Origin of the sequence: Pseudomonas sp. B2M1-30 (assembly GCF_025447575.1) — a bacterium.
GTDB classification, from domain to species: domain Bacteria; phylum Pseudomonadota; class Gammaproteobacteria; order Pseudomonadales; family Pseudomonadaceae; genus Aquipseudomonas; species Aquipseudomonas botevensis.
On the sequence record NZ_JAOEJT010000007.1, the window covers coordinates 227,713 to 275,460 of the forward strand.

Sequence of the window (47,748 nt, forward strand, 5' to 3'; positions counted from 1 at the left end):
GTCGCCATGGGCGGTGCGCCTGGCGTCGGCAGCGGCCGGGCTGCTCAGCGTGATGTTGCTGTATGGCATGCTGCGTCGTTTCGAGCGACCGAAGGCCGTCGCCTGGACGGCGGGGATTCTGCTGGCGACCATGGCCAGCTACTGGAGCAACGTGCGCGGCGTCGGTGAAGATGCGTTGCTGGCGCTCGGGGTCAGCATGGCGTTGCTGGCCTTTTTCCAGTCGCAGCGCGCCTCGACGCCCGGCAGCAGTTTGCTGTTCATCGCAGGGATTGCCATCGCCACCCTGAGCAAAGGCGTCCTGGGTCTGGCGATGCCTGGCGTGGTGATTTTCGCTTACCTGCTGGCGGACAACCTGCTCGACCGGCGTCTGAAGATCAGCGCCTGGTTGCGTCCTGGATGGTTGACCGTGGTTGGCCTGATCCCGCTGCTGATCTGGCTCGCGGTGTTGTATCAGCGCGGTGGCATGCCGGCCGTCAGTGAGGTGTTGCTGACCAACAGCGTCGGACGTTTCAGTGGATCGTTCGTCGAGGCCGGGCATTACGAGCCCTTCTACTATTACCTCGCCAAACTGCCGCAAGCCTTTTTGCCGTGGAACATCCTCGTGTACCTGGGGCTGTGGCATTTTCGCAAGGAGCTGCGGGCCAATCGCTACCTGCTGTTTTTCAGCCTGTGGATCGTTGCGCAATTCGTCATGCTGACCCTGGCCTCAAGCAAACGCACGGTGTACCTGATGTCGATGACCCCGGCGGCGGCCGTGATCGCGGCTGAGTATGCCAGGGTGCTGTTCGACAGATTGAAGGGGCGTGAAAACGGCTGGATCGGCTGGATCGCCCGTCATCGCCAGGCCCTGAGCGTGAGCGTGCTGACGCTGGTGATCGGCAGCTACCTGGTTGCTGCTCTGTGGGCCTTGCCCCGTGCGGATCGCGAACTGTCGTTCCTGCCGCTGACCACCGAGATTCAGACCCTGCAAGCCAGCGGCCATCAGGTGGCGCTGTTTCAGGCCAATGAACGGGTGGGCGGCGCCAGCGTGTTCTACACCCAAAGCGTGCTCAAGGGGCTGGATACCGATGCGCAGCTTCGGGACTTTCTCGGTGCCTCTTCGTTGAACGTGGCGGTGATGTCCGGAGATCAACCGCCAGTGGCGCCGCTGAAGGTGCTCAAGACAATGATGGTGGGGCGGCAGGCGTATTACTTTGTAGGCCTGTGAATGCAGGCGCGTGCTTCTGGCGTACCGGCAACGCCAGTCGCGCCTGCCCGTAGAACGCCAGGGCTGTCAGCAAACAGGTCAGCCAGACGAAGATTCCGGCCCAGAACGTGTGGGACATGTAGTGCCAGCCTTGCAGGACACGTGTCGTGCCGTAGACCAGACCGAGCAGCAGTGAGCCGTACATCACTGCCCCGGAGAAGCGCCACTGGTAACGCCGCGCCACAAAGTACAGTGCCAGCATGGTGAATCCACCGGAGGCATGGCCGCCCGGCCAGCAACGGCCTTCACCGGCGTCATGGAACCACTGGAAATTGCTGAACCAGTCGATGTGTTCCATTTTGCCGCCGTACAGGGTGGTTTCGATCGGGCAATACACGCTGGTGTGCGCCTTCAGGAAGTGAATCACCCCGGTACACAGCGCAAACGCGACCACCACGAACAGAAAGTCACGACGGTGAGCGGTGGTGAATCTCAGGATCGGCGCCACCTTGCTGCGCTCCAGAAAAACACCGAGGCGCGGGCGTTTGGCGGTGTTGAGCAACGGCCAGACAAACGACAGCACCGCACCGATGACCGCCACCTCCCCCGTCCAGTTCGGCACGATCCGCGCCCATTTGTGGGTGAATTGCTCGAAGAGATGGCTCTTTTCGATCGGGAACACCTGGGTCAGCGGGTCGAAGAGCATATTGCTGAAGGCGATGTCGAGATGGGTCATGTCGAACATCACAAACACCAGTGCCGCGCAGGCCAGAGGAATACCGAAGTTGAGCAAATAGAAACGACTGGGCGACATGGCGGGTCCTGAGTTGGGGAAAACATTCATTCTGTGGTCACCGAACGCCAGTCCGAGGCTTCGATAAGGCCGAGTATTTTCGGGGCCGTCGGGGTGGCGGCGGAGATGAACAGCGAAGCGCCGTAACCTGGCGTCGAGGTCGATGCCTTGAGATCTTTCTCCAGTTGCGCCATGCATTCGCTGTGGGTCACCAGAATCAGATTGCGTCCCGCGACCTTGTGCGCGAGCGCCTGCTGCAACATCCGGCCCTTGCAACTGATCAGCCAGTCTTCACCGGTGCCGGCCTTGTTGAACATATAGCCGGCGGTCTGCACCGTGCGCAGCATCGGGCTGTTGTAGATATCGGCCTGGTCCAGGCCAAGCTGTTCGAACTGCGCGCCGACGCCGACCGCGACACTGCGCGAACGGTCGGTAATGCCGTCGTTGCCAGCCAGACACGGCGCTTTGGAATGGTCGCAACGCTCGACGTGGCGCACCAGCACGATCATGTCGCCCTTGGCCCACCCCGCCGCCAGGGCCCGGGCACCGGCCACATTGCCATGGGCCAGGTCTGGCACCGAGGCAGGCGCCAGCAGCCACAGGGTCAGGGGGATGACCAGCAGCGATGCTGCCAGCACCACCAGGGTATTTCGATAACGGGCCAGACCGCTCAGATCAATCGAGCGTTTCAGGCCGAACAGACTCAGTCTCAATTCCACATCAGGCCGCCTCACCGGCATGCACCACGCTTCTCAGGATGCGGCGAGGGTAAAGACGCGAGCGTGGGCAGGCAGTGAAACCCGTGTGAAAAAAGTCTTGGCGGCTGCCCGGAAAACCCTGTTACAGAATCAATCCGACAAAATCCTTTCAGCTCTCGGGTTTGCAGCCGATACAGACCTGCTTACACCCTTGCTGGCTCAAAAAAACAACAAATCTTCCAGCCTAACTGACGATCAAGGAACACAACGTTCTGGAGGAATTGTGATGAATAGCTGGTTCGGTAACATCAGCGTGAACCTCAAATTGGGGCTGGGCTTCGGTCTTGTCCTGGCCCTGACCTGTATTCTCGCCCTGACCGGCTGGACCAGCCTCGGCGGTCTGATCGACCGCAGCAACTGGATGAGCGACATCACCCAGCTCAATGCCGGTCTGACCAAGCTGCGCGTGGTGCGTCTGCAATACATGCTGACCAATGGTGATGAAACCGCCGCGCAGAACGTGCAGACCACACTCGAAGGTTTCGCCGCACAGCAGCAGGCGCTGATCGAGAAATTCAAGAGCCCGGAAAACGTCAAACTGCTCAAGCAGCAGGCCGCGACCATCGCCGAGTATCAGACCTCGCTGAACAAAATGCGCAACGCCTACCGCACCGGCAACAGCGCGCGCGACACCATGGGCGCCAATGCCGAGACCGCATACAACCAGATCGAAGCGATCAGCGCCCGCGTGCAGCAGATGCCACTGAGCGATCAGCGCTTCGAACAGTTCCAGGCCATCACCACCGCCAAGGAAGCGTTCATCCTGGCGCGCTACGAAGTGCGCGGCTACACCGCCACCGCCAACGCCGATACCGAGCAGAAAGCCGTCGGCCAACTGGACGTGGCCATCGCCAGCCTCAAGCAGTTGAACGTGCACTTTGCCGACAGCCAGCAGGACGCCCTGCGTTCTCTGGAAACCGCGCTGATCAACTACCGCAGCGCCTTGCAGGCGTTCAAGACCGCCAACAGCGAAGCGGTGCAGGCGCGCAAGGAAATGACCGACCAGGGCAACCTGATCGTCTCCCTCAGCGAACAGCTGTATCAGATCCAGCTCGACCGCCGTGACATCGAAAGTGCCCAGGCTCGCACCCTGCAATTGATCAGTACCCTGCTGGCGCTGCTGGTCGGCGTGATTGCCGCCGTGGTCATCACCCGGCAGATCACCCGTCCGCTGCAAGAAACCCTGACCGTGGTCGAGCGCATCGCCGGCGGCGACCTGACCCACAACGTCACCGTCACCCGCCGTGACGAACTCGGCGTGCTGCAACAAGGCATCGGGCGCATGGGCGTGACCCTGCGTGACTTGATCAGCGGCATCCGCGACGGCGTCACCCAGATCGCCAGCGCCGCCGAAGAGTTGTCGGCCGTGACCGAGCAGACCAGCGCCGGGGTCAACAGCCAGAAAGTCGAGACCGATCAGGTCGCCACCGCCATGCACGAGATGACCGCCACCGTGCAGGAAGTCGCGCGCAACGCCGAGGAAGCCTCGCAAGCCGCTGCCGCCGCTGACGGCGAAGCCCGTGAAGGCGATAAAGTGGTGAACGAAGCCATCGCGCAGATCGAGCGTCTGGCCAGCGAAGTGGTGCGTTCCACCGAAGCCATGAGCGTGCTGCAACAGGAAAGCGACAAGATCGGCAGCGTGATGGACGTGATCAAGGCCGTGGCCGAGCAAACCAACCTGCTGGCCCTCAACGCCGCCATCGAAGCCGCCCGTGCCGGTGAAGCCGGTCGTGGTTTCGCCGTGGTCGCCGACGAGGTCCGTGGCCTGGCTCAGCGTACGCAGAAATCCACCGAGGAAATCGAAGGCCTGGTGGCCGGTCTGCAGAACGGCACTCAGCAAGTCTCGGCGGTGATGAACAACAGCCGCGCCCTGACCGACAGCAGCGTCGCCCTGACCCGCAAGGCCGGCTCGTCCCTGGAAAACATCACCCGCACGGTGTCGAACATCCAGTCGATGAACCAGCAGATCGCCGCTGCCGCCGAACAGCAAAGCGCCGTGGCCGAGGAAATCAGCCGCAGCATCATCAACGTGCGCGACGTCTCGGAGCAGACCGCTGCGGCCAGCGACGAGACGGCCGCGTCGAGCGTTGAACTGGCGCGCCTGGGTGGTCAGTTGCAGACCATGGTCAGCCACTTCCGAGTTTGACACTGCGTCAGCACTGACGAAAAAGCCCGCTGCCAGACCGCAATGGTTTGGCAGCGGGCTTTTTTATTTGGCTTGCGACTTTTCCCCTCACCCCAGCCTCTCCCGGAGGGAGAGGGAGCCGATTGGTGCGCTGTTCAAAATCCAAGTTCGACTCGGTAGCTCATGTCGACTCAGCCCTCCCAGACACTCGATCAGTCCCCTGGTCACGGTGAGGGGCTTGCGGGGTCAGACGCTGATCGCGTTGGTGAACACCAGCCGATTGCCAAACGGATCAGTCACCGTCATGTCCTGGCTGCCCCACGGCATTGCCTGAATCTGCGGGCGGGCGAATGGGTATTCGCTGGCGATCAACTGCTGCTGGAACGCTTCCAGTTCATCGGTCTCGATCCGCAGGGCCGAGCCCGGTGTCGCATCGCCGTGGTGTTCGGACAGATGCAGCACGCACTCGCCCCGCGAGACTTGCAGGTACAGCGGGAAATTCGCCTCGAAACGGTGTTGCCAGTCGATCTTGAAACCGAGGAAATCGACGTAGAACGCTACCGCCTTGGCCTCATCGAAAATCCGCAGGATCGGGGTGGTTTTACCGAAGCTCATGGGGTGCTCCCTGACTGGTTGGCCCCACAGTCTAGATGGGGTGGATGTCAGCAATTCGGCTTGGCGCAGGCTTTCTTTAATTGCAATGTGCCACCACTGTGACGCATTGCTCGAAACTCAGCGAAAGCTGTCGCGCAAATCCCCTTGCCGCGCCAGAAACCGCCCTTCCCGGCGACCATTGGCCTGTCCATCTTGATAACTCAACACGCCATTGACCCACACCCCGTCAATCCCCTGCGCCGCCCGCTGCGGGTCGTTGAAGTCCGCTACGTCGCGCACGGTCGCCGGATCGAACAACACCAGATCCGCCCAGTGTCCTTCACGGATCTCGCCTCTGTCCTTCAAACCAAAGCGCGCGGCCGACAGACCGGTCATCTTGTGTACAGCGGTATGCAGCGGAAACAGGCCGATGTCGCGACTGAAATGTCCGAGCACCCGTGGGAAAGCGCCCCACAAGCGCGGATGCGGGAACGGGTCTTCCGGCAGTCCGTCAGAACCGACCATCGACAGCGGATGGGCGAGGATCCGGCGCACGTCGTTCTCGTCCATGCCGTAATACACCGCGCCGGCCGGTTGCAGGCGTCTGGCAGCGTCGAGCAGAGACACCTTCCATTCGCCGGCGATGTCGATCAGGTCGCGACCGCCCATCTGCGGATGCGGTGTCGACCAGGTGATGGTGATGCGGTGAGCATCGGTGACCTGCTTCAAATCCAGGGTCGAGGAGCTGGCCGCGTAGGGATAACAATCGCAGCCGACCGGATGGGTTTTCGCCGCTGCCTCCAGCGATGCGAGCAACTGCGGACTACGCCCCCAGTTACCGGCGCCGGCACATTTGAGGTGGGAAATGATCACCGGCGACCGGGCGTGACGGCCGATGCGAAAGGCCTCGTCCATCGCCTCCAGCACCGGTTCGAATTCGCTGCGCAAATGGGTGGTGTACACCGCGCCGAACGCCGTCAGTTCTTCGGTCAGTTGCATGACCTCGTCGGTGGACGCCGAGAAGGCACTCGCATAGGCCAGCCCTGTGGACAAGCCGAGCGCACCTGCCTCGAGGCTTTCGCGCAACTGCTCGCGCATCGCGGCGATTTCCTCGGCGCTCGCCGTGCGGAAGAGGTCGTCGAGGTGATTGCTGCGCAGCGCCGTGTGGCCGACCAGCGCCGCCACGTTCAACGTGGTGTTGGCCGCCTCGACCGCCGCGCGGTAATCACTGAACCGTGGATAGACGAACGCGGCGGCCGAACCGAGCAGGTTCATCGGATCCGGCGGATCACCGCGCAGGCTGACCGGCGAGGCGCTGATCCCGCAGTTGCCGACGATCACCGTGGTCACGCCCTGGCTGAGCTTGGGCAACATTTGCGGCTGACGGATCACCACGGTGTCGTCATGGGTGTGCACATCGATGAAACCCGGCGCCAGCACTCGGCCGGCGGCGTCGATCTCATCGGTGGCGCGCGCATCGCCCAGGTCGCCAATGCGCGCGATGCGACCATCGACGATTGCCACGTCGGCGGCGTAGCCGGGGATATTGCTGCCATCGATGACCAGGGCGTTGCGGATCAGGGTGTCGTACAGCATGTCAGTCTCCCAGCGGCAGGTGATCGTCGCCGCCACGGTATTCGTCGAGGGCAAGTTTGATCCGCCGCAGACGCTCTTGGTTATCTTCAGGATTGGCCAGCGCCAGCTCGGTGGCCAGCACATCGATGGCGAGCAACATGCCGTAACGCGCCGCCGTTGGTTTGTAGATGAACGAGGTTTCTGCACCTTGCAGCGGCAGCACGATGTCGGCCAGCTCCGCCAGCGGCGAGTCGGCGCGGGTGATGGCGAGGATTCGCGCGCCATAGTTGCGCGCCAGTTCCACGGTTTCCAGCAATTCCGGGGTGATGCCGGTCAGCGAACAGACAATCAGCACATGTTCCGCACTGAGACTGGCGGCCGTGACGCGCATCATCACCGCGTCGTGGCACACCGCAACCGGATAGCCCAGGCGCACCAGACGCACCTGCAACTCATCGCTGCACAGGGTCGAGCAACCGCCCATGCCGAAGGCGTGAATCATCTGCGCCTTGCCCAGCAACGTTACCGCATCGGCGAAACGCGACTCGTCGAACGCCGCCAGGTGCTGGCGCAGAGTGGTTTCGATGTCGCCGACGATCTGCCCGTAGAACGCCGATTGCTCGGGCGTCCGCGCCGGGTCGAGAAAGCGGCTGCCGACGCCGCTGGCCTGGGCCAGTTGCAGGCGCAGGTCACGCAGGTCGCGGCAACCGACCGTGCGGGCAAACCGTGACAGCGTGGCGGTGCTGACTTCCGCCCGGTGCGCGAGGTCTTCGAGGCTGGCGGACGCGGCAAATCCGACGTCGTCGAGCATCAGACGGGCGATGCGTCCCTCACCGGCGCTGAAGGAATCCTGACGGGCGCGGATCTGATAAAGGATGTCCATGACGCAGGGCTCCGGTTAAAGCAGGTAGGAAAGGCCGACGGTCAGCGCGAACGCGACCAGCGAAATCAGGGTTTCCAGCACCGTCCAGGTCTTGAAGGTCTGGGCAACGGTCATGTTGAAGTATTCCTTGATCAACCAGAAGCCACCGTCGTTGACGTGGGAAAAGATAACCGACCCCGCGCCAGTCGCCAGCACCAGCAGCTCCGGGTGTGGATAACCCAGGCCGATGGCGACCGGCGCCACCACGCCGGAAGCCGTGGTCATCGCCACCGTGGCCGAACCGGTGGCGATGCGCATCAGCGCGGCGAACAACCAGCCCATGATCAGCGGCGACAGGTGAAATTCGTGGGCCAGGCCGACGATCTGATCGGTTACGCCGGCGTCTACCAGAATCCGGTTCAGGCCACCGCCGGCGCCCACCAGCAAGGTGATGCTGGCGGTCGGAGCAAGGCATTCGTTGGTGAACTTGAGGATCGATTCGCGATTGAAGCCCTGGGCCAGCCCCAGGGTCCAGAAACTCAGCAGCGTCGCCAGCAACAACGCGATGACCGAGTTGCCGATGAACAACAGGAACTGATTGAAGCCGCTGCCCGGCGTGGAAATCAGGTTGGCCCAGCCACCGATCAACATCAGCACCACCGGCAACAGAATGGTCGCCATGGTGATGCCGAATCCCGGCAGGCTGTCGCGGGGCTCGCGCTCGAGGAATTGCTTTTCCAGCGGGTTGTCCGCCGGCAACTGAATGCGCGGCACGATGAATTTGGCGTACAGCGGACCGGCGATGATCGCCGTCGGAATACCAATCGCAATCGCGTAGAGCAAGGTCTGCCCGACCGACGCCTGATAGGCCTGTACCGCCAGCATCGCCGCCGGATGCGGCGGCACCAGCGCATGCACCACAGACAGCCCGGCGACCATCGGCAGACCGACCATCAGGATCGACACGCCGACCCGCCGCGCCACGGTAAAGGCAATCGGCACCAGCAAGACAAAACCGACCTCGAAAAACAGCGGCAGCCCCACCAGAAACGCAATGCACACCATCGCCCAGTGCGCGTTCTTCTCGCCGAAACGCTCAATCAGCGTACGCGCCATCTGCTCGGCCCCGCCGGACTCGGCCATCATCTTGCCGAGCATCGTGCCCAGCGCGACCACCAGCGCAATATGCCCCAGCGTCTTGCCCACCCCGGCCTCATACGCCCCCACGACGCCGGACGGCGGCATCCCCGCCACCAGCGCCAGGCCGATGGACACCAGCGTGATGACAATGAACGGATTGAGCCGGTAACGGGCGATCAGAACGATCAGGGCAATGATGGCAACGGCAGCATAGACCAGCAGCCAATAGCCGAAGGAAGGCGTCATGCGGTACTCCTCGAAAGGGTCACGTCGAATGGATTGTGAAACTCATAAATCATTTCGAGATCGAGTTTTCAAACGAAGTGAAAATAATTTTCGTGGAGGGATAAGGGTTGTCGCTAACGGGTATGGGATGTCGTGAATAATGAAAATCGAGGGGTGGGATTTACATGTATCCGGTGCGCGGTTTTCAAACTTTGGCCAAGCGCTATACTCGTCTCACATTCTCTATAGGGTGATCTCAATGACCACCGCACGCCGTACACGGAAACTGACCAACGAAACACTGATTCGCGCGATTGCCAGCTCGACAGCCATCGAAACCGGTCAAAGTGTCGAAGCGATTGAACGCAAGCTCAAAGATAAAACCAGCAAGTTCTCCCATCTTTCGCTGGCCCGATAGGTAAGTGTTGAGATTCAGGCCAGCAGCGCCCTCCTCACCCAATACTCCATGGGCTCATAGTTGCAACTGAGCCCTTGGTTGATCGCAGCAAAGTACGCCTCCCTGTTTCGCTCCCAACTGCTGTAATCCAGCGGGACAAAACCTGCCTGCACCGCCATGACATCGGCCAGCAATCTCGACAAGCGCCCGTTACCTTCGCGAAACGGATGAATCAGGATGAACTCTACGTGGGTGACAGCGATGGCCTTGATCAATTTTTCATCAAGATCCGGCTGGCAGGGTGTGTACCTCGCAAGACAATCTCTTTCAAAACCATCGAGCAGCCGAGGAATCTGCGACGCCGCAGCAAAGAAAAAATCGTCCTTCCCCATGTTCACCGCACGTACCTCACCGGCCCATGAATAAAGATTCCCGAGCCAGTGCCTGTGCCAGTCCTTCAAATCCTGAACAGTCAGAGATCGTGCCGGCAGATGTTCGATAAGTAGGGACTGGTACAGTTTTTCCAGCAACACCAGCTCTGCTTCGTCCATCTCGTCAGGATCAGTAATTCCCAATTTGTTGCTCAACACTTGCTCGTTGGAGCCTGGCTCATAACTGCTCTGGCTACCCTCAGCATTGTAACGGTCAATCATCCTTGCACCTGCAAGAAACGGCGAATATTGAAAGCACCATAGGCTTGAAGCGTGCTGGAGCAAACCCTGGAAACGCAAACGGCTACCCGAGGGCAGCCGCTCAAACGTTGATCGCCAAGCCCCGCCGGGCTTGAACGTCAATCACACCATTTCGTTACGAATCCATTCAACCACCGAGGTGCGTTTCGGTGCCCAGCCCAACAGTTCACGGGCGTGTTTGCCGCGGACACGGCTGTTGGAGCCGAGGCCGTAGTTGGCCATTTCGTAGCCCCATTCGGCTTCAGCGTCTTGCAGCGGCCAGTCCTGGGGTTCGCCGAGGTTCAGGGCTTCTGCCATGGCGGTGGTCATGTCGATGAACGACGCTTCGCCGCTTTCGACGAAGTAGAAGGTGCCCGGTACGTTTTTGCTCAGCGCCAGCAGGTACAGCGAGACCACGTCTTCGATATGCACGTTGGACCAGATGTTCTGCCCCGTGCCGACATGCCGGACCACGCCGCTTTTACGTGCCTGTTTCAGCAGGCGCGGCAACTGCACGCTGTCGCGGTTGACACCCAAGCTGTGGCCGTAGATCAGGGTGTTGCAGATCACTGCCGAGTTCACCCCGTCCTGCGCCGCCGCGAGGATCAGGTTGTCTATGGCGACGCGGGCAGCCTTGTCGACGGTGGGCTGCGGCAGGTTGTCTTCGAAGTAGATGATGTCGCTGGACTTGCCGCCCGACGCATCGCCGACGATGCTCGACCCGCTGGTGTGCAGGAACACTTTGTTCGAACCGCGCAAAGCATCAAGCAAGGCTTCGACCGCGCCGCGATGGTCGCTGCTGGCGGCGTTGATGACGGCATCGGCCGCGCGGGCCTGTTCGCTGAGTAGCGCTTTATCGTCGAGGGTGCCGATCACCGGAGTGATGCCCAGTGCCTTGAGTTCAGCGGCTTGTTCGGCACTGCGCACCAGGCCGGTGACGGTGTGCCCGGCCTGGATCAGACCGGTGGCGATGGAGCCGCCGATAAAGCCGGCAGCGCCGGTAACGAATACGTTCATGGAGAAACTCCCTGCGTGAGTAAGTGATGCAACGAGTATCGACTTGCGGTGCGGCTGGAAAAACCCGCCCTCGGCCAATTCACTCTTGCGCAGGAATCACGAATCAGCCCTGGAAGTCGGCGCTGGCATACGCCGCCAGTTTGCCCTGGATGAAATCGAGGAAGCATTGAATGCGCAACGCCAGTTGCGAGTTACGGTAATACACCGCGTTGATCGGCTGCCGGTAACCGCTGTTGAATTGCGCCAGCAACACCTTGAGCCGGCCGGCGCGGATGTCGTCGATGGTCATGAAGTGCGACAAACAGGCAATGCCCTGCCCTTCCAGCGCCAGATGCCGCACGGTTTCGCCGCTGGATGCGCTGATCGCCGGGATGATCGGCCAGCGGTCGCCGTGCACGTAACGCAGCGGCCACTGGTTGAGGCCTTCGTTCTGGGTGAAACCGAGCAAGGTGTGTTCGCTCAGGTTCGCCACTTCCAGCGGTTCGCCATGTTTTTCCAGATAGGCGGGGCTGGCGACAATCAGCAGCGGGCTGCACCCCAGCGAACGCGCATGCAGCGTCGAGTCGGCAAGCGTGCCGATGCGGATGGCGATGTCAGTGCTTTGTTCCAGCAAGTCAATGATCAGGTCATTGCTGTTGAGTTCGAGCTGGATGTCCGGATACAGCCGGCGGAACTCATCGATGTACGGCACGATGGCGTGCAGCATGAATGGTGATGCCGCGTTGATCCGCAACCGCCCGGATGGATTCTGCTGGCGCGAGGACAGGCGCTCTTCGAGTTGATCCATCTGGTCGAGAATCAACTTGGCCTGCTCGAAGAAATACTTGCCCTCCTCGGTCAGATCCATGCGCCGCGTGGTGCGGTTGATCAACGTAGTGTCGAGCTTGCCCTCCAGCCGCGACAAGGTACGGCTGACCGCCGACGGCGTCTGCCCGACCTGTTCGGCGGCGGCGGAAATCGAACCGCATTCGATCACGCAGACGAAAATCTGCAACTCATCGGATCTGGCTTTCACGGATGTCCTCGAATCGAAAAGGCCTGCTGCGCAAGCTCAGGCCTTCGATAGTAGCCGAGTGTCAGGCCTTGAGGCCAAACACCTCGGTCAGGTGCTGCTCGTAACGCGCCACGTCGGCCTCGATGTTCGGACGCTTCATCACGTCCACGCAAAGGAACGTCGGCAGGCCGGTCATACCGAGGAACTGGTTGGCCTTGTGGAACGGGAAATACACGGCGTCCACGCCCTTGGCTTCGAAGAAGTCGGTCGGGTCGTCGAAGGCTTGCTGCGGGGCGTTCCAGGTCAGCGACAACATGTATTGCTTGCCCTGGATCAGACCGCCGCTGCCGTACTTCTGCGACGCGTCGGAACGGGTACGGCCGTCGCTGGCGTAGAGGCTGCCGTGACCTTCGGTGAAGACTTCGTCGATGTACTTTTTCACCGTCCACGGCGCGCCCATCCACCAGCCCGGCATCTGATAAATGACCACGTCGGCCCAGAGGAACTTGGCGACTTCCTCGGCGATGTCGTAACCCTCGTCGATGAAGGTGGTCTTGACGTCGACACCGCCGCGATCCAGCACACTCAGCGCCGCTTCGTGCAGGGTGGTGTTGTAGCGACCATCGGAGTGAGCGAATTTTTTACCGCCATTGAGCAACAGGACTTTTTTCATGGAGCGCCTCAATCGGATTCCGATGCGCAGCCGCCGGGGCTGGATGGAGAAGGGAGAAATTTGAATGGCGGCAGATTAGCGACCGGTCTCGCGCGGAATAAGCCGTGGCCGCGCAAAATACATTTGATAAAAACGCACGAATCAAGAGCAGATTGTTGCCGTAGGATTGGCCGCCATCTGAACTGGAGGAAGTGTCTGATGAGTGAACGTCACGGTTTTATCCTGCACGCCAAGACCCGCCCGGAAAAAGCCGAGGCCTTCGAGGCGCTGTTTCGCGCCTATGTCGAACCGAGCCGCGCGGAGCCGGGTTGCATCGAGTACCACATGCTGCGCGACAAAGAAGATCCGACCCTGTTCATCTTCTATGAGATCTGGGAATCCCGGGCGCATCTGGACGTGCATTCGAACCTGCCGCACATGCAGGAATTCTTCGCCAAGCGCATGGATTACCTGGAGCGGGATTTCGATATCCGTCCGATCGAAATGCTCAGCGCGTCGTCGGCTAGCCGCTGATCAACAGGTGGGCGCCGAGCGCGCCCAGACCGACGAAGAACACCCGCTTGAACAGCACCGCGCTGATCCGCTGCCGCAGCCATTGGCCGAGCAACATGCCCAGCACCGCCGGGATCAGCGCCAGCAGCGAGGCGCTCAACTCCCCGCCGCCCAGCGCCCCGCGCCAAAGCAATCCACCGGCCAGAGCCAGGGTCGACACGGTGAAGGACAGGCCCAGCGCCTGCACCAGTTCATCGCGGTTCAAGCCCAGGGCCTGCAGGTACGGCACCGCCGGAATCACGAATACGCCGGTGGCCGAGGTGATGACGCCGGTGATCACCCCACACAACGGCCCCAGCCACGGTTCGTGACGACGATTGACACGCAGCGTCGGCAGGAACAGACCGCTCAGCGCATACAGCAACAATGCCGCGCCAAGCCCGCGCACCACCCAGTGCCCGCCCGCCATGCCGATCCATAACGTGCCGATGCCGGTGCCGAGAAAGATCATCAGCAGCATCGGCCACAGCCGTTGGATCAGCCCGCGCAAATGCCCGCCGAATGCCAGTTGCCAGACATTGGTCAGCGTTGCCGGAATAATCAGCAGCGCCGCAGCCTGCGACGGTGCCATAGCCAGGCCGAGCAGCCCCATGGCGACCGTGGGCAGGCCGAGGCCGATCACGCCTTTGATCAGGCCGGCGACGATGAAAGTGGCGATCACCAGCAAAGACAGGGTCAGGCCGAGGTTCTGGTAAAAATCTGCGAGTGCGTTCATGGCGCTACTGTGCGCTTCGAGCGGCGGGTTGAAAATCTGGCATACACTGAGGTTGCCTCTTGATTTTCAAGAGGCTTGGATTTTCCTTGAAGCGGCGGGCCTCTTCGCGGGCAAGCCCGCTCCCACAGATTTTGTGTTCGCCACCGAACCCATACGGGAGTGGGCTTGCCCACGAAGAGGCCGACCCTGACACCCAAAATACCGAGCGCCTCATGCACTTCGACCTCACCGACCTGCGCCTCTACCTGCACATCCTCGACACCGGCAACATCACCGCCGGCGCGGCCCGCAGCCACCTCTCGCTGGCCGCCGCCAGCGCGCGCATCCGCGCCATGGAAGCCTCGTTGGGCACCGAGTTCCTGCAACGCGGGCGCCGTGGGGTCACGCCGACAGCGGCGGGCAAGGCCCTGGCGCAACATGCGCGGATACTTCTGCAACAGGCCGAGCGGATGCAACAGGACCTGGCCGACTACGCCCGAGGCGTCAAAGGTCAGGTACGCCTGTTGTGCAACACCACCGCCATGACCGAATACCTGCCGGAGGTGCTGGCGGACTTTCTGTGCAGTCACCCGAATCTGGACATCGACTTGCAGGAGTTGCCCAGCGCCCGCATCACCCATGCCTTGCGCCAGGGCGCGGCGGATCTGGGGATTGTCTCCGATGCGGTCGATACCACCGATTTGCAGACCCGCCCCTTTCGCGACGACCCTCTGGTGCTGATTCTGCCGACGGGTCATCCGCTGGCCGAACGTTCGTCGCTGACCTTCAGCGAAACCCTCGGCCACGACTTCGTGGCGCTGGGTGTCGACAGCGCGCTGGCGATTCATCTGGAGGAACAGGCGCTGCACATCGGCCAACGGATGTCGATCCGCATCCGCGCCGACGGCTTCGATGGCGTGACGCGCATGGTCGCCCGAGGCGCCGGGTTGGCAATCGTGCCGAAAGTCGCCATCGAACGCTGGGCGCCGGCGGGCGGAGTCATCAGCCGGCCGCTGGACGAATCCTGGGCCAACCGCCGGCTGCAACTGTGCGCGCGCCGTTTCGAGCAGCTGCCCGGTTACGCCCAGGCGTTGCTCGAGGCGCTGATGCCTTGACTCTACCGCTAGGGGCAGACTCTATCCTGTGAGCTTCATTTCAGGAGTACACATGATGAGCAAACGCATGCTCGTGATTCTGGGTCATCCGTCCACCGACAGCTTTTGCGGCGCCCTGACCGACACTTACGTCCGGGCCGCCAAGGAAGCCGGCCATGACGTGCGCCTGCTGCGTCTGGATGCGCTGGACTTCGACCCGGTCCTGCACGAGGGTTACAACAAGGTCCAGCCCCTGGAGCCGGATCTGCTGCAGGCCCAGGCCGACATCACCTGGGCCGAACACCTGACGTTCGTCTATCCGATCTGGTGGGGCGGGATCCCGGCGCTGTTCAAGGGTTTTCTCGACCGGATCCTGCTGTCCGGGTTCGCCTTCAAGTACCGCAAGGGCAAGGCCTTCCCGGACAAACTGCTCAAGGGCCGCACCGCGCATCTGCTGGTGACCATGGATACGCCGCCCTGGTACTACAAGTGGATCTATCGCATGCCGGGCCTGCACCAGATGCGCAAGACCACCCTGGAATTCTGCGGCATCAAGCCGACCAAGACGCTGACGTTCGGGCCGATCCTGGGCTCCAAGCCGGAACAGCGTGACGTCTGGCTGGAGCAGGCGCGCCTGACCGCCGCCGCCAGCTGAGGCTTTCCCGCCTGCACCACTGACGGCGCCAACGCGCGCCGTCAGCCCCTCTCCGGGCTCGCGCCGAGGCCCGTCCGTCACCTGTGCGCGTCATTTGCGCACAGTTGCAACGTTTTGAATGGTATTGCTCTTATAATCGCCCCCGATCAGGCATGAGGCCTGGTCGCGCCATGCGCTGTTTGATCATCGAGACGGATCTTTATGTATATCGGCAAAGCCGCCCAGCTGTCGGGCACCACAGTCAAAAGCATTCGCCATTACGAGGAAATCGGCCTGTTGCCCGAGCCCAAGCGTGAAGGCAAATACCGCATCTACAGCCAGCAGAGCGTCGAGGTCCTGACGTTCATCAAGTGCGCCCAGCAACTGGGCTTCAAGCTCAAAGAGCTGCAGGTCATCCTCAACAACTATCGCGGCGACAACTTTCCCTGGGACATGGCGCAAAAAGCGATCGCCGAAAAAAAAGCCGAGCTGGTTTCCCAGATCGGCGATTTGCAGCAAGTCCACGATGGCCTCGAAGCGTTTGAAAACAACCTCAACGAAGCCCGTCAGGAATGTCAGTTCGAGCGTATCGCCCGCCACGGTGAAAAAAAGCCGGCCAACATGCTGAACTGAACACCCTGCTGCGCCACATGACCTGGCTCGCATGCCGAATCGCGGCATACAGACCGGGCCGGTGGCGAATCAACCGGCAACAGCCTCCCCTGCTTCGTGCGGTGCCGGCACCTTCGGCGCAACCGGAGCAATCGCGCCGAAGAACCATGGCGAAACCAGGGTCACCAACACAATGGTCATGACCCCGCTGGAGAACAGCGCCATGGCCACCAGTGCGCCGAGGTCGACGATCGGCTTGAAGTCGGAAAACAGCAGCGCCATGAAGCCCACGGAGAAGATCACCACGTTCATCACCGTGGAGCGACCGACGCTGTGCATCGCCTGCAGAATGGCCGCATCGATTTCAATTCCCTGCTGCACCAGCAGCTTGATCCGCGACAGCAGATGCACCGCATAGTCGACCACCCCGACCACCAGGAACGTCACCAGCGTCGTACCGATGTTCAGCTCGATGCCGAACAGGAACATGAAGCCGTAGACGGTCACCGAGGTGGTCAACAAGGTCAGCATGCCGAGCAAGCCCAGGCGCACGGATTTGAGCCAGTACATCATCATCAGCGTCACCACCAGCAACGCCAGGGAGAAGCTCAGCACCTGGCCCTGGGTGATTTCCTGTAACACGCCGGTCCAGATCAACGGGGTGCCGGCGTGCGTCACTTCAAGGTTCGCCGGTTTGTTGACCAGCAGCCAGGCATCCAGCCGATCGAGCATGGCCTGATAGTCGCTGGCGACCGACGAGGTCATGGTGTACAGGGTCAAGGCCTTGGAGAAGTCGGCGTTGAGTACGTTGTTCAGGTCGGAACCACCACCGTTTTCAAACAGCATCACATGCTGTTCGATCAGCGAGTTGCCCGGCACTTCGAACTGCTCGACCTGCCCTTCGTCATTGACCGACGTGACCTTCTCCAGCGCATTCGGCACGCGCAGGTATTCAGGGTTCATATCGTTGAGCACCAGGTTCATGCGCTTGACGTAGGTGGCCAGCGAGTAGCCGTAACTGATGTTCGGCTGCTGCTTGATGAAGTGGTCGAGCTTGTCGATGAACTGCACCACTTCGGTGGTCAGCACGCCGCGCGGCTCCTTGCTGTCGATGGCGATCCAGCCCGGTGCCGTGCCCGCCACCCTGGCGTGGTTGATGAACTGGTCAGAGACGCGGATATGGCTTTCCGGCTTGAAATAGGCAATGCCGGAGTCTTCGATGTCGACGCGGAACGTGAACACCGTCGCCAGCGCCAGCAGCGGCACGACCACCACCAGGATCGGTTTGCGCAAGCGGATCATCCAGGCACAGAACGCGACCAGATACCGCGAGATGATCGATTCCTTGTGGACGACAACCCGGCTCTGAGCCACCGGGTCCTTGCCCCAGATCGAGATCCAGGCCGGAATCAGCAGCAATGAAATGATCAGCGCCGCCGTCAGGCCGATGGACATGAACACCCCGAAATTGCGGATGCTGACAATGTTGTTGGTGGTGGAAATCATGAACGTGGCGATGGTCGTCACCGTGGTCAACACCACCGGCACCACCATCAGCCGCTGGGTTTCGCGGTTGGCTTCGCGGTTGCTCTTGCCGGCGCTTTTCTGCTCGTAGTACTCGGCCATCACATGGATCGCGTCGGAACAGCAGATAGTGAACAGGAACACCGGCAGCACGCTGGTCAACAGGTCGAATGGCACGCGCAGCAACGCCATCAGCCCCAGGGTCCAGATGGTGCAGAACAGAATGTTGAACAGCGGCAACACCACGCCCAGCGGTTTGCGGAAGAAGAACACCAGCAACAGGGTGATCAACACAAACACGATGGGAAACAGCACCGCCAGGTCGTGATCGATGATTTCCTGCTGGGCGGCGATGAAGATCGGCATCCCGGCGATGAAGATCTCGTCCGTGTACTCGGGGTGATCGGCCTGATACTGGGCGACGATGCTGCGCACGATCTGATAGGCGCGCAATTGCGCCTGCGCGTCGTCCTGTTTGGTGCCGAGTTCGGCCACCAGCATGGCGACTTTCTTGTCCTTCGACACCACGCCATCGACCATCAGCTCGTTGCCCATGATCTGCGATTCGACCACCGCCGGATCCATGTCATAGGCATTGAGGGTCTTGTGAATCAGCAACTCGCCATCGTCGGTCAGGACGATGTTTTCCAGGTCGCCCATCGACGCCATTTCGCGGATCGGGTTGATGCGTTCGGCGAGAAAGGTCAGGAACAGCTGGTCGTGGGAATCCCAGTTCTGGCTTTGCGCATGATCGCGCAGGGCCTTGGCGTTGGCGTAGTCGTTCTGGGAGAAACCACCCTCCAGAATGTCCCGGGTCAACAACTGCGCGCGGCTGTCGTCCGGGTGGCGGGCGACGATTTGCGCCAGGGTGTCCTTGTCCGCATCGTTGGCCAGAATCATCTTGCGCACCGACTGCGACATCGAGAACAGCGCATTGAGCGTCTGCTTGTTGAACACCGTCTGCGGGTTGTTCAGCGCCACCATCACCGAGTCGAACGTGCCGGTGAACTCACCCTGCAGATCGATGATGGTCTTGCGGGCCGGGTGGTTTTCCTTGAGCAGGTAAGGGTTGGTGTCGGAAACCAGCGCGCCCAGCGTATAGGTGAAATACGCCGTGATCGCCACCAGCAGGAAAACAATCGCCCGCGCGTGGCGCTCGACGAAATTCAGATATCTTTCCATGATCATGCGTTCCAGGGTCAGGGTCGGAGCTTAGCGGGCAGACACGGCGTATTCCGGCAGGTCGCCGGTTTTCAGCCCGCGCTTGATCGCGGTCTGGGTGAACAGGCGATCTTCCAGCGGCACGTTGTACTGCAACTGGTTGAAGCGCATCTCCGAGCGCGTGCCATCGATGAAGTGTTCGGTTTCGCTGAGCACGATGCTGTCGATCGAATCGATGGTCTCGACTTTCTGGGTGCGCATCTGCTTGATCAGCACGCCTTTGACGTCGAAGAAATCCTGACGCATGACCAGCAGATTCTGCTTGTCGATCCACACTTTCAGCTTGTTGTAACCGGTCTTGGCCAACACCTCGGGAGAGGTCGGCTCACGTTCGATCACGTAGCAGTCGCGGTCCTTGATCGACTCTTCGCCCAACAGCTTCTGCGAGTAATCCTTGACGCGGATCTTGTCCAGGTCGGCGTAGGAGTACTCGCTGCCCATGAACGAGCCGCGCTTGTCGGTGGTGGAGATCCGACGGGTCTGGCGGCTGACCGGCAGGTACATCCACTGGCTGTCTTCCAGGCCCAGGGTTTCGTGGGGGTTTTCGATGTGGAACGCCACGTCGCGCACATCGGTAGGGGCGGAGAAATACATGCTGAATTTGTCACTGTCCGGGTAGTCCTTTTGCAGGTAGGTGAACTCGCGAACCCGGGTGTTGCCCTTCTTGTCGTGAAGGATCAGCGACACCTGGGACATGAAGCTGGTGCCGTCGTTGCGGTCGCGCACCTGGCGCATGATGTCGTCGGCATTGCTGGCGTCGGCGGCGCCGGCACACGCGCTTCCCAGGATCAGCGCGGCGGTGGTCAGGCTTTTGAAAATCGGCAACATGAGAACTTCCCTTTTCGTTGTATGGGTGCAATGGATGCCCACGTCGGCAGCGGCACGCAGGCGCATGGGGTTAGAACAGATATCCGGCGGACAACCGCACTTGATCGTGCTTGCGGTATTCGCCAAAGGTTCGGTCGGGCTTGCCGAAGAACACGTCCACTTCCAGACCGAGCTTGATGTAGTCCACCGGTTTGTAGGTGAAGATGCCTTGCAGCAAGGCGTTGTCCTTGAACGGTGGCGACGCGGCCGCCACCAGTCGACTCTTGAGTCGGTCCTGCCAATGGGTGCCTTCGGCCGACAGGGTGAACAGCGGCTCGCGCTTGTCCTGGACCATGCCGTCCTGCCAGTCGAGCAGCACCTGTTCCTGCCACTGCGCGGAGATCAGCCAGTCGCGGAACAGGTAGTCGAGCCCCAGCAGCGACTTGACCATCGGTGTGCTGTCGGCGCCGTGGGCGCGGGTCGGATTGGTCACCCGCCAGTTGTCGAAATACGCGACCTCGCTGCGCACCACGATGCTGTGCCCGGCATCAATCGCCAGCCCCGCACCGCCCATGGTGTAGCGTGGAAACTGGCGCTCCAGGCGTGTGCGACCATCGTCGGCCAGCCCTTCGACGGCATACACCGGGTCCTGCTGGCGGGCGCTCAGCGCGACGAAACTGGTGTCCACCGCGCCGATCCGGCCATTGGCGCTCAAGCCATAGCCGTACCCGTCATGACCGTCGTAGCCGGGCTTGGAATCGACCACGAAATACTGCGGATCGGGCGTGGCGAACAGCGGTGCGTCGAATTCGCTGCCCGCCACCGGCGCACGGTTTTTCACGAAGTCGGTGATCCACAGCGCTTCCAGTTCCCACTCGCCCAGCGGCTGCGCAAACCGCACCATCGGCACCGCGATGCGGCTGTCTTCCAGCAGCGGCGTCACGCCATCGCGATAGTCCAGCGGGTTGACCTGATCGAGCACTCGCAACTCATCGGCGCGGCCCCAGACCACTTGCTGCCAACCCACCGTCACCTCGCCGTCACCCAATGAGTGACCGACGTACAGATGCCGCCAGTCGGTGTCGAAGCGGTACTTGTCCCGCGCCCGCTCGCTGTACGGATTGTTGCCGTCATAACGCGCGTCGTAACGCACGCGGCCCTTGGCCTTGTAGTAACCGCCGTCCCAGCTGTCTTCCAGATTGGCCTTGAAATACACGGCCTTCTGGGTGACCTGATCGTCGCCATGCAGGCGCAACGCCGTGGCGATGCCGATCTCGGCGTCGGCGTAATCAGGCTTGAGATCCTCGGCGGTGAGCTCGGCCATGGCGGCCGGCGCCGCCACGCACGCCCACACCGTCCACGCAATGCGGTTTATCGCTGATCGAGGCATCGTTACATTCCCAACCCGACGCCGCCATCGATCACCAGACTCTGGGCCGTCACCCCGCCCGCCTCCGGGCTGGCGAGATAACGCACCATCGCCGCCACCTCCTCGCTCTGGATAAAGCGGCGCATCGGCAGTTTTTTCTTCGCGTTGCGCACGATCTGTTCCTGGGTCAGCCCGGCAATCGCCGCTTGCGTCGCCAGCTCGCCCTGCAGCATCGGCGTGTCGATCCACGCCGGCAGGATCGCGTTGACGGTGATCTGCCGTGGCGCCAGATCCAGCGCCAGCGCCTTGGTCATGCCGACGATGCCATGCTTGGATGCGCAGTACGCGGTGTTGCGCACCTTGCCGGCGCGTCCGAGGATCGATGACATGTTGATGATCCGCCCGCGATCCGGCATCAGCGCCAGACACAACGACGTGACGTAGAACGTGCCGTTGAGGTTGACCGAAATCACCTGATGCCAGTTCTTCAGATCCTCTGGCTCGTTCTCGTTGCAGATGCCGGCACTGTTGACCAGCACGTCGACGTAATCGAGCTGCGTGCCCAGGGTCTTGAAGAACGTTTCCATGGCCGGCAGATCGGCGATGTTCGCCCAGTGGGTTTCGACCCGCGCCTTGATCTGTTCCTGACGCTCATCCACCCAGCGCTGCAGCTCCGGCAGATCCATGTCCAGCAGGATCAAGCGGCTTTCGGCGTCGCCGGCAAAATCCTCGGCCACGGCCCGACCGATGCCCTTGGCGGCACCGGTGATCAGAATCGTCCGGCTCATGGCATTTTCAGCCCGCCGTTGACCGGCAGGACCTCCCCGGTCAGGTACAGCCCGCGATCGGCGATGTACAGCACCGCCTCGGCGATTTCCTCGGGTTCGGCGTAACGCTTGATCAGCAGACGCGACTGGATTTCCTCTTCCTGGCTGCCGATCAGCGCGGTGCTCATCTCGGTCTTGACGATGCCCGGCGCCACCGCGTTGACGCGGATGTTGCGCGGCGCCAGCTCCACGGCCAGCGCGCGGGTCAACGCATCGACCCCGCCCTTGGCCGCCGCGTAGTTGCTCTGGCCCTTGCCGGGCTTCTGCGCGGCTACCGAGCTGATATTGACGATGCACCCGCCACGCTGGCGGAGCATCCCCGGCACCACCTGCTGGCAGCAGAGCAAGGTGCCGATCAGGTTGGTCTGAATCACCTCGACGATGTCCCGTGCCGGCATGGTCGCCAGCAACCCGTCACGGGTGATGCCGGCGTTGTTGACCAGCAGATCGACGCGCTGGAAATGCCCGTCGACCCGCTCGAAAAACCCCTTGATGCTGTCGCTGCTGCTGACGTCGCATTGCAGCGCCAGGCAATCGATGCCCAGGCCCTGCACCTCGTCGCGCAGCGCCATCGCCGCCACTTCGTCACGCACATAACTGAACGCGATCTGATAACCCGCACCCGCCAGGGCCAGGACAATCGCCCGGCCGATGCCACGGCTGCCGCCGGTCACCACTGCTACTTTATTCGGCATGAGCGTTCCTTAGAGCGAGTTGTCGGTTTTGAACTGCGCGAGGCTGAACCCGTGGGTCGCCGCCAGTGCGCGAATCTGCTGCACCTGCTCGCGGCTGATATCGCCATAGGAGTAGTGCTGCTTCATCCCGGACAGGCCCATCAACACCGACTCGGCCATGCACGCATACAACTGACCCTGCTTGAGGTAGGCACGCACGTTCGGCGCCAGGCCATCGCCCAGCGGCGTCTGCACGATTCCGCCGTGCATGTAGAGCACGTCGGCGCGTTGGCTGGAGAGGTTCTGGTCCACGTTCAGCGGTACGGCGATGTCGCAGATCACGCTGTTTTCCGCGAAATGCTGTGCGTCGAGGAATGGCTGCGGAGCGTTCGCCGCACACAGCACAATGCGCGCCTGCTTGAGCACTTGCAGGTCATTGCTGACGGTAATGAATGCCTGGGCGCCCAGACGCTCTTCGACCAGTTTCGCCACGCGCTGACCGAGGTCGGCACTGGCGCCGTGGGCCTGCAACAGGGCATCGAAACCTTCGATCTGCTGCAAGCGACTGGCAAGGCGATCCTGTTCGGCAACACCTTTGAGAATCGCGCGGGCGGCTTCGGCGTAAATCTGCTGGGCGGTTTTTTCCAGGCGGCGCAGGGAGCCGTCACGACCACTGCCGATCAGAATCAGATGCTCGACGCTGGTGGACAGCAGCGAGGCATAAGTCGAAGCAATGTTGCCCGCCGCACCGACCACTGCCGCCGTTTGCCGGCCGAGTTCCAGGCCTTGTTGCTTGCAGCCCTGCTCGATGGCTTCCAGGCCCATGCCGATGGTCAGCGCGTTGCCCGAGGTCAGCGCCATGTCCGGGATCTTCAGCGCCTGGCAGTTGTTGGTGACGATCGAGGTGTACATGCCCAGCCCGGCGACGCTGTAGCCATCGGCGCGGGCGTCACGGATGCGGTTGCCGACTTCGTCGCGGATGGTTTCCAGATCGCCACTGGCGATGTACTCCGACATGGCATCGGAATGCATGCACAACGGGTACAGGGTGAACTCCACGGCGGTGCCGAGCTTCGAGCGGATCAGCACCGGGCCGATCGGTGCGGCACGGCGTTCCGGCGCCATGCGCTTGATGAACTCACGTTTCTGTTCAGGGCTGAGGGTCGACAGCGACGGGTCGACGTCGCTGAGCATGTCGGCATCGATCAGGTGATTGATGAACGCCACGCGAGCCACCACGCGCACGTTCTCGTCAGACTTTGGGAGGCTTTCATCTCCCTTGAAGCTGACTTCGCGGGCCGGTACGCCAGGGATGGTATCGGCCAGCACACCGGCGGCCAGCGGGAAGGCGTCGCGCCGACGCAGCATGTCGCAGACCTTCTGCAACGAGCCGATCAGACCGTCGATTTCCTCAAAGGTGATGCACACCGGCGGCTCCAGGCGAATCACGTTGGCGTTGCTGCCCGACGGCGCCACGCGTAGCGACTCGAACTGCAGCAGGTAGCCGGCGATGATGTAGCCCAGCGCATCGTTGTATTGAGCAGAAGCCTGGACCAGCGAGCTGGTGCCGGTCAGGTCGTGCAGTTCGAAGCCCAGCAGCAGCCCGCGCCCGCGCACGTCGGCGATCACGTCCGGGTATGCCGCCTGGAGTTCCCGCAGCGAAGACTTCAGGTACTCGCCTTTCTTGTTCACGTCCTTGAGCATCGCGCTGTCGTTCTCGAACAGCCGACGCAGCGCCGAGAGGGCGATATGGCAGGACGCATCGTCTTCAGCGAAGGTCGAGCTGTGGATGTAACTGAAATCGACTTCGTAATGGCTGGCGCGGATCACCGTCGCGGCAATTTTCATCAGACCGCCGCCCAGGGCCTTGGACAGGCAGTAGTAATCGCCCTGCAAGTTGAAATGGCTGGCGCCGAGCAAAGTGCCGGTGCGGCCGAAACCCGATTGCACTTCGTCAATGACCAGCGGGCAGCGTTGCTCGTTGCACAGGCGACGCAGACCCAGATAGAACTCACCGGCAAACTCGTTGATCCCGCCTTCACCCTGGATCGGCTCGAGCAGCACGGCGGTGATCGCGCTGAACGGTTCACGGCGCACGCGCAGGGTTTCGCCGCTCCACTCAAGGCCCAGCCAGTGATGGGTATGACGGGCCGGCAGGTCTTGCAGTTGCTGCGGCTGCTGCGGGTCGATGAACTCGACGTTGAGGCCAAAGCGGGCGAACGGCTTGCGGTATTGCTTGCCGTAAGTCAGCTGGACGGTGTTCACCAGTTTGCCGTGGAAGCTGCCACGCACCGCGAGGAACACCGGCTCGACATGCAGTTGCGCGAGGTTGTGCTGACGCACCGCTTCGGCCACCTGACGCACAGTGACGCTGGACAGATTTTGCGGAAGTACACCGGCCGGCAGGTCCAGATCGTCGACGTCCAGTTCGAAGTAAGCCTTGTCGCTGGCAACCAGATTGGCCAGTTCGAAATCACGCTCGTCGAACTGCGTCTGCAAGTTCTTCTGACGGCGGAACTCGGCGTGCTTGACGGCGATTTCCACTGACTCGGCGCCGCTGTTGGAGAAGGTCGAAATGTAGTGTTCGTTGTTGTTCAACTCACGGTTGAACGCCTCGCTGAGTTCACGCCCCAGCTGACCGGCCGCGCTGCGTACCGACATCTGTGCGTTGAACGGCACGTCGGCGCGCAACAGGTTGCACAGTTGATCGACGAATTGCGGGTCGTTGTGGCCGTGCAGCGCAGCACCATAACCGCCGAGGAAGTCGGTGACGGTCACTTCCGCGCCCTGCTTGTCGCGGTAAAACAATTTGCTGCCCAGCGCCCGATGGAACTGGCACTCCAGCCCCAGGGCCTGCATCAGTTCAACGAATTTCGGCCGTACGTAATCGCGGTAATCCATGACAGTTCTATCCCTTGAGTAAAAAATTCAGAAACGCTTGGTTGCGTCAGACGGTCAGTCGGCCGCGTGAAAATCCAGTTGGTAACAGGCGCTGAAGCCGTTGTCGTCGCGGTTGATCACCAGGCAATCGTGCAGCACCGCGTCACGCGGTTCGCCCATCACAAACGGCAGGTGCGGATTCACCGGCTGCTCCAGTCCGATGACCGGGGCAATGCTTTGCGCGTGCAGGGTCTGGCGAGCGAGGATCAGATCGACCAGGCTCGGCGCGCCGCTGAGAATGCCGGTCAGCGGCGTGCTGCTGGTGATGTGCGCGGCGCCGGTGCGGGCCAGCGTGCGGGCCAGATCGGCATCCTTGTGCGGGTCGCCGCTGGCGCTGCCGATCAGCAGATCCACTTGTTTGTCCGGCAGGTTCAGCGAGTCCACGCGCGAGTGGGCGAACAGGCCCGAGAGGCAGGTCTGCGGCCCTTCCGGCAAGTCGTCGGCACGCCGCAGAATCAGCGCCGCCGCCCCTTCGCCGGCAATTCCGCCGCGACCCTGAAGATCGAATCCGCGCAGACTCTGCGAACCGTCAGTGCCGATCACGCCGGCCTCGGCCAGTGCGGCCAGCGCCAGCGGATCGAGCTCACTGCCGGCGCCGACCACGATCGCCGCATCGATACGGCCGCTTTGCAGCGCCGCGCAGGCTTCGCGCAACGCCGCCAGGTTGCCGGCCACGCCTTGCATGTAGGCGTTGCACTCGCACTCCAGTTTCAAGGCGAGGCTGACGATGCCGAGCAAACCGTTGCTCAGGCTCTTGAGCACCAGGAAGGGATCGAGCGCGCGCTCCTGCAAGACCTTTTGCGCGAGGCGTCGCATGTCGGCGCCGGTCGGCGTCTGGCATTCATGCAGCAGTTCGCCGTAGGACGTCAGCGACGGGTGGGTGTAGCCGCCCTGGCAGCAATAGAGGCCGTAGCGCAGCCCGTCATTGCCCGGCTCAAGCCCGGCCTCGGCCAGCGCCTGACGCACCGAGCTGACACCCCAGATCACCGCCGGCGGGCAGTAACGCTGAAGGTTTTGCGCAACGTCCTTGCGGCTGCGTTGATGGTCTTCGTCGTGAACATGACCGAACGCGGCAACACGCTCGCTGTGAAACAGCGACGATTGCAGCGGCATGATCGCGCTGCGTCCTTCACGGGCCGCCGACCAGAAACGCTCGACGCCCCAACCGCTGGGCAACACACAACCGCTGCCGGCGATGGCAATACGCGCAATGGCCGTCATTGTCCGTGCTCCCGATATTTGCCCAGGGCCAGCGACGTGTTGAGGCCACCGAAACCGAAGGAGTTGCTGAGGGCGTAATCCACCCGGCGGCTGACCGCCTCACCGGCGCAATAATCCAGGTCGCACTGCTCATCGGCGTCGTGCAGGTTCACCGTTGGCGTGACCAGATCGTTGAGGCAGGCCAGCGCGGTGACGATGCATTCCGGCGCCCCGGCTGCGGCGATCAGATGACCGAACTGTGATTTGTTGGCACTGACTGCCAGCGCCCGGTAGTGCTTGTGTTCGGCAAACACCTGCTTGATCGCCAGGGTTTCGGCGACATCGTTGAGCGGCGTAGAGGTGCCATGGGCGTTGATCAGATCGATCTGTTGCGCACGCAGTCCGGCATCGTCCAACGCCGCCTGCATCGCCAGTGCCGCGCCCCGCCCTTGCGGTTGCGGCGCGGTGACTTTGTAGGCATCCAGACTGCTGCCGAAACCCAGCACTTCGGCATAGGGCGTCGCGCCCCGGGCCAAGGCGTGTTCGAGACTTTCCAGCACCACGAAACCACCGCCCTCGCCGGCAATCAGGCCGCTGCGATCGCGGTCGAACGGGCGACACAGATCGGCGCCCCAGCGCTGTTCTCCGGAAGCCGCACCGAGCAGGTACAGAGCGGCCATCGTGTCGAGGTTGAGCACCGAATCGGCGCCACCGGCGAGCGCGACATCCACTTCGCCGCGACGGATCATCTGGAACGCATTGCCGATGGCCTGAGAGGCACCGGCGCAGGCACTGCTGATGTTGACCACCGGCCCTTCGCAGCCCAGGTCGTCGGCGATCACTCGGGCCAGACGATCATTGCTCTGACACAGCGAACCCTCGGCGCTGACATCAGCGCAGCGTGGCATCAGGTGCTGCCAGCCCGGCGCGCTGCCATCCGGCGCCTCGGTCAACAGCATGTCGGCGAGCATGTGTTGCGGCGCGCCGGAGGCACACAGCACCGCCGCACCACGCAGTTGCTCCAGAGCGAGGCCGCTGTCGGCAACGGCCTGGGTGGCGGCCACCCAGCCAAAGCGGCTGCGTTTTTCCAGCGGTATCGTCCACGCCGGATGGCCCTGCAGTTTTTCCGGCAACAGGCTCATGTCCACGGGCGCCGCGTAGCGCACCGCGAATGCCCCGTCCGGCACATCGTCCGGTTGCCATGGGCGTACGCAGTGTTCGGCGCCGAGCATTTTTTCCCAGAGGGTCTGCCATTCGAAACCGAATCCGGTGACGGCACCCAACCCGGTGATCACAATCCGTGTCTCGCTCATGCGTGCTTCTCCATGGTTTCACTGGCCAACAGCAACGCCCCCCAGTGACCGGCGCGGGTGTGGCTGACGAGCAGCGTGTAGCCGGGCGTCGCCGCTGATTGACGAGCGTGATGCAAACTCAGCGCGACCTCGGTCAACAGGCCGCTGGCGCCCAGTTCACCGGTCATGGCGCGGGTGCTGCCGAGCGCTTGGCTCGACGCAGCAAACAGCTCGTTCAATTGCGGATCATCGGGATTGCCGACGATTCGTCCGACGTCGCCCAGGCACAGTTTTTCCCGGCCCAGCGCCTGGTCGATCACCCGTCGGCCGACCGCTTCGGCCCGTTGCGGATCGGCGCTGTAACCCCGGGCAAACCCGGCGACGCGCAAGGCCTGCGTGGCGTCCTGCGAAGGTGTCGAACTCAGCAGCAACGCGGCGGCGCCCTCACCGAACACCGGCTCGCTCGCCAGACCCGGCTCACGCAAATACAGCGCCGGGGTCAGGTTCGGGCTGCTGCTGACCACCAGCGCAGCCTCGGCGTTTTGCTCGCCAATCTGCTGGCAGGCTTCGATCAAGGCGTCGAGCCCGGCGTTGTCCTGGGAGCAGAATCCGCCCATCGGCCCGTGGCAGTTCAGCGCTTCGGCCACGTAGGCCATCACGCTGCTGTTGAGCAGGGTCAGCGCATGCAACGGCGGCGTATTGGCCAGCAGTTGGGCGAGTTGTTTGTGCGGCTGCTCGATGATCGCTTGCACCGCGTCCCAGCAAGGGCTTGGCGCGTCGACCTCGGGAATCGCCGCCGTCAGCGCAATCCGCGCCGGTGGCAGATCCAACGCCGCCAATGTCGGCGCCAGGCGTGCTGCGCAATGCAGCAGACGCAGGCCCTGCGGCTCGACACTGCGCTGGATCTTGCGGTCGAACAGGTCGCCGGGCAGGCGCGGGGTCGGCAGCGCGAAAGCCTGGCGGCGAGCGTCGAATACCAGCGGCTGGGCGCTCGGTGGCGTGCCGAGCAAATCCGCGCATTCACTCCCGGCAGCGTTCAGGATCGCCGCGTCATTGATGTAGATGGCTCTGTTCATCTCAGGCCCTCCCCAGAATCAGCGAGCTGTTGACGCCGCCGAAACCGAACGAGTTGGACATCACCACATTGATCGACTGGCGCATCGGTTCGCTGAGAAACTTCAGCGACGGGTATTCGGCACGCTCGTGGTCGTAATTCAGGGTCGGCAACAGCACGCCGTCGCGCAGGCTCATCAGCGACAGCACTGCCTCGATCGCCCCGCTGCCCGCCAGGGAATGACCGATGGCCGACTTGTTGGCGGTGAACGTCATGACGTCCTGGCACTCGCCAAACAACCGTTGCAGCGCCAGCGCCTCGCAACTGTCGTTGGCCTGAGTGGAGGTCCCGTGGGTGTTCACATGCTGCACGGCGCTGCGCAACAGCCCGGCATCTTCAATTGCAGCTTCCATGCATTCCTCGTATTTGCTGCCATCCCGGCTGCTGGAGGTCATCTTCTGGGCTTCGCAGACATTGGCGTAACCCAACACGCGCCCCAGTGGCGCGGCCTTGCGACGGCGGGCATGTTCGGCGGACTCGAGAACGACCATGGCCGAACCCTCGCTGATCACAAAACCGCTGCGATCGGGCATGAAGGGGCGACTCTGTTCACTCACCGGCAGATCGGCCTGGCACAGCGCCCCGAGGCTGTTGAACATGTAGTAGGGCAGCTCGTTGGCCATCAGCTCGACAGCGCCGCAGAGCGCCAGATCGATCTCGCCCCGCTCGATCGCCCGGAACGCACTGCCGATTGCCATGGTGCCGGCGGCGCAGGCATCGGAGTGGGTCGAAATGTGATCGCGGATGCCGAGGCGATCGGCCAGGTACTGGGTCTGCTGGTCGACCCGGCGCACAAACGTCGCACTCGATGCCGCCGGGGTATCCAGCAGACGATCCAGGTTCACGCGCCCGGTGTCGTCCATGCAGCGGCTGACCCGATGCAGATCGTGACTGTCGGCACAGTATTTGTTCGCCCCCAGAAACAGACCGCTGCGGCTGTGGGCAAAATCGCTCGGCGTCAGGCCGGCATGCTCCAGAGCCTGCCGGGCGACGTATTCAGCCAACACACTTTGCCGTGGGTGCAGCGCCGGATTGCCGCCGAACCCCGCACCGATCTGCTGCCACTGCGCATCGTCAATGAACCCGGCCGCGCTGTTGGTGAAGCCCAGCGCCTTGAACCGTGGATGTTCGCGTACACAGGACTGCTTGCGGCAAATGCGTTCGAACAACGTGGCGGCGTCCAGCGCCATGGGGGCGACCAGGCCAAACCCGCTCACATAGACTTCTCGTGCCCGCATGAGAAGTACTCCTACACCGTCTCTTGGACGTGAGTGGCGACAAACTGCTCGACCAGTTGACGGGAAACCTCATCGCCATCGGCCGGCACCAGACGTGCGCTGCAAGCACCGCACACCACTTGCTGGCGGTCATTGAGCACCGCCTGGTGAGCGCCGCAATCCGGGCAGTTTGCCGGCAGGTAGTTGAAGAGATTGCGGCACTGGTTGGCCCAGTTGCGCACGGTGGTGGCGGCGAACACTTGCGCCGGTTGCATGCCGGCCTGCAGTTGCTCCGGGGTATAGGCGCTCAGGCTTTGCTCAAGCAGGGCCTTGCCGCTGTCAGTGATGCGGCCGTTGGCGAGAAACTCGCCCGCGTCGCCGCAGACCGCGACGGCGTGATCCAGCACGCTGGTCTTGGGCAACGTGCAGCCATACTGGCGACCCAACTGGAAGCTCAGGTCGACGATGTCCAGCGAGTCGGCGCCCAGATCCTCGACGATACTGCTGTGCTCATCGATTTCATCAGCACTCACCACCAACAGTTGCGCCAGGATTTCGCGGGTGCTGGCGATGACATGTTCCAAGTCCAATGGATTATTCATTTCTATCTCCCTATATGTCGTGACTGATTCAAAAATCGGCATTTGATAAGTAACTTTTCCTACGGTTACTTCTCACGCGGCGGAAATCTAAACTCTGACCTTAAGGGGAGAGTCAACGAACTATTCAAGGTTTTTTAAAAACCTGAGACGGCCGTGCAGACGCCCGGAAATGCTGCCCCCGAATGGTGCAAACATTCTAATCAGACGACATATTTACTTAACAAAGGCGGGGTACGGTGGGCGCGCGCGTAATTGGCTTGATTAATCGCCGAGAGCAACTTAGTGATGGCACCACAGACGTAAAAAGAGCGAATACCGGACAAGTAAAATAGTTATAACTTCATAACCTTTGTTGCAGATCAATACTCCCGTTAATTGATTTTGCAGGAAGGTTCAGTCACTCGTTCGCTTCAGGCCGCCGCAGCGTTTATGGATAACTGCATGTCGAGCACAGACAACTGACCGCCCGTACGGGGCTATACGGTGCATCTTCTGTTTTTTGACCCTGTCAGGAGCCTGCACATGACCGCCCCCATCACCGTTCTGCGTGACACCCACCCGCTGCCGGTACTCGACGCCTGCAAATGGGAAAAACTTGAAGGCGACCCGCACACCGTCAACCTCAACGCCTACACCAGCGAGGACGGCAGCAAGATCATGGGCACCTGGATCTGCACACCGGGCAAGTGGCGCGTGGACTACGTGAAATGGGAGTACTGCCACTTCCAGGAAGGCTATTGCATCATCACCCCGGACGGCATGGCACCGATCCATCTGCGGGCCGGCGACATCTTCGTGGTCGAGCCGGGAATGAAAGGCACGTGGGAAGTGGTCGAGACCGTGCGCAAGTATTTCGTCTTCGCCTGATGCAAAAAAGCCGGGAGATCACCCGACGTGATTCCCGGCAACACTGCTGCATTCGATGTTCAGCCTGTGGCGAGCCACAGGCTTGCGCGATTACTGCGGCTTGCGATAGCTGTTGATGATCGCCGAGAAGTCCTTGCCCCCGTCGCCGCGCTGGCTCATCGCCTGATACAACTGCTGCGCCACCGCACCGAGCACCACCGGTTGGTGCGCCTGACGCGCCGCTTCGGTTGCCAGCCCCAGATCCTTGAGCATCAGCTCGGCACCAAAGCCACCGGTGTAGCCCCGCGAGGCTGGCGCCGTTTCGACGATGCCCGGCCACGGGTTGTACATTTCCGAACTCCAGCAACGCCCGGTCGAACTGTTGATGATGCCGGCCAGCACGCCGGTATCGATCCCCAGCGCATCGCCGAGCGCCATGGCTTCACTGACCCCGACCATCGAGATCGCCAGCAGCAGGTTGTTGCAGATCTTGGCGATCTGCCCGGTGCCGACTTCGCCGCAATGGACGATGTTGCGGCCCATCTGCGCCAGCACCGGTTGCAGGGTCGCGAACAGCTCCGGCGTGGCGCCGACCATGAACGTCAGCGTCCCGGCCGTGGCGCCGCCGGTGCCACCGGACACCGGCGCATCGGCCATCGCCACGCCCTGTTTGGCGGCGGCCGCCGCGACGTCGCGGGCGGTCTGCGGATCGATGGTGCTGCAATCCACCGCCGGTACGCCCTTGCGAATACCGGCCAGCACGCCGTCTTCACCGAGCCAGACACTGCGCACATGCACAGCGGCCGGGAGCATGGTGATGACCAGTTCCGCGTCCTCGGACGCCTCGCGGGCCGATGCGCGGATGGTGCCGCCCAATTGCTCCAGTTCCGCCAGAACGGTTGTGTTCAGGTCTACCAGATTCAACGAATGACCGGCCTTGATCAGGTTGCGCGCCATCGGCGCGCCCATGTTGCCGAGTCCGATAAATGCGATTTTCATGTCCGGTTCCTCAGCGCAGGTTGATGGTGGTGTTCGGGCCGTCGTTCACGCTGTCGTCATCGAACCAGCGCGCCGTCACGGTTTTGGTCTGGGTGTAGAACTGCACCACCTGCTTGCCGTACGGGCCGAGGTCGCCGAGCTTCGAACCTCGGGAACCGGTGAAGCTGAAGAACGGCACCGGCACCGGAATCGGGATGTTGATGCCGACCTGGCCGACGTCGATTTCAGCCTGGAATTTGCGTGCCGCCGCACCGCTCTGGGTGAACAGTCCCGTGCCGTTGCCGAACGGGTTGGCGTTGACCAGCGCAATGGCCTGATCGAGGGTGTCGACTTCCAGCACTACCAGCACCGGGCCGAAGATTTCCTGGGTGTAGATCTGCATGTCGGTGGTCACCCCGGAGAACAGGGTCGGGCCGACGAAGTTGCCTTTTTCGTAGCCCGGCACGCTGATGTCGCGACCGTCCAGTTCCAGTTTGGCGCCTTCCTTGATGCCGCTTTCGATCAGGTCGAGAATCCGTGCCTTGGCCTTTTTCGAAATCACCGGACCGACATCGGTGCCCGGCTCGCTACCGGCGTTGACCTTGAGCTTCTGCGCCAGCGCTTTCAGATCCGGCAGCCACTGTTTGGCCGCGCCCACCAGCACCACCACCGAGGTCGCCATGCAACGCTGCCCGGCCGCACCGAAACCGGCGCCGACCAGCGCATTCAGCGCTTGCTCGCGATTGGCGTCAGGCAACACCACGGCGTGGTTCTTCGCCCCCATCATCGATTGCACGCGTTTGCCGTGCTTGCCGGCCAGGTCATACACATGGGTGCCGACCGCCGTCGAACCGACGAACGAAATCGCCTTGATGTCCTGGTGCGTACACAGGCCATCGACCACGTCCTTGCCACCGTGTACCACGTTGAGCACGCCAGCCGGGATGCCCGCCTCGATCGCCAGTTCGACCAGCAGCATGGTCGACAGCGGATCCTGTTCGGACGGCTTGAGCACGAAGGTGTTGCCGCAGGCGATCGCCATCGGGAACATCCACAGCGGAATCATCGCCGGGAAATTGAACGGGGTGATGCCGGCGCAGACGCCGATCGGCTGGCGCAGGGTGTAGGTATCGACGCCACCAGCGACGTTCTCGGCGAACTCGCCCATTTGCAGAGTGCCGATGGAACATGCGTGTTCGACCACTTCCAGGCCACGGAAAATATCGCCTTCGGCGTCGGCAATGGTCTTGCCCTGCTCGGCGCTCAACACCACGGCGATGCGCTTGGAATGTTCACGGATCAGTGCTTGCAGCTTGAGCATGATGCGCATGCGTGCGCCGATCGGGGTCAGTTTCCAGGTCTGGAACGCGCGCTGTGCGGCGCTGACGGCGGCATCGACTTCAGCGGCGGTGGCGAACGGAACCCTGGCCAGCACTTGCTGGGTCGCCGGGTTGACGATGTCGTGCCACTCGGTGGTCTGCGATTCGACCCACTCGCCGTCGATCAGCAGCTTGACCTTCTGGACCGTGGTTTCGTTGGGCGTAAGCGATGCGTTCATGCTGGTCTCCAAAACTTGTTTTTATCTTGGGAGCCAAGGCGAAAGATTCGCCTTGAGATGAGGCGTGTGTCGCGAATTGGTTGTCGGACTGTTTTTGGAGTATAGATGTGCAAACTTCTAATAAGAACGCACATATAAGCCCGTCCATCATGCAAAAAAACATCACCTCATTGGGGTCGCTGAACTGGGACGACCTCAAGTTCTTCCTTGAAGTCGCCCGCACCCGCAAGGCCAGCACGGCGGCCAAGCGCCTGGCAGTGGACTACACCACCGTGTCGCGCCGGATCAGTTCGCTGGAAGCGGCGCTGGGCACCTTGCTGTTCGAAAAGTCCCGCACCAGCGGCTTCGTACTGACCGCCGAAGGCCAACGCCTGCTGAGCTACGCCGAGTCGATCGAAAGCACATTGCACATGGCCTGCGAGCAAGTCTCCGGCTCCGGGGTCGCCCTGTCCGGGCATGTTCGAATGGGCTGCACCGAAGGCTTCGGCAGCTTCTTCATCACCCCGCAACTGAGCCACTTCGTCGACGCCTACCCGGCGATCTCGGTGGACATCCTGCCGCTGCCGCACTTCATCAGCCTGTCCAAACGCGAGGCCGACATCGTCATCGCCCTGGAGCGCCCTGAACACGGCCCGTACGTGTGCTGCAAACTCTGCGACTACCGCTTGCAGCTGTACGCAACCCAGGAATACCTGGACCAACACCCACCCATCCGCCGCCCCGCCGACCTGGGCAAGCATCAATTCATCAGTTACGTGGATGACCTGGCGTTCAGCTCGGAGCTGCTGTATCTGGCGAACGTGTTGCCCGGCGCCAGCGCTAACCTGCGCAGCACCAGCGTGATCGCGCAGTTCGTGGCGGCACAGCAAGGGCGATCGCTGGCGATATTGCCGTGCTTCCTCGCCGCGCAGGACCCACGCCTGTTGCCGGTGCTGCCTGAGGAAATCGACATTACCCGGCAATTCTGGATGTACTGCCGGGAGGATCTGCGCAAGTTGAAGCGGATCACCCTGTTGTGGGATTACATCAGGGAGGTGACCGAGCGCAATCAGGGTCTGCTGATGGGGCAGACCCGCGTGATGCGGTTCGCCGATTAGTCGGCGCTGACCACAATCGACACCCGGCGGTTTTCGGTGCGGCCGGCCGCCGTGTCATTGGGGGCCACCGGTTCGCTGCTGCCCAGGCCTTGCAGTTGAATGTTCTCTTGCTTCATGCCCACCGTGGTCAGCACCTTGCTGACGCTTTTCGCCCGGCGCAGGGACAGCTGCTGGTTGTAGCTTTCCTTGCCCGAGGCGTCGGTATGACCGTCGACCCTTACGCGCTCGATGCCGACACCCAGCAAGGCCTTGCCGATCTGCTCGACGATTTCCGTGCTTTGCCGGTTCAGGCTTTCGATATCGCTGCCAAACAGTACTTTGCCCGACAGGCCAAATTCCCAGCCTTCATCGGTCAGCTCGAAACCTTGCTGCTTCAGCACGGCGATCTGCGCCGGGGTCAGGCCTTTTTGCGGGGCGGTCTGGCATCCGGTCAGGGCCAGCAGGGTCATCAGCAGAACGGTGGTAAACAGGCGAGTTGCTAGTGAGAACACGGGATTCAGCTCCTGGTTTGAACGTGGGCGACCGGGTACTCCGACCCGGCGGTGAATTGGGCGCCGCGCGACAGGCGCTTGGCCTGGTACATCGCCGCATCGGCGGCATTGAGCAGGGCGCCGGGAGTATTGCCATGATCGGGATAAACCGCGATGCCGATACTGAGCGAGGTCACGACACTGGCGTCCCCCGGCAGCGCAATCGGGGTGTCCATGCTGGCGAGAATCTTGTCGGCGATGCGCTCGGCGTCTTCGACCTTGTGCAGCGGTGTCAGCAGTACCGCAAACTCGTCACCGCCCAGACGCGCAACCAGATCCTCTTCGCGCAACTGCGCCCGCACCCGGTTGGCAACAGCCACGAGCACGGCATCGCCAGCGGCATGGCCGAAGTTATCGTTGATGCCTTTGAAGCGGTCGCTGTCGAGAAACAGCACCGCCACCCGCTCGTTGAGCTTGTTGGCGTTGCGCAGCGCTCGGATCAACCGGCCCTCGAAAAAGGCGCGGTTGGGCAACCCGGTCAGGCTGTCGTGGCTGGCCTGGTGCGCGAGGGTTTCGTTTTCGCTTTGCAGATGGGTTTGCCAGGATTCGAGCTCGTCGAGCAAGGCATTGAAGTCGCTGCCGAGATTGTCCAGCTCGGCGATCCGCGCCGGCGGCACCCGACGATCAAGGGCGCGCTCGCTGCGGGCGGCGTGGGCGACAGTGGCGAGGCTGCGCAACGGGCCGGTGATCCCGCGCAATTGACGGCGCGCCAGATACAGCGCGACCCAGGCACTGATAGCGGTACACAAAACAATCCCGGCCAGACCGCTGAGCAGAAACCGCATCAGGCTGCCGCCATGGCCGGTCAGCAGAACCTGGCCGATCTCCCGATCCTGATGGAGGATCGGCAGGCTCACCGGCTTTTCCAGAATGGTCCGGGCGATCTGCATTTCCAGTTCGGAGATAAAGCCGTTTTCCGGTCGCCGCCAGCGTGCGAGCGACTGGCCCTGGCTGTCCAGCACCTGGGCGTCGGCCACTTCTTCGGTTGACGCGATCAACGCCAGCGCCTCGGTGGCAGCGGCCTTGTCGTTGAAGACCACGGCGGCCTCCACGGTGTAGCTGATCGAACGCGCGATCAACTGCAAGTTGTGGTCGGCGTAGACCCGCAGGGCCAGCACACCGAGCAGCGTCAGCGAAACACTCGCCATGGCCACCGCCACCAGCGCAACGATCAAATGCCCTCGGCCGATCACCGAACCCAGCGTCGGGCGAGCGCCCGATTTGAACAGTCTCATGGTGCCGCCGGCTTGCGGCGCGACAACTGCAACACGCTGGGATGAATACGAACACCACTGCGGGCAACGGAGTCGAGATTGACCTCGAACGATACCTGTTCATCGCCAACCCGCAGGCAGAACAGACTACCGACGGTGCATTGATCACCGCCCTCGCTGATGCTCAACACCGGATGGCCGATCAATGAGGCGAACAAGCGGCTGCGCTCGTCGGCGGTGAGTTTGCCGATGTACACCGCGTCGCACTCGCTGACGATGGTCGGGTTGTCGGCCAGCAGACGGCGCACGATGACCGGCCGGCCGGTGGCCTGGGTCGTGCCCTTGACCAGATCGTCGGTGTATTCGGTAGGACCGACGATGCACAGGCGCAATTGCGCGGGTTCCACCGGCCAGCGCGCATAACTGAGAATGCCGAGGACGACCTGGGTGACCGATCTGGCCCGTTGCTCGGCCATGCCCACTGGCGTTTGTGCTTGAGCGACGACCACTCCCGACAACAAACAGAGCAGACCGCCCAGCAGCATCTGCTTGCAGCCAACGACGCGCTCTGTCGCCCAGACAGCCACCTTCATGCAGGGATTCTCTTGGATCGTAACGAAATGATGCCGCAACGATAGCACAGCACCGAAACGCCAGCGATACAGCGACCCCTGACCGGCTGGTCAGTTATCGCCATTGCCCATGGGAAGTTTTCACCCCTGAGCCTCGGCACCCTCCTCCAGTTCCAGCATCAACCCACTCAGGCGCTTGACCTTACGCTGTACCGCTTCTTCGAAAATGCCCCGACGTGGCTCGATCAGGGTGAACCAGTCCTTGGCCCGGGTGATGCCGGTGTAGATCAACTCCTTGGTCAGCACCGGATTCAAGGCGTCCGGCAGGATCAGCGCGGTGTGGGCAAACTCGGAACCCTGGGACTTGTGTACCGTCATGGCATAGACAGTTTCGACATCATTGAGCCGGCTCGGCAGTACGAAGCGCACCCCGCCCCGCCCATCGTTACGCGGGAACGCGACACGCAGCAGCGGCTTGCCGGCATCCGGACCATCACGCTCGGGCAATTTGAGCGCAATGCCGATATCACCGTTCATCAGGCCCAGGCCGTAGTCGTTGCGCGTCATCAGCACCGGCCGCCCCTCATACCATTGCTGGTCGTTGTCGATCAGCCGCGCCTTGAGCAACGCACTGGTAATGCGCTGGTTCAGACCCTCGACACCCCATGGCCCCTTACGCACCGCGCACAGCAGTTGAAAGGTATCGAATGCGCGCAAAACCGCGCGTGCCCAGTCGACCCAAACCGCATCGTCGAACGACGTCCCCAGCGCCGGGCGCTGATCGTGCAACACCGTCAGATAATGCCGGTAGCCGTGCGGGCCTTCGCCATGCCCGTCAAGCAACAGATGCTCGAGCGACCAATCATGTTCCCCCTTGAGCGGCAACGAAAACACGTCGTCATGGCTGCGCGCCTCCAGCAACTGGCGTGCGTCATCCGGCAGTTGCTGATTGACCCGACGGGCGAGTTGCCCGATCCCGCTGCCTTCACCGAAACGCCGCGAGTGCCGCAACATCACCACTTGCTGGGCCAGCGGATGCACACCACCTGTGTCCTCACGCAAACCGCTTTCCTGCAACGACTCGCCGCTCACCGACTCCAGCCATTGTCGCGTCTGCGGGCTGTACCAACCCGCCTCGGCGTCACGGCACAGATCCCCCAGCACCGCTCCGGCCTCCACCGAGGCGAGCTGATCCTTGTCCCCCAGCAGCACCAGGCGGGCGTGCGGCGGCAAGGCGTCGAGCAGATTGGCCATCATCTCGAGGTCGATCATCGACGCTTCGTCGATCACCAGTACGTCCAGCGGCAGTCGATTACCGGCGTGATGGCGGAAGTGCCGGGTCCCCGGACGACTGCCGAGCAATCGGTGTACCGTGGTGACGTCACAGGGAATCTTTTCCCGCACCGATTCGGGGACAGTGAGCGATTGCACCTGCTGACTGATGGACTCGGTCAGTCGCGCCGCCGCTTTGCCCGTCGGAGCGGCAAGTCGAATCCGCAGCGGTTGACCGGCCTCGACCGCCGGCGCCTGGAGCAGCGCCAGCAGACGTACGACCGTGGTGGTCTTGCCGGTGCCGGGACCACCAGTGACGATACTGAACGCACCTCGAGTGGCGAGGGCACAGGCAAGTTTCTGCCAATCCACAGGGCCTGCACTTCGGGCCGGGCCGAACAAACCGTCCAGCCGTTGTGCCAGATCGTCCGGAGTGGCTTCGTGCTGGGCCAGACGCAGGCGCAACGCGCCGTCGATGCGCCGTTCGTAAGCCCAGTAACGCCGCAGATAAAGACGCTTTCCGGACAGCACCAACGGTCGTTGCCGCGCCGACTCGCCGGTATCCGCCGCCAATGCCACCAGCGTGCTGCCGGCCAACACTTTGCACCAGTGAGCACCGTCGAGGGTTTCGAGCAATTGCGATGGCAGCAACAACGCTCCACCTTGCGGATCCCCCTCTGGCGGCAACGACAGGGCAAAATCCGGCGCCTTGAGGGTTTCGAACAGATCCAGGCACACGTGACCATGGCCAAGTTGATGACTGGTCAACGCAGCTGCCAGCAGCACCAGCGGATCCGCATCAGGCGCGAGTTCATGAATGAACGCCACAAACGCCTTGTCGAGAGATCGCAACCAGCCGCGCTCGACCCAGCGGGTGAGCAACAACAGCAAGTCATTGGCACGGGTCAGGGGCATCAGGTTTGCCAGACTGTCGGCCGCCAACGGCGTCGGCAGCAAATCGGCGAACGTGCGGCTCATAGCAATACTCCCTGTTCCCAGGCGGGTTCGGCCTTCGGTTCCGGTTTGCCCTGGAACATCCGGTCGAGGCGTTCGATCAGCTCTCGCGGAGGACGGGCGAAATAGACTCCGCCGCTGGCCGCCCGGGTGCCGCGCAGAAACAGATAAAGCGCGCCGCCGACATGCCGGTCGTAATCGTAATCGACGAGCCGCGCTTTCAGCTGGCGATGCAATGCCAGGAGGTAAAGCACGTATTGAAGGTCATAACGGTTGTCGAGAATCGACTGCTCCATGGCCTGTTCGGTATAGGCGAGGTCATCGACACCCAGCCAGTTGGATTTGTAATCGGCGACGTAGTAGCGGCCCTCATGCTCGAAGGTCAGGTCGATAAAACCTTTGAACATGCCATTGAGCTGTACCGGTTCGGCCCCCACTCGGGCTTGGCCATTATGAGTGTGCTGGCGCACCAGTTCGTCGAGCTTCAGAACATCGACCTTATGGCTGGCGAACCAGAACTCCATCTCCACCTGATACTGCTTCAACTGCCCGAGCACTACCGGTGGTTGCCCGGCACCGGCGGGCAGCGGGAGTTCGAGCAGCTGTTGCAGCCAGTCACTCAGCGTGGTGATCCAGCCTTGCCAGCCCCGGCGGTTGCAGCGTCGAGCCACGGCGTCTTCCAGCGCCTCTCGGGAAACGGCGAAACCTTCTTCACCCGCCCACTCCAGCAGACCATGGAGAAACGTTCCCGGATTCGGGCCGCGAGGGAATCGATGGATGTCGGCGCCGCCGGGGATGATCTCGCGTACAGCCTCAGGATCAAGGCGTTCATCATCGAACAGTTTCTGTGCTTGCGGGCTGTCGGGTGCCTCATCGCTACCGATACTTAAGACATCGCTGATGCGCAAGGCGCTGTAGGAGGCGATCCACCAGTTCTCACTGGCCCGGCGCTTGGGCAGCAGCGTTGCGCGCAACAGCGTTTCGTCACGCAATGGTTGGTAATGCTTGTCAGTGGCCGGTGGCATCTCACCGACACTGATCGCGGAACAATCTTGTTGCAGATCCCGCAGCCAGACATTCAGTTCGCCGGACTCGCGCAATAACGCGCCGCCGCCCAACAGATAACCCAATGCCGAAAGATGCAGCACGGAACTATTGTTGTTGCCGCGCTTGAGATCCGTCACCCCCAGCCAGCAAGCATGCTGTGCGCGGGTCAGGGCCACATAAAGCAAGCGCAGGTCTTCCGCCAGACGCTCGTCATCAGCCTGGGCAATCAGCTCGGCAGTCGGCTTCAGACTCACCTGAGCCTTGCCCGAAGCGTCATGGTAGTGCAGAGGCAAGCGACTCCCGTCCACCGGTTTCGCCGAACAAATGAACGGCAGGAACACCAGCGGATACTCAAGCCCCTTGGACTTGTGGATGGTCACGACCTTGACCAATTGCTCGTCACTTTCCAGACGCAGGATCTGATCTTCACCGGCCTGGCCGGACAACGCCAGATGTTCGGCGAGATAGCGGATCAGGGCCTGCTCACCGTCGAGTTCGGAGGCGGCCTGTTGCAGCAGTTCCGACAGATGCAGCAGGTTGGTCAGGACCCGTTCGCCATCGCTGCGCAGCAAAAGCGCGCGTGGCAGATGGAAATCATGCAGCAGGCGCCGCAACATCGGCAGCACACCCTGCTTGCGCCAAAGCTCCCGATAAGCGCGGAACTGCATGACCCGGTTTTCCCAGACCAACTCATCCTGATTCAAACGCTCCAGCTCGATCAGCGGCAGGTTCAGCGTGACGCAAGCCAGGGCGGCCTTCAGCGAGCGCTCGACATCAGGCTCGGCGCAAGCCTTCAACCAGGTGAGCAGATCATGGGCCTCCTGAGCGGCGAAGACTGAATCCTTGTCCGACAGGTAAACACTGCGCACCCCACGGGCAGCAAGTTCGCCGCGCACGGCCTGCGCCTCCTTGCCATCACGTACCAAGATCGCGATGTCGGCCGGACGCACGCCTCGCCAATCCTTGTCCTCCTGCACAAAACCCACACGACCGGATTGCCCGCCATTGAGCATCACCGCGATTTCGCTGGCGCAAGCAGCCGCCAGTTGCTGGCGGTAAACCGCCCCGGACAACGGCTGTTCGGCAGGCAAATGCCAGATATTCAACGCAGGCACACCCTGCCCGGCGATCTGGAACTGTTCCTTGCGCCCCTGCGCGTCTACCGGCAGGAATGGCACCGGGTTATCGCCGTTTTGCTCCCTGAACAGAAACGCACCGCGCCCCTGCTCGCGAAGTTCGGCGCGCTCGAACACATGGTTCACGGCTCGCACCATGCCGTGGCTGGAACGGAAGTTGGTGCCCAGGGTGTGCAGGCGACCGGTCGTGGCCTGGCGGGCGCGCAGGTAGGTGTAGATGTCCGCGCCACGAAAGGCGTAGATCGCCTGCTTGGGATCGCCGATCAGGAACAGCCCGGTATCGGGGTTGTTGTCCTCGATCCGATAGATGCTCTCGAAAATCCGGTACTGCACCGGGTCGGTATCCTGGAACTCGTCAATCAGGGCGACCGGAAACTGCTCGCGAATCAGCGTGGCGAGGCGCTCGCCTCCCTCGGCCTGCAACGCGGCATCCAGACGCAGCAGCATGTCATCGAAGCTCATTTCGGCGCGACGACGTTTCTCTTCCTCAAATCGGGTGCCGACCCATTTGGCTGCGTGCTGCAGCACCGCTGCATCAGGTGTAGGCAACGCGTCGAGACGAGACTTGAGTCCGGCCATCGCATCCAGCCCCGGGTGATCCGGTGCCGGCCCTTTCCACGCTTCAGCCATGCCCTCGGGCGTCAGCCGGGTGAATCCGGTGCCTATATCGAGTTGTTCCAGCGCTTCGTCTTCAGCCCAGGTCTTGAGCTTGTCAAACCAGGGTTCGAAGTAGCGCGCCTGCATCTTGCGTCCATCGACCGCTTTGTTCGCGACACCCTGGTGACAGATGGCGAGCAGTTCATCGGCCCATTGGCGCCAGGGCATTTTCAACTCGACCAACGCGGCTCGACGCTCTTGCAGGCATTCATCGATCAGCTCGGCTGGGGTCCTGGCTTCCTCATTGTCTCGCTCACTGGCGAACAGACCGCGCACCCGGGGCAACAGGGCTGCCGGACCGCCCCAGTTACTGCGAACCCAGTTCAGCGCATCTCCCTGCATCGGATAGCAGAACAATCGCCAGTAATCGCGCAATACTTCGCCCAGCAGATCGCTGTGATCGGTTTCCAGGGACTGGGTGAACAGACTGCCGCTGTCGAAGGCATGCTCACGCAGCATCCGCTGGCACCAACTGTGAATCGTCGATACGGCGGCCTCGTCCATCCATTGCGCGGCAATGTCCAGACGATTGGCACAACCTGGCCACTGCTGCGGTTCGAACTGTTCACGCAACCGGGCTATCAGCGCATCGGGTGCCGGGGTTTCGTCACGGAAAAACCGTGCGGCTTCGGCCAGGCGGGTGCGGATACGCTCGCGCAGCTCTTTGGTCGCCGCATCGGTGAATGTCACGACGAGAATCTGCGGCGGCAGCAGCTCATGGCTGAAACCGCTCGACTCGCCTCCGTGTCCCAGAATCAGACGCAGATAGAGCGCGGAAATGGTGAAGGTCTTGCCCGTGCCGGCGCTGGCTTCGATCAACTGGCTTCCTCTGAGCGGGAATGCCAGGGCAAGAGGGGTCTTGTCACTCATGAGTGGGTTCCCTCGCCGGCCAAGGAGCGCCAGGGTGCTTCGAGCATTGGGCGGTACAAGGTCTCGCACCAACCGGAGAACGTCTCGTCCGCCAACAAGGCATCGTAATCGACGAACTGCCGTGTCAATGCCGGGCTCTCGCGCCGCTCACCCTCGCTGGTCTGGCCATCACCCTCATAGGCTTTACGGGCAGAGGCTTCGGCTTTGAGCGGGTCAGTCTGGGACAGCCAGGCGAAAGCCGTCTTGACCGCGACGGGCAGTGGCTGGCGCATGCCCGTTTGCCAAGCGAGCAGCAGCTCTCCGAGCAGACGCGACGCTCTTTCCTGTTCCATGGGTTCAAGCAGCAGCGTGTCATCGCTGGCCACCAGAGCGGTGTTCAAGGACAGGCCACTGGCGCAGGCCACCAGATGGCTGACCCACGGTTTGATCAGCCGATGCCATTTACGGCTTTTTATCGAGCCAATGCTGTTGGGAATCGTCGAAGCCGAAAGCATCCCGCCGTCAGCGCGCCGATGCAGACCGCCAAGCCAGCCTTCCAGACTCAACCCCTGAGATTCGATGTTGACCGGAATCGCACTGGTCATCGGCGTTGGCCATAGCGTCAGCAGCTGTTGATAACGTTGCAGCAAATCCGGCAGCGGTTCGATCAACTCACGCTGCAGGCACTCACCGAATCCGGCCATGGGCAACAATCCGCTGGCCTGCAGACGTTGGGCCTGATCGCTCAGCGCCTGATCGATATTGTCCGGCTGCACCAGAGCGGCCTCGAGCAACCGATCGCTGAGCGTGTAGCGCTGCAATGCATCCAGAACAAAAGGCTCTTCGTCAGGTAACGGGGCTTCGGCGGACTCGAAATACACCTTGAGCCGCTGAGTAAAGAAATGCCGGACCGGATTACGCAAAAAGTCCTGCAACAGCGCCAGGCTCAGAGGTTCCTCCTGAACGTGGGGTTCAAGCAGCCCGGTTTCAGCCAGTGCCTCATGCTGCTGATGCAACACCTGCCATTCGCTGGCATAACTGAACAAGTGCTCGCCTTCATGGAAATACCGGGCGCTGAAGGGTTGTAGCGGATGCTCTTCGGTCATGGCCTCCAACAAATCACCAGTGCCATTGACCAGTGTCCAACCGCTGGCCAAATGATCACGCAACTGGCCGATCAGCACCGACGCTGGCCGCTCGCTGTTGTCACGGATGCTGCGGCCAACCCAACTGATGTAGAGCTGATTGCGCGCCGACAGAAGCGCCTCGAGCAATAGATAGCGATCATCCTCGCGCCGTGAGCGGTCGCCGGGACGGTAGTCACTGCCCATCAGGTCAAAATCCAGCGGAGGCTGCGCCCGTGGGTAATCCCCGTCGTTCATTCCCAGCAGGCAGACCAGTTTGAAAGGGATGGCACGCATCGGCATCAAGGTGCAGAAGTTTACCGCGCCGGCCAGGAAGCGCTGGGACAGGCGGCCCTGATCCAGCCCGGCCAACCAGGCTTCACGAACAACGGTGAGCGGCAACGCCTCCTGCAGTCCGACGGAATCGCAGGTTTCCAGCCATGTTTCGCGCAGCTCCTCGAGTTGCGTCAGCAAGTAGTCGTCGTGCTCGTTGCCTGCCTTGAAGAACAGTTGCAGCAACGCTTGCAGACGGTCGCCCCATTCCTGAGGTTTCGCCGGCTGAAGCAATTGCTGATGAGACAGCTCCAGTGTGTCCAGCAACGCGACGAGCGGACCGATCAGTGCAGCATCAAGACCGCCGATTTCATCATAGGGTTCGATACCCGCGCAGGCACTGGAGCTGCCCACGGCATAACCGAGCAGCATCCGGCGCAGGCCGAAACGCCAACTGTTTTGTTCCAGTTCTTCCGGTAACCCAAGCCCCGCACGCTGCTCGGCATTCATTCCCCAGCGAACACCGGCGCCCTCGATCCAACGGTGTAGGGTCGGCAAATCTCTTTCTTCGACACCGAAGCGGGCACGCAAGGCAGGAACATCGAGCAGGTCGAGGATTTCGCTGACCGGGAAGCGACTGTCCGGCAACTTGAGCAGATGCTCGACAGCGATCAATAACGGATCACGACCGCGCTGGCCCTGATCCGCCAAGGTAAACGGTATGAAGCGAGGGTCGTGTCGATCGAGCTGACCGAATACGGCGCGGATATGCGGTGCGTAACTATCGATGTCAGGCACCATCACAATCACGTCGCGAGGGCGCAATTCAGGATTGGCGCTGAAGCGCGCCAGGAGCTGGTCGTGGAGAATTTCGACTTCGCGTTGCGCACTGTGGGCAATGTGAAAACGGATCGATTCGTCGTGGGCCAGATCGACAGCAGGCCAGTACTCCCGAGTCTCACTCAACGGGCGCAACTCCAGAATGTCGTCCTGCAGTTGGTTCAGCATGTTCTGCGGCTGCATCTCGCTGAACAGATCAATACGACCGTCGCGAAATGCCGCGCGGTAACTGTTGGGATCATCGTAACTGTCGAGCAGATTGATGTAGTCACGGCCTTGCTTGCCCCAGGCTGCGAGCAGCGGGTGAGCGTGCTGATGCAGCGTGTCAGGATCCAGCACCGTAGGCATTCCGTGCTTTCTGGTCTGACGCTTGTATTGATGCCTCAGCAGGTCCTTGTCAGCGACGATATCGGCCCAATGATGGCGACAAGGGTTGTGGACACATAGCAGAACCTGGCTGAAACGCGCGAGTCCGGCCAAGGCTTCCAGCACCTGCGCAGGCAAGGAAGAAATCCCGAAAACGATCACTCGTGATGGTATTCCCACAGGCGCTTTTTCAAGTTGACTGATGCGCTCGATAAAACGTTGATGAACCCCAGCGCGGCTTTGAGCCATGCCTTGAGCACCGACATCTTCCAGCAGGGCACGCCATAATTCTGCCTGCCAGCAATTGGTGGGAGCGAGAGGCTTTATTTCACCCCTGACGTTGCGTAGCTGATGACGCCCTTCGGCCCAATCTTCGAGCCAGTCGGCCCGATAAACCTGATATTGGTCGAAGAGGTCCGCCAGTCGCTCGGACAACTGATAACGCTTGCGCAGATCGCTGTCATGAGTGAGGAAGCGTTGGAGTGGCTCGAAATGCGGACGGTCTATGAGCTGAGGCAGCAGGCGCATCAAACGCCAGGTCAACGGAGCCTTGTCGAGCAATGACTTGGCCGGGATTTCATCTCGTCCCAACACCATCCGGTAAAGCTGCCACATGAAACTGCCCGGCAGTTGCACATCAATTGCCGCAGCAATACCGCAGCCGCCCAGATCATCCTCTTCAGGATCTTCGGCAAGGGCGAGCTTGAGCCATTGAGCGATGCCATTGCTCTGTACCAGGGCGATTTCATTTTCCAAGGGAGCCAGCGGATAGCGCCGCATAATGCTGACCACCAGGCTGCGCAGTTCGTCCAGGCTGTTGCTCTGAACCACCATGAATGCAGCGTTGAGGGACTGAGCGTCCGGCATAAAAGCTTCCTTGGAAAAGTACAAAAGCCAGGGCAGAACCTTAGCACTGTCGGCGGGCCGTGACAGCCGGAAGGCGTCTGTGAGTGCTGTAAGAACTTTCCTGCGGACAAAACAAAACCCCAACTGCTTTCGCAATTGGGGTTTCGGAATTTAATCTTGACGATGACCTACTCTCACATGGGGAA

39 protein-coding genes (1 of these 39 only partly in view) are annotated in these 47,748 nt (G+C 61.8%); 9 read left to right on the forward strand and 30 right to left on the reverse strand.

All coding sequences use genetic code 11. The features are described from left to right. Nucleotides 1-1,207, forward strand: partial view of a glycosyltransferase family 39 protein gene (locus tag N8H74_RS16345; protein WP_262148793.1) — the 3' portion only. It extends 227 nt beyond the left edge of the window; the window shows 1,207 of its 1,434 coding nt (coding positions 228-1,434); its start codon lies off the left edge, out of view; its stop codon occupies nt 1,205-1,207. Here the strand turns inward: N8H74_RS16345 and N8H74_RS16350 are convergent. Further along, on the reverse strand, nt 1,158-2,000 hold the full coding sequence (locus N8H74_RS16350; protein ID WP_262148795.1) for a phosphatase PAP2 family protein: 843 nt from the start codon (nt 1,998-2,000) through the stop codon (nt 1,158-1,160). The genes N8H74_RS16345 and N8H74_RS16350 overlap by 50 nt on opposite strands. A 26-nt stretch (nt 2,001-2,026) precedes the next feature. Next, a complete protein-coding gene (locus N8H74_RS16355; protein ID WP_262148797.1) occupies nt 2,027-2,698 on the reverse strand; it encodes a histidine phosphatase family protein in 672 nt (223 codons plus the stop codon). 265 nt (nt 2,699-2,963) lie between these two features. Here N8H74_RS16355 and N8H74_RS16360 point away from each other — a divergent pair, with 265 nt between their 5' ends. Continuing rightward, entirely contained in the window at nt 2,964-4,883 is a 1,920-nt protein-coding gene (locus N8H74_RS16360) for a methyl-accepting chemotaxis protein (protein WP_262148799.1), read from the forward strand. A gap of 225 nt (nt 4,884-5,108) precedes the next feature. On the opposite strand, the gene N8H74_RS16365 is transcribed toward N8H74_RS16360, so the two are convergent. From N8H74_RS16365 to N8H74_RS16380, 4 genes are all read right to left on the reverse strand, one after another. Continuing rightward, nucleotides 5,109-5,477, reverse strand: coding sequence for a glyoxalase superfamily protein (locus tag N8H74_RS16365; RefSeq protein ID WP_217831081.1), 369 nt, complete (start codon nt 5,475-5,477; stop codon nt 5,109-5,111). A gap of 117 nt (nt 5,478-5,594) precedes the next feature. Then, nucleotides 5,595-7,052 (reverse strand): D-aminoacylase, encoded by a 1,458-nt coding sequence (locus N8H74_RS16370; RefSeq protein ID WP_262148849.1) that lies wholly within the window; start codon nt 7,050-7,052, stop codon nt 5,595-5,597. 1 nt (nt 7,053) lies between these two features. Continuing rightward, on the reverse strand, nt 7,054-7,914 hold the full coding sequence (locus N8H74_RS16375; RefSeq protein WP_262148800.1) for a MurR/RpiR family transcriptional regulator: 861 nt from the start codon (nt 7,912-7,914) through the stop codon (nt 7,054-7,056). A gap of 15 nt (nt 7,915-7,929) precedes the next feature. Next, nucleotides 7,930-9,279, reverse strand: coding sequence for a GntP family permease (locus N8H74_RS16380; protein WP_217831084.1), 1,350 nt, complete (start codon nt 9,277-9,279; stop codon nt 7,930-7,932). Between the two features lie 238 nt (nt 9,280-9,517). Between N8H74_RS16380 and N8H74_RS16385 the strand changes: the two genes are divergently transcribed. Next, nucleotides 9,518-9,676: a hypothetical protein gene (locus N8H74_RS16385; RefSeq protein ID WP_262148802.1), complete on the forward strand. Its 159-nt coding sequence runs from the start codon at nt 9,518-9,520 to the stop codon at nt 9,674-9,676. 14 nt (nt 9,677-9,690) lie between these two features. Here N8H74_RS16385 and N8H74_RS16390 read toward each other — a convergent pair whose 3' ends face one another. The 4 genes from N8H74_RS16390 to N8H74_RS16405 all read right to left on the reverse strand — a co-directional run bounded on the left by N8H74_RS16390 (nt 9,691) and on the right by N8H74_RS16405 (nt 13,010). After that, entirely contained in the window at nt 9,691-10,308 is a 618-nt protein-coding gene (locus N8H74_RS16390; RefSeq protein ID WP_262148804.1) for a Fic family protein, read from the reverse strand. Between the two features lie 141 nt (nt 10,309-10,449). Continuing rightward, nucleotides 10,450-11,343: an NAD-dependent epimerase/dehydratase family protein gene (locus N8H74_RS16395; RefSeq protein ID WP_262148806.1), complete on the reverse strand. Its 894-nt coding sequence runs from the start codon at nt 11,341-11,343 to the stop codon at nt 10,450-10,452. A 103-nt stretch (nt 11,344-11,446) separates the two neighbouring features. Next, a complete protein-coding gene (locus N8H74_RS16400) occupies nt 11,447-12,358 on the reverse strand; it encodes a LysR family transcriptional regulator (protein ID WP_262148808.1) in 912 nt (303 codons plus the stop codon). A gap of 61 nt (nt 12,359-12,419) precedes the next feature. Next, entirely contained in the window at nt 12,420-13,010 is a 591-nt protein-coding gene (locus N8H74_RS16405) for an NAD(P)H-dependent oxidoreductase (protein ID WP_217831087.1), read from the reverse strand. 198 nt (nt 13,011-13,208) lie between these two features. Here N8H74_RS16405 and N8H74_RS16410 point away from each other — a divergent pair, with 198 nt between their 5' ends. Further along, a complete protein-coding gene (locus N8H74_RS16410) occupies nt 13,209-13,523 on the forward strand; it encodes a putative quinol monooxygenase (RefSeq protein ID WP_217831088.1) in 315 nt (104 codons plus the stop codon). Here N8H74_RS16410 and N8H74_RS16415 read toward each other — a convergent pair. Continuing rightward, nucleotides 13,513-14,277: a sulfite exporter TauE/SafE family protein gene (locus tag N8H74_RS16415; protein WP_262148811.1), complete on the reverse strand. Its 765-nt coding sequence runs from the start codon at nt 14,275-14,277 to the stop codon at nt 13,513-13,515. The genes N8H74_RS16410 and N8H74_RS16415 overlap by 11 nt on opposite strands. A gap of 212 nt (nt 14,278-14,489) precedes the next feature. On the opposite strand from N8H74_RS16415, the gene N8H74_RS16420 reads away from it, so the two are divergent. From N8H74_RS16420 to N8H74_RS16430, 3 genes are all read left to right on the forward strand, one after another. Continuing rightward, the gene (locus N8H74_RS16420; protein WP_262148813.1) at nt 14,490-15,371 is read left to right on the forward strand and encodes a LysR substrate-binding domain-containing protein; all 882 of its coding nucleotides are present in this window, start codon (nt 14,490-14,492) and stop codon (nt 15,369-15,371) included. Nucleotides 15,372-15,423: 52 nt separating this feature from the next. Next, entirely contained in the window at nt 15,424-16,005 is a 582-nt protein-coding gene (locus N8H74_RS16425; RefSeq protein WP_262148815.1) for an NAD(P)H-dependent oxidoreductase, read from the forward strand. Between the two features lie 201 nt (nt 16,006-16,206). After that, on the forward strand, nt 16,207-16,617 hold the full coding sequence (locus N8H74_RS16430) for a MerR family transcriptional regulator (protein ID WP_217831092.1): 411 nt from the start codon (nt 16,207-16,209) through the stop codon (nt 16,615-16,617). A 69-nt stretch (nt 16,618-16,686) separates the two neighbouring features. On the opposite strand, the gene N8H74_RS16435 is transcribed toward N8H74_RS16430, so the two are convergent. The 11 genes from N8H74_RS16435 to N8H74_RS16485 all read right to left on the reverse strand — a co-directional run bounded on the left by N8H74_RS16435 (nt 16,687) and on the right by N8H74_RS16485 (nt 31,383). Next, nucleotides 16,687-19,302 (reverse strand): MMPL family transporter, encoded by a 2,616-nt coding sequence (locus tag N8H74_RS16435; RefSeq protein ID WP_262148817.1) that lies wholly within the window; start codon nt 19,300-19,302, stop codon nt 16,687-16,689. A gap of 30 nt (nt 19,303-19,332) precedes the next feature. Next, the gene (locus tag N8H74_RS16440; RefSeq protein ID WP_262148819.1) at nt 19,333-20,169 is read right to left on the reverse strand and encodes an outer membrane lipoprotein-sorting protein; all 837 of its coding nucleotides are present in this window, start codon (nt 20,167-20,169) and stop codon (nt 19,333-19,335) included. A gap of 70 nt (nt 20,170-20,239) precedes the next feature. Beyond that, nucleotides 20,240-21,472 carry a DUF1302 family protein gene (locus N8H74_RS16445; protein WP_262148851.1) on the reverse strand — a complete coding sequence of 411 codons (1,233 nt, stop codon included), beginning with the start codon at nt 21,470-21,472 and terminating at the stop codon, nt 20,240-20,242. A 68-nt stretch (nt 21,473-21,540) separates the two neighbouring features. Next, entirely contained in the window at nt 21,541-22,305 is a 765-nt protein-coding gene (locus tag N8H74_RS16450; RefSeq protein WP_262148821.1) for an SDR family NAD(P)-dependent oxidoreductase, read from the reverse strand. Then, on the reverse strand, nt 22,302-23,039 hold the full coding sequence (locus N8H74_RS16455) for a 3-oxoacyl-ACP reductase family protein (RefSeq protein WP_217831097.1): 738 nt from the start codon (nt 23,037-23,039) through the stop codon (nt 22,302-22,304). Before N8H74_RS16455 ends, N8H74_RS16450 begins: the two co-directional genes overlap by 4 nt. Nucleotides 23,040-23,048: 9 nt before the next feature. Then, nucleotides 23,049-25,919, reverse strand: coding sequence for an aminotransferase class III-fold pyridoxal phosphate-dependent enzyme (locus N8H74_RS16460; protein WP_262148823.1), 2,871 nt, complete (start codon nt 25,917-25,919; stop codon nt 23,049-23,051). Between the two features lie 54 nt (nt 25,920-25,973). Further along, nucleotides 25,974-27,179 (reverse strand): beta-ketoacyl synthase N-terminal-like domain-containing protein, encoded by a 1,206-nt coding sequence (locus N8H74_RS16465; protein WP_262148825.1) that lies wholly within the window; start codon nt 27,177-27,179, stop codon nt 25,974-25,976. Further along, on the reverse strand, nt 27,176-28,471 hold the full coding sequence (locus N8H74_RS16470; protein ID WP_262148827.1) for a beta-ketoacyl-[acyl-carrier-protein] synthase family protein: 1,296 nt from the start codon (nt 28,469-28,471) through the stop codon (nt 27,176-27,178). The genes N8H74_RS16465 and N8H74_RS16470 overlap by 4 nt, the downstream gene beginning before the upstream one ends. Then, complete coding sequence (locus tag N8H74_RS16475; RefSeq protein WP_262148829.1) at nt 28,468-29,526, reverse strand: beta-ketoacyl synthase; 1,059 nt, start codon at nt 29,524-29,526, stop codon at nt 28,468-28,470. Before N8H74_RS16475 ends, N8H74_RS16470 begins: the two co-directional genes overlap by 4 nt. Nucleotide 29,527: 1 nt before the next feature. Continuing rightward, nucleotides 29,528-30,802, reverse strand: a complete 1,275-nt coding sequence (locus N8H74_RS16480) for a beta-ketoacyl-[acyl-carrier-protein] synthase family protein (RefSeq protein ID WP_262148830.1) — start codon at nt 30,800-30,802, stop codon at nt 29,528-29,530. Between the two features lie 11 nt (nt 30,803-30,813). Then, a complete protein-coding gene (locus N8H74_RS16485) occupies nt 30,814-31,383 on the reverse strand; it encodes an acyl carrier protein (RefSeq protein WP_217831103.1) in 570 nt (189 codons plus the stop codon). Between the two features lie 522 nt (nt 31,384-31,905). Here N8H74_RS16485 and N8H74_RS16490 point away from each other — a divergent pair. After that, nucleotides 31,906-32,250: a cupin domain-containing protein gene (locus N8H74_RS16490; RefSeq protein ID WP_003197542.1), complete on the forward strand. Its 345-nt coding sequence runs from the start codon at nt 31,906-31,908 to the stop codon at nt 32,248-32,250. Between the two features lie 90 nt (nt 32,251-32,340). On the opposite strand, the gene mmsB is transcribed toward N8H74_RS16490, so the two are convergent. Then, a complete protein-coding gene (gene mmsB / locus N8H74_RS16495; protein ID WP_217831104.1) occupies nt 32,341-33,228 on the reverse strand; it encodes a 3-hydroxyisobutyrate dehydrogenase in 888 nt (295 codons plus the stop codon). 10 nt (nt 33,229-33,238) lie between these two features. Next, a complete protein-coding gene (locus tag N8H74_RS16500; protein WP_217831105.1) occupies nt 33,239-34,765 on the reverse strand; it encodes a CoA-acylating methylmalonate-semialdehyde dehydrogenase in 1,527 nt (508 codons plus the stop codon). 149 nt (nt 34,766-34,914) lie between these two features. On the opposite strand from N8H74_RS16500, the gene N8H74_RS16505 reads away from it, so the two are divergent. Beyond that, nucleotides 34,915-35,862, forward strand: a complete 948-nt coding sequence (locus N8H74_RS16505) for a LysR family transcriptional regulator (RefSeq protein WP_262148833.1) — start codon at nt 34,915-34,917, stop codon at nt 35,860-35,862. On the opposite strand, the gene N8H74_RS16510 is transcribed toward N8H74_RS16505, so the two are convergent. The 6 genes from N8H74_RS16510 to recC form a co-directional block, all read right to left on the reverse strand. After that, nucleotides 35,859-36,353: an OmpA family protein gene (locus N8H74_RS16510; protein WP_262148835.1), complete on the reverse strand. Its 495-nt coding sequence runs from the start codon at nt 36,351-36,353 to the stop codon at nt 35,859-35,861. The two genes, N8H74_RS16505 and N8H74_RS16510, sit on opposite strands and share 4 nt — an antisense overlap. 5 nt (nt 36,354-36,358) lie before the next feature. After that, the gene (locus N8H74_RS16515; protein ID WP_217831108.1) at nt 36,359-37,627 is read right to left on the reverse strand and encodes a diguanylate cyclase; all 1,269 of its coding nucleotides are present in this window, start codon (nt 37,625-37,627) and stop codon (nt 36,359-36,361) included. After that, nucleotides 37,624-38,199, reverse strand: coding sequence for a YfiR family protein (locus tag N8H74_RS16520; protein ID WP_217831109.1), 576 nt, complete (start codon nt 38,197-38,199; stop codon nt 37,624-37,626). Before N8H74_RS16520 ends, N8H74_RS16515 begins: the two co-directional genes overlap by 4 nt. 120 nt (nt 38,200-38,319) lie before the next feature. Beyond that, on the reverse strand, nt 38,320-40,428 hold the full coding sequence (recD, locus tag N8H74_RS16525) for an exodeoxyribonuclease V subunit alpha (RefSeq protein WP_262148838.1): 2,109 nt from the start codon (nt 40,426-40,428) through the stop codon (nt 38,320-38,322). Further along, a complete protein-coding gene (gene recB, locus N8H74_RS16530; protein ID WP_262148840.1) occupies nt 40,425-44,114 on the reverse strand; it encodes an exodeoxyribonuclease V subunit beta in 3,690 nt (1,229 codons plus the stop codon). The genes recD and recB overlap by 4 nt, the downstream gene beginning before the upstream one ends. Beyond that, entirely contained in the window at nt 44,111-47,563 is a 3,453-nt protein-coding gene (gene recC / locus N8H74_RS16535) for an exodeoxyribonuclease V subunit gamma (RefSeq protein ID WP_262148853.1), read from the reverse strand. The genes recB and recC overlap by 4 nt, the downstream gene beginning before the upstream one ends. Between the last annotated feature and the right edge of the window lie 185 nt (nt 47,564-47,748).

What these genes read in the sequence shown, in the direction of transcription:
- N8H74_RS16350 (WP_262148795.1), bottom strand. Translation starts at nt 2,000, where the DNA reads ATGTCGCCCAGTCGTTTCTATTTGCTCAACTTCGGTATTCCTCTGGCC.
- N8H74_RS16360 (WP_262148799.1), top strand. Translation starts at nt 2,964, where the DNA reads ATGAATAGCTGGTTCGGTAACATCAGCGTGAACCTCAAATTGGGGCTG.
- N8H74_RS16365 (WP_217831081.1), bottom strand. Translation starts at nt 5,477, where the DNA reads ATGAGCTTCGGTAAAACCACCCCGATCCTGCGGATTTTCGATGAGGCC.
- N8H74_RS16370 (WP_262148849.1), bottom strand. Translation starts at nt 7,052, where the DNA reads ATGCTGTACGACACCCTGATCCGCAACGCCCTGGTCATCGATGGCAGC.
- N8H74_RS16375 (WP_262148800.1), bottom strand. Translation starts at nt 7,914, where the DNA reads ATGGACATCCTTTATCAGATCCGCGCCCGTCAGGATTCCTTCAGCGCC.
- N8H74_RS16380 (WP_217831084.1), bottom strand. Translation starts at nt 9,279, where the DNA reads ATGACGCCTTCCTTCGGCTATTGGCTGCTGGTCTATGCTGCCGTTGCC.
- N8H74_RS16385 (WP_262148802.1), top strand. Translation starts at nt 9,518, where the DNA reads ATGACCACCGCACGCCGTACACGGAAACTGACCAACGAAACACTGATT.
- N8H74_RS16390 (WP_262148804.1), bottom strand. Translation starts at nt 10,308, where the DNA reads ATGATTGACCGTTACAATGCTGAGGGTAGCCAGAGCAGTTATGAGCCA.
- N8H74_RS16395 (WP_262148806.1), bottom strand. Translation starts at nt 11,343, where the DNA reads ATGAACGTATTCGTTACCGGCGCTGCCGGCTTTATCGGCGGCTCCATC.
- N8H74_RS16405 (WP_217831087.1), bottom strand. Translation starts at nt 13,010, where the DNA reads ATGAAAAAAGTCCTGTTGCTCAATGGCGGTAAAAAATTCGCTCACTCC.
- N8H74_RS16410 (WP_217831088.1), top strand. Translation starts at nt 13,209, where the DNA reads ATGAGTGAACGTCACGGTTTTATCCTGCACGCCAAGACCCGCCCGGAA.
- N8H74_RS16415 (WP_262148811.1), bottom strand. Translation starts at nt 14,277, where the DNA reads ATGAACGCACTCGCAGATTTTTACCAGAACCTCGGCCTGACCCTGTCT.
- N8H74_RS16420 (WP_262148813.1), top strand. Translation starts at nt 14,490, where the DNA reads ATGCACTTCGACCTCACCGACCTGCGCCTCTACCTGCACATCCTCGAC.
- N8H74_RS16425 (WP_262148815.1), top strand. Translation starts at nt 15,424, where the DNA reads ATGATGAGCAAACGCATGCTCGTGATTCTGGGTCATCCGTCCACCGAC.
- N8H74_RS16430 (WP_217831092.1), top strand. Translation starts at nt 16,207, where the DNA reads ATGTATATCGGCAAAGCCGCCCAGCTGTCGGGCACCACAGTCAAAAGC.
- N8H74_RS16435 (WP_262148817.1), bottom strand. Translation starts at nt 19,302, where the DNA reads ATGGAAAGATATCTGAATTTCGTCGAGCGCCACGCGCGGGCGATTGTT.
- N8H74_RS16440 (WP_262148819.1), bottom strand. Translation starts at nt 20,169, where the DNA reads ATGTTGCCGATTTTCAAAAGCCTGACCACCGCCGCGCTGATCCTGGGA.
- N8H74_RS16445 (WP_262148851.1), bottom strand. Translation starts at nt 21,472, where the DNA reads ATGGCCGAGCTCACCGCCGAGGATCTCAAGCCTGATTACGCCGACGCC.
- N8H74_RS16450 (WP_262148821.1), bottom strand. Translation starts at nt 22,305, where the DNA reads ATGAGCCGGACGATTCTGATCACCGGTGCCGCCAAGGGCATCGGTCGG.
- N8H74_RS16455 (WP_217831097.1), bottom strand. Translation starts at nt 23,039, where the DNA reads ATGCCGAATAAAGTAGCAGTGGTGACCGGCGGCAGCCGTGGCATCGGC.
- N8H74_RS16460 (WP_262148823.1), bottom strand. Translation starts at nt 25,919, where the DNA reads ATGGATTACCGCGATTACGTACGGCCGAAATTCGTTGAACTGATGCAG.
- N8H74_RS16465 (WP_262148825.1), bottom strand. Translation starts at nt 27,179, where the DNA reads ATGACGGCCATTGCGCGTATTGCCATCGCCGGCAGCGGTTGTGTGTTG.
- N8H74_RS16470 (WP_262148827.1), bottom strand. Translation starts at nt 28,471, where the DNA reads ATGAGCGAGACACGGATTGTGATCACCGGGTTGGGTGCCGTCACCGGA.
- N8H74_RS16475 (WP_262148829.1), bottom strand. Translation starts at nt 29,526, where the DNA reads ATGAACAGAGCCATCTACATCAATGACGCGGCGATCCTGAACGCTGCC.
- N8H74_RS16480 (WP_262148830.1), bottom strand. Translation starts at nt 30,802, where the DNA reads ATGCGGGCACGAGAAGTCTATGTGAGCGGGTTTGGCCTGGTCGCCCCC.
- N8H74_RS16485 (WP_217831103.1), bottom strand. Translation starts at nt 31,383, where the DNA reads ATGAATAATCCATTGGACTTGGAACATGTCATCGCCAGCACCCGCGAA.
- N8H74_RS16490 (WP_003197542.1), top strand. Translation starts at nt 31,906, where the DNA reads ATGACCGCCCCCATCACCGTTCTGCGTGACACCCACCCGCTGCCGGTA.
- mmsB (WP_217831104.1), bottom strand. Translation starts at nt 33,228, where the DNA reads ATGAAAATCGCATTTATCGGACTCGGCAACATGGGCGCGCCGATGGCG.
- N8H74_RS16500 (WP_217831105.1), bottom strand. Translation starts at nt 34,765, where the DNA reads ATGAACGCATCGCTTACGCCCAACGAAACCACGGTCCAGAAGGTCAAG.
- N8H74_RS16505 (WP_262148833.1), top strand. Translation starts at nt 34,915, where the DNA reads ATGCAAAAAAACATCACCTCATTGGGGTCGCTGAACTGGGACGACCTC.
- N8H74_RS16515 (WP_217831108.1), bottom strand. Translation starts at nt 37,627, where the DNA reads ATGAGACTGTTCAAATCGGGCGCTCGCCCGACGCTGGGTTCGGTGATC.
- N8H74_RS16520 (WP_217831109.1), bottom strand. Translation starts at nt 38,199, where the DNA reads ATGAAGGTGGCTGTCTGGGCGACAGAGCGCGTCGTTGGCTGCAAGCAG.
- recD (WP_262148838.1), bottom strand. Translation starts at nt 40,428, where the DNA reads ATGAGCCGCACGTTCGCCGATTTGCTGCCGACGCCGTTGGCGGCCGAC.
- recB (WP_262148840.1), bottom strand. Translation starts at nt 44,114, where the DNA reads ATGAGTGACAAGACCCCTCTTGCCCTGGCATTCCCGCTCAGAGGAAGC.
- recC (WP_262148853.1), bottom strand. Translation starts at nt 47,563, where the DNA reads ATGCCGGACGCTCAGTCCCTCAACGCTGCATTCATGGTGGTTCAGAGC.